53 protein-coding genes and 1 tRNA gene (2 of these 54 cut by a window edge) are annotated in these 57,671 nt (G+C 30.4%); 36 read left to right on the forward strand and 18 right to left on the reverse strand.

What is annotated here, in order from left to right; genetic code table 11:
• From Q1A15_RS15365 to Q1A15_RS15375, 3 genes are all read left to right on the forward strand, one after another.
• Positions 1-206 carry the final stretch of a Crp/Fnr family transcriptional regulator gene (locus tag Q1A15_RS15365; RefSeq protein WP_299625884.1) on the forward strand. 361 nt of this gene lie to the left of the window's left edge, so only the last 206 of its 567 coding nucleotides appear in the window; its start codon lies beyond the left edge, outside the window; it ends in the stop codon at positions 204-206.
• Between the two features lie 74 nt (positions 207-280).
• Complete coding sequence (locus tag Q1A15_RS15370) at positions 281-649, forward strand: hypothetical protein (protein WP_299625887.1); 369 nt, start codon at positions 281-283, stop codon at positions 647-649.
• 64 nt (positions 650-713) lie between these two features.
• Complete coding sequence (locus tag Q1A15_RS15375; protein WP_299625890.1) at positions 714-1,169, forward strand: hypothetical protein; 456 nt, start codon at positions 714-716, stop codon at positions 1,167-1,169.
• Positions 1,170-1,206: 37 nt separating this feature from the next.
• Here Q1A15_RS15375 and Q1A15_RS15380 read toward each other — a convergent pair whose 3' ends face one another.
• From Q1A15_RS15380 to Q1A15_RS15390, 3 genes are all read right to left on the reverse strand, one after another.
• Complete coding sequence (locus Q1A15_RS15380) at positions 1,207-1,464, reverse strand: hypothetical protein (protein WP_299625892.1); 258 nt, start codon at positions 1,462-1,464, stop codon at positions 1,207-1,209.
• A 2-nt stretch (positions 1,465-1,466) separates the two neighbouring features.
• The gene (locus Q1A15_RS15385) at positions 1,467-1,775 is read right to left on the reverse strand and encodes a thioredoxin family protein (protein WP_299625895.1); all 309 of its coding nucleotides are present in this window, start codon (positions 1,773-1,775) and stop codon (positions 1,467-1,469) included.
• Between the two features lie 68 nt (positions 1,776-1,843).
• A complete protein-coding gene (locus Q1A15_RS15390; protein ID WP_299625898.1) occupies positions 1,844-2,485 on the reverse strand; it encodes a peroxiredoxin in 642 nt (213 codons plus the stop codon).
• Between the two features lie 292 nt (positions 2,486-2,777).
• Between Q1A15_RS15390 and katG the strand changes: the two genes are divergently transcribed.
• The 7 genes from katG to Q1A15_RS15425 all read left to right on the forward strand — a co-directional run bounded on the left by katG (position 2,778) and on the right by Q1A15_RS15425 (position 12,664).
• Positions 2,778-4,979: a catalase/peroxidase HPI gene (katG, locus tag Q1A15_RS15395; RefSeq protein WP_299625901.1), complete on the forward strand. Its 2,202-nt coding sequence runs from the start codon at positions 2,778-2,780 to the stop codon at positions 4,977-4,979.
• A gap of 142 nt (positions 4,980-5,121) precedes the next feature.
• Positions 5,122-5,469, forward strand: coding sequence for a hypothetical protein (locus Q1A15_RS15400; RefSeq protein WP_299625904.1), 348 nt, complete (start codon positions 5,122-5,124; stop codon positions 5,467-5,469).
• A 134-nt stretch (positions 5,470-5,603) separates the two neighbouring features.
• Positions 5,604-6,296, forward strand: coding sequence for an ABC transporter ATP-binding protein (locus Q1A15_RS15405; RefSeq protein WP_299625907.1), 693 nt, complete (start codon positions 5,604-5,606; stop codon positions 6,294-6,296).
• A 19-nt stretch (positions 6,297-6,315) separates the two neighbouring features.
• Positions 6,316-8,811 (forward strand): TonB-dependent receptor, encoded by a 2,496-nt coding sequence (locus Q1A15_RS15410; RefSeq protein WP_299625910.1) that lies wholly within the window; start codon positions 6,316-6,318, stop codon positions 8,809-8,811.
• A 3-nt stretch (positions 8,812-8,814) separates the two neighbouring features.
• Positions 8,815-10,263: a DUF3526 domain-containing protein gene (locus Q1A15_RS15415; RefSeq protein ID WP_299625913.1), complete on the forward strand. Its 1,449-nt coding sequence runs from the start codon at positions 8,815-8,817 to the stop codon at positions 10,261-10,263.
• 1 nt (position 10,264) lies between these two features.
• Positions 10,265-11,605 carry a DUF3526 domain-containing protein gene (locus Q1A15_RS15420; protein WP_299625916.1) on the forward strand — a complete coding sequence of 447 codons (1,341 nt, stop codon included), beginning with the start codon at positions 10,265-10,267 and terminating at the stop codon, positions 11,603-11,605.
• A 6-nt stretch (positions 11,606-11,611) separates the two neighbouring features.
• Entirely contained in the window at positions 11,612-12,664 is a 1,053-nt protein-coding gene (locus tag Q1A15_RS15425; RefSeq protein WP_299625919.1) for a M14 family metallopeptidase, read from the forward strand.
• Positions 12,665-12,669: 5 nt separating this feature from the next.
• On the opposite strand, the gene Q1A15_RS15430 is transcribed toward Q1A15_RS15425, so the two are convergent.
• Positions 12,670-13,701, reverse strand: coding sequence for an AI-2E family transporter (locus Q1A15_RS15430; protein ID WP_299625922.1), 1,032 nt, complete (start codon positions 13,699-13,701; stop codon positions 12,670-12,672).
• A gap of 186 nt (positions 13,702-13,887) precedes the next feature.
• Between Q1A15_RS15430 and Q1A15_RS15435 the strand changes: the two genes are divergently transcribed.
• Genes Q1A15_RS15435 through Q1A15_RS15445 form a run of 3 tightly spaced genes read left to right on the forward strand, consistent with a single transcriptional unit; the run spans position 13,888 to position 14,796 of the window.
• Positions 13,888-14,247, forward strand: coding sequence for a YtxH domain-containing protein (locus Q1A15_RS15435; protein WP_299625925.1), 360 nt, complete (start codon positions 13,888-13,890; stop codon positions 14,245-14,247).
• Complete coding sequence (locus tag Q1A15_RS15440; RefSeq protein WP_299625928.1) at positions 14,247-14,609, forward strand: hypothetical protein; 363 nt, start codon at positions 14,247-14,249, stop codon at positions 14,607-14,609. Before Q1A15_RS15435 ends, Q1A15_RS15440 begins: the two co-directional genes overlap by 1 nt.
• On the forward strand, positions 14,593-14,796 hold the full coding sequence (locus Q1A15_RS15445; protein WP_299625931.1) for a hypothetical protein: 204 nt from the start codon (positions 14,593-14,595) through the stop codon (positions 14,794-14,796). The genes Q1A15_RS15440 and Q1A15_RS15445 overlap by 17 nt, the downstream gene beginning before the upstream one ends.
• A gap of 123 nt (positions 14,797-14,919) precedes the next feature.
• Here the strand turns inward: Q1A15_RS15445 and Q1A15_RS15450 are convergent, their stop codons facing one another.
• The 6 genes from Q1A15_RS15450 to Q1A15_RS15475 are packed head-to-tail and all read right to left on the reverse strand — an operon-like array spanning position 14,920 to position 20,351.
• Positions 14,920-16,083, reverse strand: coding sequence for a sigma-54 dependent transcriptional regulator (locus Q1A15_RS15450; protein ID WP_299625934.1), 1,164 nt, complete (start codon positions 16,081-16,083; stop codon positions 14,920-14,922).
• Positions 16,076-16,693 (reverse strand): hypothetical protein, encoded by a 618-nt coding sequence (locus Q1A15_RS15455; RefSeq protein ID WP_299625937.1) that lies wholly within the window; start codon positions 16,691-16,693, stop codon positions 16,076-16,078. Before Q1A15_RS15455 ends, Q1A15_RS15450 begins: the two co-directional genes overlap by 8 nt.
• A gap of 23 nt (positions 16,694-16,716) precedes the next feature.
• Complete coding sequence (locus Q1A15_RS15460) at positions 16,717-17,232, reverse strand: hypothetical protein (RefSeq protein ID WP_299625940.1); 516 nt, start codon at positions 17,230-17,232, stop codon at positions 16,717-16,719.
• 22 nt (positions 17,233-17,254) lie between these two features.
• Positions 17,255-18,085 carry a mechanosensitive ion channel domain-containing protein gene (locus tag Q1A15_RS15465; protein WP_299625943.1) on the reverse strand — a complete coding sequence of 277 codons (831 nt, stop codon included), beginning with the start codon at positions 18,083-18,085 and terminating at the stop codon, positions 17,255-17,257.
• A gap of 9 nt (positions 18,086-18,094) precedes the next feature.
• Positions 18,095-19,420, reverse strand: a complete 1,326-nt coding sequence (locus Q1A15_RS15470; protein ID WP_299625946.1) for an ABC transporter permease — start codon at positions 19,418-19,420, stop codon at positions 18,095-18,097.
• 1 nt (position 19,421) lies between these two features.
• A complete protein-coding gene (locus tag Q1A15_RS15475; RefSeq protein ID WP_299625949.1) occupies positions 19,422-20,351 on the reverse strand; it encodes an ABC transporter ATP-binding protein in 930 nt (309 codons plus the stop codon).
• Positions 20,352-20,822: 471 nt separating this feature from the next.
• Here Q1A15_RS15475 and Q1A15_RS15480 point away from each other — a divergent pair, with 471 nt between their 5' ends.
• The 6 genes from Q1A15_RS15480 to Q1A15_RS15505 all read left to right on the forward strand — a co-directional run bounded on the left by Q1A15_RS15480 (position 20,823) and on the right by Q1A15_RS15505 (position 28,942).
• On the forward strand, positions 20,823-21,281 hold the full coding sequence (locus Q1A15_RS15480) for a MarR family transcriptional regulator (RefSeq protein ID WP_299625952.1): 459 nt from the start codon (positions 20,823-20,825) through the stop codon (positions 21,279-21,281).
• Between the two features lie 21 nt (positions 21,282-21,302).
• The gene (locus tag Q1A15_RS15485; RefSeq protein ID WP_299625954.1) at positions 21,303-23,711 is read left to right on the forward strand and encodes a 3-hydroxyacyl-CoA dehydrogenase/enoyl-CoA hydratase family protein; all 2,409 of its coding nucleotides are present in this window, start codon (positions 21,303-21,305) and stop codon (positions 23,709-23,711) included.
• Between the two features lie 3 nt (positions 23,712-23,714).
• Positions 23,715-24,905: an acetyl-CoA C-acyltransferase gene (locus Q1A15_RS15490; protein WP_299625958.1), complete on the forward strand. Its 1,191-nt coding sequence runs from the start codon at positions 23,715-23,717 to the stop codon at positions 24,903-24,905.
• 27 nt (positions 24,906-24,932) lie between these two features.
• Complete coding sequence (locus Q1A15_RS15495; protein WP_299625961.1) at positions 24,933-26,744, forward strand: acyl-CoA dehydrogenase family protein; 1,812 nt, start codon at positions 24,933-24,935, stop codon at positions 26,742-26,744.
• A gap of 168 nt (positions 26,745-26,912) precedes the next feature.
• Entirely contained in the window at positions 26,913-28,049 is a 1,137-nt protein-coding gene (locus tag Q1A15_RS15500) for an AraC family transcriptional regulator (RefSeq protein ID WP_299625964.1), read from the forward strand.
• A 50-nt stretch (positions 28,050-28,099) separates the two neighbouring features.
• Positions 28,100-28,942: a type II CAAX endopeptidase family protein gene (locus Q1A15_RS15505; RefSeq protein WP_299625967.1), complete on the forward strand. Its 843-nt coding sequence runs from the start codon at positions 28,100-28,102 to the stop codon at positions 28,940-28,942.
• A gap of 59 nt (positions 28,943-29,001) precedes the next feature.
• Here Q1A15_RS15505 and Q1A15_RS15510 read toward each other — a convergent pair whose 3' ends face one another.
• On the reverse strand, positions 29,002-30,657 hold the full coding sequence (locus tag Q1A15_RS15510) for an endonuclease/exonuclease/phosphatase family protein (RefSeq protein ID WP_299625969.1): 1,656 nt from the start codon (positions 30,655-30,657) through the stop codon (positions 29,002-29,004).
• 241 nt (positions 30,658-30,898) lie between these two features.
• On the opposite strand from Q1A15_RS15510, the gene Q1A15_RS15515 reads away from it, so the two are divergent.
• Positions 30,899-32,017, forward strand: a complete 1,119-nt coding sequence (locus Q1A15_RS15515; RefSeq protein ID WP_299625972.1) for a helix-turn-helix domain-containing protein — start codon at positions 30,899-30,901, stop codon at positions 32,015-32,017.
• A gap of 123 nt (positions 32,018-32,140) precedes the next feature.
• Entirely contained in the window at positions 32,141-32,866 is a 726-nt protein-coding gene (locus tag Q1A15_RS15520) for a head GIN domain-containing protein (RefSeq protein WP_299625974.1), read from the forward strand.
• A gap of 72 nt (positions 32,867-32,938) precedes the next feature.
• Here Q1A15_RS15520 and Q1A15_RS15525 read toward each other — a convergent pair whose 3' ends face one another.
• The 4 genes from Q1A15_RS15525 to Q1A15_RS15540 form a co-directional block, all read right to left on the reverse strand.
• Positions 32,939-33,748, reverse strand: a complete 810-nt coding sequence (locus Q1A15_RS15525; RefSeq protein WP_299625977.1) for a DUF4097 family beta strand repeat-containing protein — start codon at positions 33,746-33,748, stop codon at positions 32,939-32,941.
• Positions 33,749-33,755: 7 nt separating this feature from the next.
• Positions 33,756-34,667, reverse strand: a complete 912-nt coding sequence (locus Q1A15_RS15530) for a DUF4097 family beta strand repeat-containing protein (RefSeq protein ID WP_299625980.1) — start codon at positions 34,665-34,667, stop codon at positions 33,756-33,758.
• 78 nt (positions 34,668-34,745) lie between these two features.
• Positions 34,746-35,540 carry a HEAT repeat domain-containing protein gene (locus Q1A15_RS15535; RefSeq protein WP_299625983.1) on the reverse strand — a complete coding sequence of 265 codons (795 nt, stop codon included), beginning with the start codon at positions 35,538-35,540 and terminating at the stop codon, positions 34,746-34,748.
• Between the two features lies 1 nt (position 35,541).
• The gene (locus Q1A15_RS15540) at positions 35,542-36,090 is read right to left on the reverse strand and encodes an RNA polymerase sigma factor (protein ID WP_299625986.1); all 549 of its coding nucleotides are present in this window, start codon (positions 36,088-36,090) and stop codon (positions 35,542-35,544) included.
• 313 nt (positions 36,091-36,403) lie between these two features.
• Between Q1A15_RS15540 and Q1A15_RS15545 the strand changes: the two genes are divergently transcribed.
• The 13 genes from Q1A15_RS15545 to Q1A15_RS15605 all read left to right on the forward strand — a co-directional run bounded on the left by Q1A15_RS15545 (position 36,404) and on the right by Q1A15_RS15605 (position 52,354).
• On the forward strand, positions 36,404-37,252 hold the full coding sequence (locus tag Q1A15_RS15545) for a universal stress protein (protein ID WP_299625989.1): 849 nt from the start codon (positions 36,404-36,406) through the stop codon (positions 37,250-37,252).
• 66 nt (positions 37,253-37,318) lie between these two features.
• Positions 37,319-37,392 (forward strand) — tRNA-Thr (locus Q1A15_RS15550).
• 88 nt (positions 37,393-37,480) lie between these two features.
• Positions 37,481-38,086 carry a uridine kinase gene (gene udk / locus Q1A15_RS15555; RefSeq protein ID WP_299626224.1) on the forward strand — a complete coding sequence of 202 codons (606 nt, stop codon included), beginning with the start codon at positions 37,481-37,483 and terminating at the stop codon, positions 38,084-38,086.
• Between the two features lie 3 nt (positions 38,087-38,089).
• Positions 38,090-38,407: a septum formation initiator family protein gene (locus Q1A15_RS15560; protein WP_299625992.1), complete on the forward strand. Its 318-nt coding sequence runs from the start codon at positions 38,090-38,092 to the stop codon at positions 38,405-38,407.
• A complete protein-coding gene (locus tag Q1A15_RS15565) occupies positions 38,407-39,759 on the forward strand; it encodes a methylmalonyl-CoA mutase subunit beta (RefSeq protein WP_299625995.1) in 1,353 nt (450 codons plus the stop codon). The genes Q1A15_RS15560 and Q1A15_RS15565 overlap by 1 nt, the downstream gene beginning before the upstream one ends.
• The gene (locus tag Q1A15_RS15570; protein WP_299625998.1) at positions 39,752-40,450 is read left to right on the forward strand and encodes a hypothetical protein; all 699 of its coding nucleotides are present in this window, start codon (positions 39,752-39,754) and stop codon (positions 40,448-40,450) included. Before Q1A15_RS15565 ends, Q1A15_RS15570 begins: the two co-directional genes overlap by 8 nt.
• Positions 40,443-42,506, forward strand: a complete 2,064-nt coding sequence (scpA, locus tag Q1A15_RS15575; RefSeq protein WP_299626001.1) for a methylmalonyl-CoA mutase — start codon at positions 40,443-40,445, stop codon at positions 42,504-42,506. The genes Q1A15_RS15570 and scpA overlap by 8 nt, the downstream gene beginning before the upstream one ends.
• A 2-nt stretch (positions 42,507-42,508) precedes the next feature.
• Positions 42,509-43,387 carry a phosphatidylserine decarboxylase gene (locus tag Q1A15_RS15580; RefSeq protein WP_299626004.1) on the forward strand — a complete coding sequence of 293 codons (879 nt, stop codon included), beginning with the start codon at positions 42,509-42,511 and terminating at the stop codon, positions 43,385-43,387.
• Between the two features lie 106 nt (positions 43,388-43,493).
• Positions 43,494-46,637, forward strand: coding sequence for a cytochrome c biogenesis protein CcsA (gene ccsA / locus Q1A15_RS15585; protein ID WP_299626007.1), 3,144 nt, complete (start codon positions 43,494-43,496; stop codon positions 46,635-46,637).
• 55 nt (positions 46,638-46,692) lie between these two features.
• A complete protein-coding gene (locus Q1A15_RS15590; RefSeq protein ID WP_299626010.1) occupies positions 46,693-47,208 on the forward strand; it encodes a DUF2892 domain-containing protein in 516 nt (171 codons plus the stop codon).
• A gap of 58 nt (positions 47,209-47,266) precedes the next feature.
• Positions 47,267-49,165 (forward strand): nucleoside-diphosphate sugar epimerase/dehydratase, encoded by a 1,899-nt coding sequence (locus tag Q1A15_RS15595; protein WP_299626013.1) that lies wholly within the window; start codon positions 47,267-47,269, stop codon positions 49,163-49,165.
• 34 nt (positions 49,166-49,199) lie between these two features.
• Entirely contained in the window at positions 49,200-49,976 is a 777-nt protein-coding gene (locus tag Q1A15_RS15600) for a polysaccharide biosynthesis/export family protein (protein WP_299626016.1), read from the forward strand.
• Between the two features lie 5 nt (positions 49,977-49,981).
• A complete protein-coding gene (locus Q1A15_RS15605) occupies positions 49,982-52,354 on the forward strand; it encodes a tyrosine-protein kinase (protein ID WP_299626019.1) in 2,373 nt (790 codons plus the stop codon).
• 53 nt (positions 52,355-52,407) lie between these two features.
• On the opposite strand, the gene Q1A15_RS15610 is transcribed toward Q1A15_RS15605, so the two are convergent.
• Complete coding sequence (locus tag Q1A15_RS15610; RefSeq protein WP_299626021.1) at positions 52,408-53,256, reverse strand: CpsB/CapC family capsule biosynthesis tyrosine phosphatase; 849 nt, start codon at positions 53,254-53,256, stop codon at positions 52,408-52,410.
• A gap of 30 nt (positions 53,257-53,286) precedes the next feature.
• On the opposite strand from Q1A15_RS15610, the gene Q1A15_RS15615 reads away from it, so the two are divergent.
• Complete coding sequence (locus tag Q1A15_RS15615; RefSeq protein WP_299626023.1) at positions 53,287-54,138, forward strand: N-acetylglucosamine kinase; 852 nt, start codon at positions 53,287-53,289, stop codon at positions 54,136-54,138.
• Here Q1A15_RS15615 and murF read toward each other — a convergent pair.
• A complete protein-coding gene (gene murF / locus Q1A15_RS15620; RefSeq protein WP_299626025.1) occupies positions 54,131-55,396 on the reverse strand; it encodes a UDP-N-acetylmuramoyl-tripeptide--D-alanyl-D-alanine ligase in 1,266 nt (421 codons plus the stop codon). The two genes, Q1A15_RS15615 and murF, sit on opposite strands and share 8 nt — an antisense overlap.
• A 62-nt stretch (positions 55,397-55,458) precedes the next feature.
• Positions 55,459-57,156 carry a gliding motility lipoprotein GldJ gene (gene gldJ, locus Q1A15_RS15625; RefSeq protein ID WP_299626027.1) on the reverse strand — a complete coding sequence of 566 codons (1,698 nt, stop codon included), beginning with the start codon at positions 57,154-57,156 and terminating at the stop codon, positions 55,459-55,461.
• Between the two features lie 185 nt (positions 57,157-57,341).
• Here gldJ and porU point away from each other — a divergent pair, with 185 nt between their 5' ends.
• Positions 57,342-57,671: the beginning of a type IX secretion system sortase PorU gene (gene porU / locus Q1A15_RS15630; protein ID WP_299626029.1), read on the forward strand. The gene runs 3,051 nt beyond the window's last position; only the first 330 of its 3,381 coding nucleotides appear in the window; it begins with the start codon at positions 57,342-57,344; its stop codon lies off the right edge, out of view.

Consider the following 57,671-nt stretch of genomic DNA (forward strand, 5'->3'; position numbering starts at 1 on the left):
AGTTCGACAACCTTTTACTAGCACATTCTTTTGCTTTATTAGAAAAAAATATGTTTTCTCAATTACACACTACAGCTCAAGAACGCTACAATTTATTAATGAAAGAAGAACCAAATTTATTTAAAGATGTACCGTTGCAATATATAGCTTCTATGATTGGAGTTACTCCAGAATCTTTAAGTCGACTTCGAAAAAATGTGAGTTAATTAGATTTCTTACCATTTATCAAGAGAGAAATGAAATAAATGAGCAAATTTTGTGTAAATCAAAATTTTACACAATGAATCGTCTTCAAAAATCTCTTTTAACAAATGCAGTTTTTTCTGGTACATCTGGAATTATTCTAATCTTATGCTATACAACTATAGCTGCTTTATTTCAGATTGAAAACAACACTCCTTTTTGGAGTATCGGAATCGCTTTACTTTATTTTATGAGTACAATTATTTATGAAATAAAAAAGCAGAGAAAAATCGCTGTGCTATGGATTATTCTTCAGGATTTTCTATGGGTGATAGGTAGTTCTATACTTTTAATTTTTAATCCGTTTCAAATTTCAAATGCAGGACTTACTATTATTGGAGTTATAGCCTTAATTGTTCTTTTCATGGGAATAAATCAATTAATTGCACTAAAAAAAATTTGCTAATTTTTTTATAAAACGCAACCTTTTGAATTTTTAAATATCTATAGAGTATAAACTTTATATGAATATGAAAAAACAAATTAGAACTATCGTATCGATTACTTTTTTAACTCTTTTTATTGGTCTTACAAGTTGCTCAAAAGATGAAGACAACAACATTCAACCAAATGAAATAGAAGGAAACTGGAAGGTTGCATATTATCTCCAAGACGGAAATAAAATTACAAAAGCTGAAAAACCTACGTGGCCCGATTTTAATAATGGAGAAATTACTCTTAATTTAAGTGAAGAGAATGACCAAGGTGAAAGATTTGCTTCTGGACGCACTGTTAGCAACCTATTCAATGGTGAGTATGAATTAAATGAAAATAGAAGTATATCATTTTCAGTAATTACAACTTTAATTAACGAACCAGAATGGACTAAATTATTCAGACTACATAAAGTAAATCGCTATAACATTGTAGATGGAAATCTAGTTTTATATTACGACGATGTATTAATAGTACTAGAAAGAAATTAACAGCAAACAAAAAATCCTAAGCTAAGGCTTAGGATTTTTATTTGTCTATTGAACCAAGAACTCTTTGCATAAAGTTATTTAAAGCTTCTTTTTTTGGAGTTCCTTCTTTTATCATCTTATCAACTTCAATTGCTCCGTACATATTAGAGATTAACTCTCCAATAACATCTAATTCTTCATCTTTTAATGATGGAACTTCAGTTAAAGCTTCTAAAGTTTCAATTGTTTCAATAACATAATCCTGATCATTTTCTTCGATAAACGAAGTCAAATGTTTAATTACTGGTAACTTCATAATTATACTACTTCTTCTACTAATTCTTTCAACACCTCAAACTTATTTGTTTGAACTTGATTTACGAATTTACCGTCAACAAAAGTTGCAAATGTAGGTAAGTTATCAACTGTAGCTAATTGTCTACTTTCAGGAAATTTCTCAGCATCAGCAATTACAAAAGAAACATTTTCATTCTCATTTGCTAATTTTTTGAACTTTGGTTTCATAATTCTACAGTTACCACACCAAGTTGCAGAGTATTGTACTACTACAGTTTTATTTTCTGAAACTATATTCGTTAAATTATCGCTATTTAATTCTTGTATCATTTTTGTATTCTTTAAAAAAAGAGAGTTCAGGAAACCTGAAACTCTCCTTTGATATATTATTATAAATATTAGTTTACAGCTAAGTATTCAGCAGTAGCTTTAGCATTTGGTTGCATAGCTGCTTTTCCTTCTTCCCAGTTAGCTGGACAAACCTCACCTTTTTCTTGTACGTGAGTATAAGCATCGATTAAACGTAAATATTCATTTACATTTCTACCGATTGGCATGTGGTTTACACCTTCGTGTACAACAGTTCCTTCTTCATCGATAATGTATGTAGCTCTGTAAGTTACGTTATCTCCTTCTACTTGTACAGTTCCTGTAGCCTCGTCATATACTTCGTTAGTAATATCTAAAATTCCTAATATAGAAGATAAGTTACGGTTGCTATCTGCTAATAATGGGTAAGTAACACCTTCAATTCCTCCGTTATCTTTAGATTGGTTTAACCAAGCGAAGTGTACTTCAGGAGTATCACAAGAAGCTCCAATTACGATAGTATTTCTTTTCTCAAACTCTGGTAAAGCAGCTTGGAAAGCGTGTAATTCAGTAGGACATACAAAAGTAAAGTCTTTTGGGTACCAAAATAATACTACTTTCTTCTTGTTGTTTACTGCTTCTTCTAAAACGTTTAATTTGAACGTGTCTCCCATTTCGTTCATTGCATCTACGTTTAAGTTTGGGAACTTTTTTCCAACTAATGTTGCCATTCTATTATTTTTAAAATTGAATTATTATTTACATTGTTTTTCAAAAACAGGTGCAAAATTACATTCTTATTAGCCCGAAACAAATCAAATTCTAAATGAAAATCTTATTCAATCATAAGAAAATTCAATACTAACCAAATCGCTTTTATCGTATATTTATAAAACACTATAAAACAAACAAATAAACAACTTAATAGCTAAAATTTATTTTAATATAAAATTTATAGATAAAAATAATACTTGCTTTTGTTGTAGTTTTGAACTCGAACTAACTTAAAAAAGTCTTATAATAATGAACGATAGTAACAAACACTCTGGAGACATCTCAAAATGCCCATTTCATAGCGCTCAAAAAAAGCCTGCTGGTGGAGGAACAACCAATAGAGATTGGTGGCCAAATGAATTAAAATTAAACATATTACGTCAAAATGCTACTAAGTCTAATCCTATGGGTGAAGATTTTGATTATGGTGAAGCATTTAATAGCGTAGATTATGCTGCATTAAAACAGGATGTTATTGATTTAATGACAGATTCTCAAGATTGGTGGCCTGCTGATTATGGACATTATGGAGGATTTATGATTCGTATGGCGTGGCATAGTGCTGGTACATATCGTGTTGGTGACGGAAGAGGTGGTGCCGGAACTGGTACACATCGTTTTGCGCCATTAAATAGCTGGCCAGACAATGGAAATTTAGATAAAGCTCGTTTATTACTTTGGCCTGTAAAAAAGAAGTACGGAAATAAAATTTCTTGGGCAGATTTAATGATTTTAGCAGGAAATTGTGCTTTAGAATCTATGGGATTTAAAACTTTTGGATTTGCAGGAGGAAGAGAAGATGTTTGGGAACCAGAACAAGATATTTACTGGGGAAGCGAAAACCAATGGTTAGGTAACGACGAACGTTACGATACTAGCGATGGTGAATTAGAAGGACACTTAGGAGCAGTACATATGGGACTAATTTATGTAAACCCAGAAGGACCAAACGGAGAACCAGATCCTTTAAAATCTGCTCACGATATTAAAATCACTTTTGGTCGTATGGCAATGAATGATGAAGAAACGGTTGCTTTAGTTGCTGGTGGTCATACTTTTGGAAAAGCGCACGGTGCAGCAGACCCTGATAAATACGTTGGTGCAGAACCACACGGAGCTTCAATCGATCAAATGAGTACAGGTTGGAAAAATTCTTATGGAACTGGAGTATTGGATGATACAATTACAAGTGGTTTAGAAGGTGCTTGGACTCCAAACCCAATTCAATGGGATCATGATTATTTTGATGTTTTATTAAATTACGAATGGGAATTAACGAAGAGTCCGGCTGGAGCTCATCAATGGACACCAACAGCTGCTTCTAATGCTAGAATGGCACCAAAAGCTGGAAATCCAAATGAGAAACAAGCTTTAATGATGTCTACTGCAGATATGGCTTTAAAAATGGATCCTGTATATAGAGAAATCTCGGAACGTTTTCATAAAGATCATGCTGCTTTTGAAGATGCATTTGCTCGTGCTTGGTTTAAATTAACACACCGTGATATGGGACCAATAGATCGTTATTTAGGTCCAGAAGTTCCTTCAGAAGAATTAATTTGGCAAGATCCAATTCCTAAAGTTGATTATACATTAACTGGAGAAGATATCGCTTCTCTTAAGAAAATGATTTTAGCTTCAAGATTATCAATTTCTGAATTAGTAAAAACAGCTTGGGCTTCTGCTTCAACATATAGAGGTTCAGATAAGCGTGGTGGAGCTAACGGAGCAAGAATTCGTTTAGAGCCTCAAAGAAATTGGGAAGTAAATAATCCAGAAGAATTAAATAAAGTGTTATCAGTTTTAGAAGGAATTCAAAAAGAATTTAATGGAACAATTTCAATTGCCGATTTAATTGTTTTAGCTGGTAATACAGGTGTGGAAGAAGCTGCTAAAAATGCAGGACACGAAGTTAGTGTTCCTTTTTCTCAAGGAAGAGGTGACGCTACTCAAGAACAAACAGATTTAGAATCTTTCAGTCATTTAGAACCTCTAGCAGATGGATTTAGAAATTATATCAATCGGAAACTAAAGAATGTTGCAGATGAAGATTTACTTGTAGATCGTGCCAATTTATTAACGCTTTCTATTCCTGAAATGACAGTTTTAGTTGGAGGTTTACGTGTATTAGGAGCTAATTACAATAACTCTAAACATGGAGTATTTACTGATACTGTAGGAAGTTTAACTAACGATTTCTTTACAAACATTTTAGATTTTGCGCTAACTTGGAAAGCTACCTCATCTGATGATAAAGAATTTGCTGGTAGTGATCGTAGAACTGGTGCTACTAAATTCACTGGAACTAGAGCTGATTTAATTTTTGGTTCAAATACAGAATTAAGAGCAGTTTGTGAAGTTTACGGTGCTAATGATGGTCAAGAAAAATTCGTTAACGATTTTGTAAAAGCTTGGGCAAAAGTAATGGACTTAGACAGATTTGATTTATAATCATTTTCAATATTTATTACCCAAAAAAGACCAGAATTAGTTCTGGTCTTTTTTTATGTCTAATTTTTTTAACACTCGATATTATTTAGAATAGTTTGAAATTACTTTATATTTGCAACTTTGATGCAATAAACCCTTAAAATTGAAAAAACTCCAAAGCATAACAGGTTTCTTTCTGTCTTGTGTTATCTTATTAACACACTTTGTTGTTTTATTTCATACACTTCAGCACCAAAATCATCATGAAATCCATCAGCATTCAGATGATATATCGCATACTGACCAATTACTACAAAACTCTGAGATTGATGAAGATTGTAATATTTGCAAAATTTATGTAGATGTAGATTTCAAAGAAGATCAAATTTTAAATTCAGAATTTTCTCATACTGAATTTTTCAGCAATAAAGTTTCACAAAGAAAAAATTCTTTTACTTCTCTTGTACTTTATTCCAAGCAATCGAGATCACCACCTTTACATACAATTTAGTACTATAACTAATACATAAAGCAACTGCTTTTTATTAGTTAACATGTACTTCTTTTTCAAGCTAGCAAAATAATTGCTACATATCAAAATCTTACTCTGTAAGAATATATCTATTATTTTTTAATACCATCGTTATGTTAGAAGCAAAAAAGCTTAACATGCGCTACAACGATAAAATAGCGCTCAAAGATTTAAGTTTTTCAGTAGCTCCGGGAGAAATCTTTTGTCTATTAGGACAAAACGGAGCTGGTAAAACTACTACAATCAATATTTTTCTTGGTTTATTAGAACCAACATCTGGAGAAGCTTTAATAAATAATTCTTCTATTACTAGTGATTCGTCTATTAGAAGTTCTATTGCATACATTCCTGAAATTGTTCAATTATACGGCAATTTATCAGGATTGGAAAACTTAGATTTTTTTAGTCGTTTAGCTGGTTTTAATTACAATGAAGAAGAACTTTCTCAATATTTAATAAAAGCCAATTTACAACCAGAAGCTTTTAAACAAAAATTAAGTACTTACTCTAAAGGTATGCGACAAAAAGTAGGTATTGCAATTGCATTAGCAAAAAACGCTACTTACATTTTAATGGATGAACCTACATCTGGTTTAGATCCAAAAGCTTCTGTTGAGTTTGCTAATACTTGTAAAGAGTTATCGGCTAACGGAGTTGGGGTTCTTATGGCTACACACGACATTTTTAATGCAGTAAACATTTGTGCTCGAATTGGAATAATGAAAGAGGGAACATTAGTTCATATCGCTGAAACAGAAAATATTTCTGCACAAGAATTACAAGAATTATACATCAAAACAATTTAACCAATATAAATACTAAATAATGAACTTTAGAAAGTTAGTACTTGGAATCTTTGCATTTCTGGTACATGTAAGTTTTTCACAATCTAAAATCACGGGGAAGGTTTTAGATACTGACAATACTCCAATCTTAGGAGCGAACATAATTCTAATTAGTGAAGCACAACAGAAGAAAGGTGTTGCTACTGATTTTGACGGTAACTTTATGATTAACACTAGTAAAAGCGGAACATATACACTTCGTGTCACTTTTGTAGGATTTGAAACAGTGATTAAATCAATTACAATTTCAGAAAATGAAAATCTAGATTTAGGAACGATCATTTTAAAAGATTCTGCTGAGATGTTACAATCAGTAGAAATAATTGGTAGAAAACGAAACGATTATAACAGTGATTACTCTTTTTCAGCAACAAAAATTGCTATAAAAAATAAAGAATTACCTCAAGCTGTTTCTACAGTTACCAAGGAACTTATCTCAGATCGTCAAGCATTTCAATTAACAGAAGCTGTAAAAACAGTAAGTAATGTTTCAGTAACAGGTTTATATAACCATTACAACATTCGTGGTATTACTCAGGCAGATGACGGACAAGTAGTAAATGGTATGCGTACGCGTCAATACTATTTTATTCAACCAATAACCTCACATTTAGAACGTGTAGAAGTAATAAAAGGACCTTCATCTGTTACTTTTTCTAGTGCAGATCCTGGAGGAACTGTAAATATGGTTACTAAAAAACCTTTAAAAGAAAACTACAGAGAGATATCAATGTCTACTGGAAGTTTTGGGACATTAAGAGCAACTGCTGATTTTACTGGACCTTTAAATGAAGAAAAGACTTTATTATACCGTTTCAATACAGCATATCAAGAAGCAGATTCTTTTAGAGATATTGTAAATAGCAATACGTTTTTAGTAACCCCATCACTAAGTTATGTTCCTAATGAAAATACAGCTCTTAATGTTGAAATGATTTACAGCAACGGAGAAGGAAACTTAGATAGAGGTCAGCCTATTTTTACTGCTGTAGGAGCTGATTATGATCCAAGTAGTACACCAATTAGTTTAAATCCAGGTGCTGCAAATGATTTCTATAAAACAAAAGAAATAATGTTCATGGCAAGTTTTAGCAAGAAGTTTACTGAAAACTTTGGATTTAACGCTCAATACATGAAGCAAACTTGGGACGAAGATTTACAAGAACACAGAATTGATGCTTTTAACCAAGCATATGATATTAGTGGAAATGTAGTTCCGAACTTAGCTGCAATGCGTTATGCTGAGAGACAACAATCTTGGAATACAGATAACTTAAGTGCATATTTTAATTATGACATTAAGCATGATAATATCACTAATAAAATTTTAGTTGGTTATGATGCTACTCGTTGGGAAAGAAAAATTGGCGGACAAAATTCTGCTAGAAGATATTTACTAACTGACGGAACTATAGGTAGATTTAGACCAGGAACAAGTGATCCAAACGATTTTCAACAAGAAAACGGTTTATTAGTTCCTGCTGTGCCACACTTTGATTTAACAAATCCTTTTAACGGAATTAGAAATACGAGTAACTATGCACTTTCTCAGTTTCAAATTCCTGCGAACTTAACATCTTCAGATGGAATTTATATTCAGAATCAATTCAAAATAGGAAAGTTCTCAGCTTTAATTAATTTAAGATACGAGTGGTTTTCTGATATTTTTGATTATCAAGGAGATGAGCAAAAATTTACGCAACAAGCTTTTATTCCAAGACTTGGAGCAACGTATGAGGTTACTAAAGACATTAGCGTATACACTACATATTTAGAAGGTTTTCAACCACATACAAATACGGTATCATTATCTCCTTCAGCAGAAGGTTTCTTTTGGGCTGGTTCTCCAGGAAGATTTGATCCTTTAGAAAGTAGTTTAATTGAATTTGGAGCTAAAGGTTCATTCTTAAACGGAAAAGTAAATGCAAACTTTGCTTTATTTGAAGTAACTCAGAAAAACATTTTACTCGGAGATACTTTTGATACAGATAATTTAACTACAAGAGGTGAGCAACGAAGTAGAGGTTTTGAAATGGATGTTTCTGGTTTTGTTACTCCGAATTTCCAAGTTACAGCTTCTTATGGTTATACAGACGCTAAAATTGTAGACGATTCTATCTTAGAATTTATTGGAGAAAGAATTGGAGGTGCTCCAAAGCATAATGCAAATATTTGGGGTCGTTACGACTTTACAAATAAAACCTTAAAAGGAATTGGTATTGGTTTAGGTGCACAATATGTAGATGAAAGATACACTTGGTATAATCCAACGTATTTACCTGAAAGAGCTTTATTACCTCAATACACTGTTTTTGATGCAGCTGTGTATTATAAACCAAATAATACAGGTATTCAATTAACACTTAAGGTGAACAATTTATTTGATAAAACATATTGGTTAGGTGGACTTAATCCATCGAGATTGGCTCCTGGTGCTCCAAGAAATATATTATTAAATGCAACCTATAAATTTTAATAGATGAAGAAACAAGTTGTTATTTTAATAGCAAAACAGTTCTTTAAAAAGACCTTTAACTCTAAAGGTCTTTTAGCTCTATTAGCTATTTTCTTAGTAATTCTTGTTTATGTTACTGTAGATGGCTGGAATGCTTTTGAAGCAAATCATCATACTATCGAACATCATCAAGATAAAGCAAGAAAAAGTTGGGAAGATAATCCAGATAAGCATCCGCATCGTATGGCTCACTTCGGAACTTTTGCCTTTCGAATGCAACATCCGTTACGAATATTTGATTCTGGAATTGAAAGCTATACTGGAAACTCTATTTTCTTAGAAGCACACAGACAAAATACAGCTAACTTTTCTGAAGCAAGTTTATCAACTGGCTTAGTTCGTTTTGGTGATTTAAACATAGCTATGTTACTTCAGTTAATTTTACCGTTAATTATTTTCTTCGTTGGTTACGCTACTATTACTTCAGAAAAAGAAAGCGGAACATTAAAAATCTATTACACTCAAGGTGTAAAGATGAAAGAACTATTATTCGGAAAATCGTTAGGTTTATTTTTAATTGCTGCGTTGTTTTTTATTCCTGCCTTAATAGCACTTTGGAGTATTACTCTAGTAGATGATTTTACTATTGAAAACGGAGCGGTATTAACACGAATTGTTCTTATAACTCTTTGTTATATTTTATTCTACGCTATTTTAAGTTGTATTTCAGTAATTGTATCTGGAAAAAGTGCAAATTCGAATAAAGCTTTGTTGAGTTTATTGGGCGGATGGTTATTATTTTTTATCATTATTCCTAAAACTTCTCAAGTTGTTGGTAATTCGATTTATCCGAACTTATCTAAGATCGAATTTAGAGCTGAAGTTGAAGAAGAAGTTTCAAAAAAAGGTGATAGTCACGATCCTAATGATCCACATTTTAATAGACTTCGTGATTCAATTTTAAAAGTTCACAATGTTACTGATGTAAAAGATTTACCCTTCAATTATAGTGGTTTTCTTATGAGTAAAGGTGAAGAACAAACGGCTTTAATTTATAATCAAGAGCAAGACAAATTAATTCAATCGTATAAAAACCAAAACAGTATCACAAACAGTTTGGTAATTTTCAATCCTTATTTGGCGATTAAAAACTTATCCATGAGTTTATCTGGAACAGACTTTACAACTTATGTAGGATTTTTAAATCAGACTGAAGATTACAGATACAAACAATCACAATATATGAACGAATTACAAATGAAATTCATTAGTAACAAAGCTACAAGTAGCGAAGGTAAAGTTCATGTTGTTGGAAAAGAATACTGGAAATCTGCTCCTAAATTTGAATACAAGTTTTTATCAGTAAGCAAAACAATTCAAAATCAAATCTTGGCTTTAGTAAGTCTTTTTGTTTGGTTAATTGCTTCTTTTATAATTATGATAAAATTTTCTAACCGTTTTAAAATTATCTAAAGTGTATACATTATTAATAAAACAGTTTTTTAGATCGAAAACCGTACTACTTGCCTTTGGAATTTTAATGCTTTTAGGAATTCTTGGTATTAGTACAGGACGACAGTTTCTTAATCAGAAACAAACTACAATTGAAAAAACTACTGAACAACAAAAAAAGCATATCGAAAATCAGGTGCACCTGCACAAAGATGACATCGGATTGTTGTTATACTATTTAAAGTTTTCGTTCATTAATGATTTACAACCTACTGCTGGCTTAGCTATTGGACAAAGTGATGTGAATTCTCATATTCAAAATGTAAAAATTTTAAATCTTGAGGGACAAAAATATGATACTGATTTAGTAAACCCAATGCGTTTGCAAGTGGGAAATTTAGATCTTAGTTTTCTTATTATTTTCTTATTTCCTTTAGTAATTATTGCTTTAAACTTCAATACTCTGTCAGAAGAAGAAGAAAACGGAACTTGGAAAATGGTGACAATTCAAGGTAAATCTACTTTTCAGTATTTACTCATGAAACTATCCATCAGATTACTATTTGTTTCTATTGTTTTGGCAGTTTTATTTTTACTCGCAAAAGTGATTTTAGAAATTCCTTTTTCTGGTGATTTTCTTAACATGATCATCATCAGCTATAGTTATATTCTTTTCTGGTTTGTACTTTGTTTCTTTGTTATCACATTGAGAAAATCATCAAATGCAAATGCAATTACGTTATTAACTAGCTGGTTGGTATTAGTTGTTTTTTTACCAGTATTGGTAAACAATTACATTACTAATAAATTTCCTGTTGGTGAAGCATTAAGTATGACGATAAAGCAACGTGATGAATATCATAAAAGATGGGATACCGACAAGCAAGAAACTATGAAAAAGTTTTATGCGCATTATCCTCAATTTTCAAAATATACTGTTGAAGACAAAGGTTTTTCTTGGGTTTGGTATTATGCAATGCAACAAATGGGAGATGATGAATCTAAGCTAGAACGTACGCAGATGTATAATAAAATTGAAAAGAGAGCTGAATTGAGTAGAAAAATTGCTCAGTTTTTCCCGCCTTTACAAGTGCAATTATCTATGAATACAATTGCAAACACAAGTTTAGCACAGCATGTAAAGTTTTTGAACGCTACTTCTGATTTTCATGAAAGAAAACGTTTGGACTTCTATCCTAGAATTTTTGAGAATGAAAGCGTAAATTCTGTTGATTGGAAAAACTATAAACCAGAGTTTTTTAAAGCAGAAAACAACTTTAGCTTAATAAAAACGATTATTCCAATTCTTTTATTAACCTTAATTTTGTTAGGCTCAAGTCTTTTTATACACTTCAGAAAATAAATCAAAATGAAATATTTAATTGGTATTCTATGTTTTTTGTGCACTAACGCATTGTTTAGTCAGTTTTCTTTTCAAGGAGAAACTATCACGGCTGGAACAAAGAAACATTTTAAGATTCCTATTTCAGATAAAAATCATAATACATTTATTCCAATAACTGTTTTCTGTGGAATAGAAAAAGGACCTACTTTAGGAATAACCGCTGGTGTTCATGGTTATGAATATCCACCAATTATAGCAGGACAACGATTGATTAAAAGTATAGATCCTAAAACTTTGAAAGGAATCGTAATTTTAGTTCAAATTGCTAATGTTGGTAGTTTTTCAAATAGATCTCCGTTTGTAAACGCTCTGGATAAAAAAAACTTAAATAGAACTTTTCCAGGAGACGCTAACGGTACTGTTACTGAAAAGATTGCTGATTTCATCACCAAAAATGTAATTGCAAAATCAGATTTTTTTCTTGATGTTCATGCTGGAGATGCTTCAGAAGATTTAATGCCTTATTCGGCTTATTACTCTAATAAATCAATGAATTCAGCATCTTCCGCTGGAAGAAAAATGGCGGAAGCATTACTTTTTGATCATATCGTTATTTTTAATACTGACGGAAAAGATTATGTAAAAAAAGATAAGCCTAGTTTATATTGCTCTGCGGAGGCTTTTAAAAGAAATATTCCTTCAGTAGACATTGAATGTGGACGATTAGGAATGGTTGAAAATGCAGCTGTCCTTAACATAGAAAAAGGTATACTGAATATGTTATTGCATTTAAACATGAGAGTTAGCTTAGAAAAGTCAATTCAGAAAAATTCATATTTATTTATTGAAGATCGCACTTATCAGAGTAGTTCTTATGATGGAATCTTTTATCCTGTAAAGAAATCTGGAGATTATATTGCAGAAGGAATGACCATTGGAAAAGTAACCGATTATTTCGGTAAAACACTCGAAACGATCTACGCTAAAGCTGATGGTATAATTCTGCTAACTATAGGAACTCCACCTGTAAATAAAGGAGAAACATTATTAGTTATTGGAAATGTAAAAAAACATTAAAAGCCTTAATCAATTAAGGCTTTTTCTTTTTCCTCTAAATATCCTTTTATATAAATCTCTTTTATCAGGAACAATAGTATTGCCATAACTGGTGTAGCTAATATTAAACCTAAATATCCTGTAAATATTCCTAAAACGATTTGAGCAATTAAAATTAAAGCCATTGGAAAAGATATAGCTTCTCTTTGTATTAGTGGTGTAATTATATTACTCTCTAAAATTTGTATTCCTGTATATAATACAAAAACGTATAATACATATTCTTCACCTTTTACAAATGCTATTAACAATGCTGGTATTAATGCTATTATTGGTCCGATATTGGGAATAAAAGCTGATAAAGTTGCTATTATTGCTAACGATAAAGCCAATGGTATTTTTAATAAATACAAACCAATTCCTGTAAAAACACCTACTATTAACATTGACAAAATTTTACCTACCAACCATCTTTGTAAAATAGTACCAATCTTACTTATATGTTTAGATACTGTACTTCTTTTTTCTACGGGAAACAATACTGTCATTCCTTTAACATATACTGAAGGTTCCATAGAAAAAAACAGTCCTAAAATAATTATGATGTAAAAATCACCAAAGAATCCAAAAATAGAGTTAAAGAAAAACTTTATGTTTTTTGTAAAATCTTTATTCTTGGTAGTTTGATTAATTGTATCAGCAATAAAACTTAAAGCTTCATTAGATTTTACTTTTTCTTTTACTTGATTTATCGCTTCTGGCAATTCTATTTTTAAATCTAAAATCTGTTCTGCTACTCTAGGGTAAAGTAAATACAGTAAAAAACTAATTGAAATGAAACTTATGGTAATTACTATTGATGTAATAATTGATTTTTTAAGTTTTGGTATCAGTTCTTTTATTCTATTACTAATACCGTTAAATATTAGTGCTATTAGTACACCTCCTAAAATCAAAAGCAAAATTCTAAAAGAAAAAATTATAAACAACACTAGTAATAATATTAATACTATAACACTTGTTATTTTTATTGTCTTTGATAAAGGATTGGAATTCATATATAAATTGATTAATTACTACTCAAAAGTAACCTCAGAAATTAAAGTTGCTTACCCCTTATGATTTTTTGATTGACTCATTTAAAAATAGTGATTGAGTTAATGTTAATAGCTATTGAGTTAATAAGAAAGCTATTCCGGTTATAATTTTGTAACTGCATTTATTAACATTAAAAAACAATCAATATGAGTAACAACAATAATATTTTAGGAGTACTTTTAGGTGTTGCAGCTGGTGCCGGCTTAGGTATTTTATTTGCTCCTGATAAAGGAAGTAAAACAAGAAAAAAAATAGCCGATAGCGCTATAGCTACTAAAGAAACTATTATAGATGAAGCTAATTCTATAAGCGAAGAACTAAGTAATAAAGCTGAAAGTTTATCTAATAATATTTCTGATTCAATTCATTCGAAAAAAAGCAGCTTAGAAGATAAAATCGAAGAGATTATAAAAGATGCTAGTTACAAAACCGATGATATTATAACCAACTTAGAAGAGAAATTAAAAGTATTAAAAGCTAAGAACAAAAAACTACAAACAAAGTAATGTCTATTTTAAAATCTATAGATACTACATCAGAAAAAGCAGTTCATAAGACTGAAGAGTTTTTAAATCATTCTAAAAAATATTATGAGTTAAAGATTTTTCAAATATTGACATCATCTATTAGCTTAATTTTCAGATTTGCCATTGTAGGTATTTTCTTACTCATTGCTTTTATTTTTTTAGCGGTTTTTGCTTCATCTGCTATTGGAAACTATCTTGATAGTGAGGTTTTAGGATATATAATTGTAGCTCTTATTTTTATTCTTTTTGCTTTTGTAGGATATCTAGGGAAAAATTATATCGAGAATAAAGTAATAGAAAGTTTATCTAAAAAATATTTTGACGATGAAGAAATCTTATAGAAATCAAAAAGAAATAGCGAAAGAACTAAAAAAATTAAAATTACAACGAAAAATAGCTTTTGAAGAAATAAAATTAATTAAGCATGAATTTAAAGAAGATATATCCATAAATAATTGGATCACTACAGCTATAAAAACGATAACTAGAATAGGTGTATTTAATCTAGTAAGAAAAATAGTACGATAACTTCTCTAACAGATTAGAGTAAAATAAAAAAGAAGAGCTAAGCTCTTCTTTTTTATTTTATTGTGTTTACTGAAGTTTTTATATTATCCTAATAATTTCAGAAATTCTTCAGCATCTCATAAATTATTTACTCGCAAATAAATTAATATCATTTGCCGATACTGTTTTTTCTCCTAAAATAATTAAACGCTCAACTACATTGCGTAACTCACGAATATTACCTGTCCAATCGTATTCTTGTAAAAGCTTGATTGCTTCATCTGAAAATTCCTTTTTAGGATTTCCTTGTTCTTTAGCAATCTTATCTGCAAAGAAATTAACTAATGCAGGTATATCTTCTCTCCTATCGTTTAATGCAGGAACTTTAATTAAAATAACAGCTAGTCTATGGTATAAATCTTCACGGAAACGGCCTTCTTCTATTTCCTTTTTTAAATCTTTGTTAGTTGCCGCTAAAACTCGAACATTAACTTTAATATCTTTATCTGAACCAACTCTAGAAATTCTATTTTCTTGTAAAGCTCTTAACACTTTTGCTTGTGCAGATAAACTCATATCTCCAATTTCATCTAAGAAAATAGTTCCGCCATTTGCTGCTTCAAACTTACCTGCTCTATCTTTATTTGCTCCAGTAAAACTTCCTTTTACATGACCAAACAATTCACTTTCTATCAATTCAGACGGAATAGCCGCACAGTTAACTTCAATCATTGGTGCTTTAGATCTATCCGACTTTTCATGTAACCAATGTGCTACCAATTCTTTTCCAGTTCCATTCGGACCAGTAATTAAAACTCTAGCATCTGTAGCTGCTACTTTTTCAATAATATCTTTAATATGAGTAATAGCATCACTATCGCCTATCATCTCATAATTCTTGCTTACCTTCTTTTTTAAACGTTTGTTTTCTACAACAAGTTCTTTTCTATCTAGTGCATTACGAACTGTATTTAATAAACGATTTAAATCTGGCGGTTTAGAAATATAATCAAAAGCTCCTAAACGCATTGTATTTACTGCGGTATCTAAGTCACCATGACCAGAAATCATTACCATTGGTATTTCTGGTTTAATTTTTTTAGCTTTTTCTAATACCTCAACACCATCCATTTTTGGCATTTTAATATCACAAAGTACAAGATCGTAATCGTTATTTTTTATCAGTTCAATTCCTGCTAAACCATCTTCAGCCTCTTCAACTTGATAACTATCACTTTCTTCTGATATAATTTTTTTTAGTACTCGACGAATTGCAGCTTCGTCTTCTATAATTAATATTTTAGACATATAGTATGTTTTTATTCAGTATGCTTAAAATTTCTGTTTTATTTTCTTGAAAATACGGTTCTTCGTACTTAACAAAAAGAAATTTATCGTTTTTCTTTTTAAACCTAATCAAAGACTGTTCCTCAATTAAAGAAAACTCTATAAAATCTTCCCACAAGTAGTCTTCAAAGTAATTTCCTTTAGTAACTAAACCTTGCTTTGTATAATAGAAAATGCGATTATCATGTATCCCAAAACTAATAAGCTGGGTTAAAGAAATTATAAAGTAAGCATAATGATTGGTTGTGGAATCAGAAAAGAAATCACTAAAATCATTAGGTTTAAACTCTAGTAAATAGTCATATTTTATAAATAAGTATAATAGAATAATTGCAACGATAAAAATTAGAAAATCCCAAAATTTTGATCTAAATAATTCAATTTTACCTAATGATATTCTATTCTTATTTCCAAAATAAATCATGAGTAATTCATATAGTTTAACTACTATTAGAGCAATAACTAAGAATAAAAAAAACTCAATAGATAATTGAAAATCAATTGCGTTGAACAAAAAAAATAACCCAAAACAAACTAATAATAATGCACTTAATACTTTTCTTATTTTCATTAATTTTTGATAATTATAACTTTTTAGAAATTTGTCATTTCTAATATTTTATTTTCTCCTTCTTTAAGCTCAAAATGTCTCATAATACCTCCTCCTCCATCAAAAATCATAAAAGCAACTATATAGTATTTACCCGGAGGTAAGTTTGTATATTCAAAAGTTCCGTCTGCATTACATGTCATTTTTTTTGTATCGTGATATCCCTTAGGATCTGGAGTAAACTTTGGAATTCCATCTCCCGCAAATACAAAATCGGCTTTTTTATCCTTGTAAATATGAGATAATCGTTCTTCAGAATATCGTGTATAAGGCATTAACTCTACACTGAACTCTTCTCCGAAACGAATGGCTCCTTCTTTGGGTTTAAATTTTGCTATTCCTTTTATTGTGGCTGTTCCTTTATTTTTAAACCATGTTACCTTTTCCGTTTCAAATGAACTTTTAATTTCAATTATTTCTTTTTCTTTTGTTTCTTTTTTTACTTGATTACAACTTGTAATTAATATTGAAAAGATTAAAAAGTAACATTGAAATTTCATCTTATTAAATTTATAAGGTTAATTATTCTGGCTTGGTATATAAATGAACATCTCTTTGTGGGAATGGGATATTTATATTGTGTTCTCTAAACAATTCTTCAATTCTGAATCTTAAATCACTTTGAATAATAGCTAATTGAAAACTATTATGAATAGTAAAAATGATTTCAAAATCGAGTGAACTATCTCCAAAATCTTTAAATAAAACTACTGGTTCTGGACTTTTAAGAATATTTTGATGTTCATTAGCTGTTTGTAACAATAGCTTTTTTACTAACTGAACATCTGTTCCGTAAGCTACACCAACATTTACTGAACTTTTAGTTTTACTTCCGTTTTGTGTCCAATTGTATAAGCTATTTTTTAAATACAAATGGTTAGGAATTACTAAAACTTTGTTTTCTATGGTAACTGCTCTAGTGGTTCTTAGTTTGATATCTATTACTCTACCTACTTTTCCATCAATTTCAATATAGTCACCAACATGAACACTTTGATCCATAATAATAAAAATCCCAGAGATTATATCTTGAAAAAAAGTTTGGAGTGCCAAACCAACACCAATTAATAACGCAGTAGAAGCAGCAAAAACAGCAGTTATTTGTACTCCTGAACTTTGTAACGTTATTAAAAAGATTATAATATATAACAACCATTTTCCGAAAGAGAAGACAGTATCAAACTTATTCTTGTCCTGAGCCTGTAACTTTCCTTTTACATATCGCTTAAAGATTTTTAAAAGGAATGAAGCAAGAAAAATCACTGTCCCAAGAATGAGCAGTGATTTTACGCTGATGCTTATATGATCGTTATAATGAAATGTATAATTTAATATCTTATTAAGTTCTTTCATTTAGATTGTTTAAGAACTATAACGAATCCATTTCCATAAATCCTTATAGTTTGCTTTTTTACCATACATTAGAATTCCTACTCTATAGATTTTAGCAGCAATCCAAACTGCACTCATAAATGTAAGAATTAATATTAATAATGATACTAAAATTTCCCACCAAGCTACTCCAAACGGAATACGCATTAACATTACGATTGGTGAAGTAAATGGAATGTATGAGAAAATTACAGATATTGGTCCGTGTGGATCGTTAATTACAGTAAAGAAACCAACATATACACCTAATATTAAAGGTAACATTATTGGAGTCATAAACTGTTGTGAATCTGTTTCACTATCTACTGCTGCTCCAATAGCTGCAAATAAAGAACTGTATAACATGTATCCTCCGAAGAAATAGAAAATAAACAACACAAACATTTTAAGTAATGGTAAATCTAAAACTCCTTGAATTATTTTTTCAAATTTACTCATATCCGCAGCTTGTTTAATAGCTTCCATTTGTTCTGCAGAAACTTGAGCCGATTGCATATCAGAAATATTTATTCCTAAAATCATAGGTAATAATAAACTCAAAACAAAAATGATAATTCCCCAGATAAAAAACTGTAATAGTCCCGCTGAAGCGTTACCAATAATTTTACCTAGCATCAATTGAAATGGCTTTACAGAAGAAACGATTACTTCGATAATTCTACTTGTTTTTTCTTCAATAACACTACGCATTACAGAAGTTCCGTAAATCAACACAAACATAAATAGTAAATATCCCGCTGCACCTCCAGCGATGATACTTGCCACGTTTTTTGCTTTTGATGACTTTTCTCCAGAGAAATTAAACATTTTAATATCTGCTGAAATTCTAGATTTTTTAATTTTATCTAAATCTATTCCGAAACTGGTGAGTTTTAAATTCTTGAGCTTAGATTCTACCTTGCCTTCTATATTTCCCATTACGGTTAAACTTGGTGAATCTTTAGAATAGAATTCAATTGACTTAGCTATTGTTTCTAAACTATCCTTTTTAGGTATATATATAGCTCCGTAATAATTTCCTTTCTCTACTTTCTTTTTGGTTTCTTCTATACCTAGTTTTGTATAATCTTCAAATTGAACTGTTTTAGAATCTTTGAATACACCATCAGAAAAAACACCCGATTCATCAACAAAAACAATCTTTTTTACTTTCTCATCATTTTTCTTTGTTAAAAAGAACACCAATGCTCCCATTCCTACCATTAAAAATGGACTTAAGAATGTCATAATAATAAATGATCTGTTTTTTACCTTGGCAATAAACTCGCGCTTAATTATTAGTTTTAATTTCTTCATCTTAGTTCGTTTTGTTTATTGTTTGAATAAAAATATCGTTAGCACTTGGTACCAATTCAACAAAATGATTTACTTCTCCTTTAGAAGTTAAAAATGACAATAAATCGTTAGCAGTATTATCGTTTTTAAGTTTCACGTTTAATTTCACCCCATCATTTAATGATTTAAAATCTGCTGGTGAAACTTCAAAATTCTGACTTAATTGTTGTTGAATTTCATTCGGATTGTCTGTTTTCAATCCAACTTCAAAAACATTAGTTCTGTATTCACGTTTAATATCGCTTAATTTTCCATCAAGAATTTTATTTGATTTATTAATTAAAGCAATGTAATCACACATTTCTTCTACACTTTCCATTCTGTGTGTAGAAAATATAATTGTTGCGCCTTCGTCTCTTAATTGTAAAATCTCTTTAGCAATTAATTGTGCGTTAATTGGATCAAATCCTGAAAAAGGTTCATCAAAAATTAAAAGCTTTGGTTGATGCAAAACAGTAACGATAAACTGTACTTTTTGAGCCATACCTTTCGATAACTCTTCTATTTTCTTATTCCACCAAGCAGTGATATCAAACTTTTCGAACCAATATTTTAATCTCTTTTTTGCTTCAGTTTTACTCATTCCTTTTAATTGAGCTAAATACAAAGCTTGATCTCCCACTTTCATCGATTTATATAATCCTCTTTCTTCTGGCAGATAACCAATTTGTTCGATATGATGCGGAGCAAGTTTTTCACCATCTAAAATTACTTCACCACTATCTGGCATTGTAATCTGATTAATAATTCTAATAAGTGAAGTTTTTCCTGCACCATTAGGACCTAAAAGTCCGAATACACTTCCTTTGGGAATATGCATTGAAACATTATTTAATGCAGTATAATCTCCATAGCGCTTTACCACATTATTTATTTCTAATAAATTACTCATTGATTTTTGGTTATTTGATTATAGCTTGATCTAGTATACATCACAAACTTACACACTTTTAAGAGTATTAGTATGAGAATAAAACAATATGTTACATTATTTTATTTTTTCATTACTTATTTTAAAGTTAATATAATTATTCAGTAATAAATATCAACTGCTGTAAAAAGAAGATAAAACTTGAAATATTTTATTTTCATCTCTATTGAAAATTATAATTTCTCTGTGAAAACTTCATCAACACAAACATTAAAATTGAATTCGATTTAAGCAAACTTACTTGTAGAACCCGTTACTGGTCAATTCCGTCACTTTCCCAAAAAACTGATAATCTCTTAAAAATATTGAAGTTATAATCCCATAATCTCAATTTCTGATATTAATTAATCGTTAAAATTTATTATGCATGCATAATTTTTTCTCAATTTACTATGCATGCATAATAAATTTTTATATCTTTGAAACTGTTATATGGATAAAAGTAAATCAATAGATCATCAATTACGTGCTACATGGCAAGCTGTAGCTAAGATGTATAATGAACAAGCCTCTAAACATGATAGTACGATGGCCATGGCTTTTGTATTATTAAATATTGATTACGAAGAAGGAACTCCTTCTACTTCTCTTGGACCAATGATGGGAATGGAACCTACTAGTCTTTCTAGAATTTTAAAATCAATGGAAGACAAAGGTTTAATTACAAGAACAAAAAACCCAGAAGATGGTAGAAGCGTAATTATAAAGTTAACTGAGTTCGGTAAAGAAAAACGTGAAATATCTAAAGGTCATGTTTATCAGTTCAACAACAAAGTAAGAGAGCGCTTAACAGATAAAGAAATTCAAAGTTTTTTTAAAGTAACAGAAATTATAAACAAGCTTATAGCTGAAAAAAAGATATACGGTGATATATCTTCTCAGGCTGTATAAAAATTCAAACCTATATAAGTAATGAGCAAAAGAAGAATTAAAAAGGTAGCGATTATTGGATCAGGTATCATGGGATCTGGTATCGCTTGTCACTTTGCTAACATCGGTGTTGATGTATTACTTTTGGACATTGTACCAAGAGAATTAACAGACAAAGAGAAAGCAAAAGGATTAACTCTAGAAGATAAAGTTGTTCGTAATCGTTTAGTAAACGATGCTTTAACGGCTTCACTAAAATCTAAACCGTCCCCTATCTACAACAAAAAGTTTGCTGATAGAATTACTACAGGTAATATTGATGACGATTTACATTTAATCAAAGATGTTGATTGGGTAATGGAAGTTGTTGTTGAACGTTTAGACATTAAACAAAGTGTATTCGAAAAAGTAGAAAAATATCGTACTCCTGGTACTATTATTTCTTCAAATACTTCTGGTATTCCTATCAAATTCATGAATGAAGGAAGAAGCGAAGATTTCAGAAAACACTTTGCGGTAACTCACTTCTTTAACCCACCTCGTTACTTAAAATTATTCGAAGTTGTTCCTGGACCAGATTGTAAGCAAGAAGTTACTGACTTCTTAATGGAATATGGAGATAAGTTCTTAGGAAAAACTTCTGTATTAGCTAAAGATACTCCTGCTTTTATTGGAAACCGTATTGGAATTTTCGGAATCCAATCGTTATTCCACCAAGTAAAAGAATTAGGTTTAACAGTAGAAGAAGTTGATAAATTAACAGGACCAGTAATCGGTCGTCCAAAATCAGCTACTTTCCGTACTGTAGATGTTGTAGGTTTAGATACATTAGTACACGTTGCTAATGGAATTTATGATAATTGTCCAGACGACGAAGCTCACGACTTATTTAAATTACCAGATTTCATCAACACAATGATGGAAAATAAATGGTTAGGTAGTAAAACAAAACAAGGTTTCTACAAGAAGTCTGTAAATGCTGAAGGAAAGAAAGAAATCTTAACGTTAGATTTAGATACGATGGAATATCGTTCTAAAAAGCGTGCTAAGTTTGCTACTCTTGAATTAACTAAAACTATAGATAAGCCAATTGATCGTTTTAAAGTATTAGTTGGTGGTAAAGATAAAGCTGGAGAATTCTACCGTAAGAACTTTGCTGCAATGTTTGCTTATGTTCAAAATAGAATTCCAGAAATTTCTGACGAATTATATAGAATTGATGATGCCATGAAAGCTGGTTTCGGTTGGGAAAATGGACCATTCGAAATTTGGGATGCTGTTGGAGTTGAGAAAGGTATCGAATTAATGAAAGCTGAAGGAAAAGAGCCTGCTGCTTGGGTTACTGAAATGGTAGCAAAAGGAGAAACTGCTTTCTATACTGTAAAAGATGGAGCTACATATTATTATGATGTAAATGAAAAAGCTCAGGTTAAAAAGCCTGGTCAAGATGCATTTATCATCTTAGATAACATTAGAAAATCTAAAGAAGTATTCAAAAACTCTGGTGTTGTAATTGAAGATTTAGGAGACGGTATCTTAAACTGTGAATTCCAATCTAAAATGAACACAATTGGTGGAGATGTTTTAGCTGGATTAAACAAAGCTGTTGACTTAGCTGAAAAAGACTTCGAAGGATTGGTTGTTGGTAACCAAGGAGCAAACTTCTCTGTAGGAGCAAACATCGGAATGATCTTTATGATGGCTGTTGAGCAAGAGTACGATGAATTAAACATGGCTATTAAGTATTTCCAAGATACGATGATGCGTATGCGTTATTCATCTATTCCTGTTATCGCTGCTCCTCACGGAATGGCTTTAGGTGGAGGATGTGAATTATCATTACATGCTGACAAAGTTGTTGCTGCTGCTGAAACATACATGGGATTAGTAGAATTCGGTGTTGGAGTTATCCCTGGTGGAGGTGGTTCTAAAGAAATGACTTTAAGAGCTTCTGATACTTTCCGTAAAGGAGATGTTCAATTAAATGTTCTTCAAGAGTATTTCTTAACTATCGGTATGGCTAAAGTATCTACTTCTGCTTACGAAGCATTTGATTTAGGTTTATTACAACAAGGAAAAGATGTTGTGGTTGTAAACAGAGATCGTCAAATCGCTGAAGCTAAGAAGCATGCATTATTATTAGCTGACGCAGGATATACTCAACCAGTAAACCGTAACGATGTACTAGTTCTTGGTAAACAAGCATTAGGTGCATTTATGGTAGCTACTGATTCTATGCAAGCAAGTAGATTCATTTCAGAACACGATCAAAAGATTGCAAACAAACTAGCTTATGTAATGGCTGGTGGAGATTTATCAGAACCAACAAAAGTTTCTGAACAGTATTTATTAGACGTCGAGCGTGAAGCGTTCTTAAGTCTAACTACAGAACGTAAAACATTAGAGCGTATTCAGCACATGTTAAAAACTGGTAAACCATTAAGAAACTAAACAATGAAAACAGCATATATAGTAAAAGGATATAGAACTGCCGTAGGAAAGTCAAAAAGAGGTGGTTTTAGATTTAAAAGAGCAGATGAATTAGCTGCTGAGACAATTCAACACCTAATGAAAAACCTTCCTGAGTTTGACGTTAAGCGTATTGATGATGTAATTGTGGGAAATGCTATGCCAGAAGGATCTCAAGGATTAAACATGGCTCGTATCATTTCATTAATAGGATTAAATTCTGTTGATGTACCTGGTGTTACTGTAAACCGTTTTTGTTCTTCAGGATTAGAAACTATTGGTATGGCTGTAGCAAAAATTCAATCAGGAATGGCTGAGTGTATTATTGCTGGTGGTGCTGAAAGTATGACTTCTGTACCAATGACTGGTTTCAAACCTGAATTAAATTATAATATCGTAAACGCTGGTCACGAAGATTATTACTGGGGAATGGGAAATACTGCTGAAGCTGTTGCTCAAGAGTATAAAATTTCTCGTGAAGATCAAGATGAGTTTGCTTTAAATTCTCACTTAAAAGCATTAAAAGCACAATCTGAAGATCGTTTTCAAGATCAAATCGTTCCTATCGAAGTAGAAGAAACATATATCGATGGTAAAGGAAAAAAAGCGACACGTAAATTTACTGTAACTAAAGATGAAGGTCCTCGTAAAGGATCTACTATCGAAGGTTTACAAAGATTACGTCCAGTATTTGCTGCTAACGGATCTGTTACTGCTGGTAACTCTTCTCAAACAAGTGATGGAGCTGCTTTCGTAATGGTAATGAGTGAAGATATGGTGAAAGAATTAAACCTTGAACCAATTGCTCGTATGGTAAGTTATGCTGCTGCTGGTGTTCCTCCAAGAATTATGGGAATCGGACCTGTTGCTGCTATTCCAAAAGCATTAAAGCAAGCTGGATTACAACAAAACGATATTGACTTAATTGAGTTAAACGAAGCTTTTGCTTCTCAATCATTAGCTGTAATTAGAGAATTAGGCTTAAATCCAGATATAATCAACGTAAATGGTGGAGCTATTGCTTTAGGTCATCCATTAGGGTGTACAGGAGCGAAGTTATCTGTTCAATTATTCGACGAAATGCGTAAGCGTGAAATGAAGAATAAGTACGGAATGGTAACTATGTGTGTAGGTACTGGACAGGGTGCTGCTGGTATTTTTGAATTCTTAAACTAACGTAACAAAAAATTATAATACAAAAAGATGGCTGAAACATTAAATAAAGACATTTTACGAGGAGGACAGTTCTTAGTAAAAGAAACTCAATGTGAAGATATATTTACTCCTGAAGATTTTACTGAGGAGCAAACAATGATGAGAGATGCGGTTATCGAATTTAACGACCGTGAAATTATTCCTCATAAGACTCGTTTCGAGGCTAAAGATTATGCATTAACTGAAGAAACTATGCGTAAAGCAGGTGAATTAGGTTTCTTAGGTGTTGCTGTTCCTGAAGCTTATGGAGGATTAGGAATGGGATTTGTTTCTACTATGTTAACATGTGATTACATTTCTAGTGGAACTGGATCTTTTAGTACTGCTTTTGGTGCTCACACTGGTATTGGTACTATGCCAATTACTTTATACGGAACAGAAGAGCAAAAGCAAAAATTTGTTCCTGCTTTAGCTATGGGTGAGCGTTTTGGTGCTTACTGTTTAACTGAGCCAGGTGCAGGTTCTGATGCTAACTCTGGTAAGACTACTGCTGAGTTAACTGAAGACGGAAAACATTATAAGATTAACGGACAAAAAATGTGGATTTCTAACGCAGGTTTTGCTGAGGTTTTCATCGTTTTTGCTCGTATCGAAGATGATAAAAATATTACTGGATTTATCTTAGAATATGATAAAGACAATCCTAACGGAGTAACTTTAGGTGAAGAAGAGCACAAATTAGGTATTAGAGCTTCTTCTACACGTCAGGTATTCTTTAACGACACATTAGTTCCAGTTGAAAATATGTTATCTGAGCGTGGTGGTGGATTTAAGATCGCGATGAACGCATTAAACGTTGGTCGTATTAAATTAGCTGCTGCTTGTTTAGATTCTCAAAGAAGAGTTATTACTGAAGCTGTAAAATATGCTAACGAGCGTAAGCAATTTAAAACTCCAATTGGTGAGTTTGGCGCTATCAAATCTAAGTTAGCTGAAATGGCAACTAGCGCTTACGTTGGTGAGTCTGCTTCTTATAGAGCTGCTAAAAACATTGAAGATAGAATCACTATCCGTGAATCTGAAGGAAACACGCATCAAGAAGCTGAATTAAAAGGTGTTGAAGAATATGCTATCGAATGTTCTATCTTAAAAGTTGCAGTTTCTGAAGATATCCAAAACTGTGCTGACGAAGGAATTCAAATCTTTGGGGGTATGGGATTCTCTGAAGAAACTCCAATGGAATCTGCATGGAGAGATGCTCGTATTGCTCGTATCTATGAAGGTACTAACGAAATTAACAGATTACTTTCTGTTGGAATGTTAGTTAAGAAGGCAATGAAAGGTCACGTAGATTTATTAGGACCAGCAACTGCTGTTGGTAATGAATTAATGGGTATTCCTTCTTTCGATGTTCCAGATTTTTCTGAGTTATTCTCTGAAGAAAAAGATTTAATCGGAAGATTAAAGAAAGTATTCTTAATGGTAGCTGGTGCTGCATTACAAAAGTTCGGTCCAGATTTAGAAAAGCACCAACAGTTATTAACTGCTGCTTCTAACATCTTAATCGAAATCTACATGGCAGAATCTGGTATCTTAAGAACTGAGAAAAACGTTAAGCGTTTTGGTGAAGATGCACAAAAAGAGCAAATCGCTATGGCTAAATTATATTTATATAACGCTGTAGAAATTATTACTCAAAGTGCTAGAGAAGGAATCGTTTCTTTCGCTGAAGGTGATGAGCAACGTATGATGTTAATGGGACTTAAGCGTTTCACTAAATATACAAACTACCCTAACGTAGTTGAGTTACGCAATACTATTGCAGAAAAATTAAAAGCAGAAAACAAATACTGCTTCTAACAATATTAGCCTTCGGGCTTAACAATTTCTTCAACTTTTATAGGTTTTAGAATTTAGTTGTTTGTTTAAAGATCACTAATTTTACTTAGTGATCTTTTTTTGTTTTTATATTTTAACAACTTCTTTGAAAAACTATATTTGCTTTAATTTCATTTAAAAACAAACAAATTGCAAGACTTCTTCCTATTTATAATTTATTCTGGAATTACACTAAATCTTTTATTGATTCTTCTTGTTATAAATAGGTTTAAAAAGCAATTTTCAAATCAGATATTAGTATTCATATTAGTATGCTTACTTATTTTGTTTTTAACTTATGCTTCTTCATATATTAAAAGTGATCACATTAGTGCTATAATACTTCCTCTAGGGGCTATTATATATATGGCTTTAGGTCCATTACTCTTAAATTATGTACAAGCCATTTATAGTAAAATCACTATCCAAAAAGTGATTAAAGATTTAATTCCTTTCTTTATTGGATTGCTAACGTTTACATTACCTAGTTATATTCTTAAAGATCCAACAAATGAACAAGGATTTAATTATGCTACTTTAATCTATATAATTCCTTTTTTAGGTTCTATATACTTTATTTACTGTTTGTACAATTGCTATAAAACTTTAAAAAAATACAGAACTACACTTAAAAAAGATTACTCTTTTACAAAAAACATCGATTTAAAATGGTTTTCTATATGGGTGAATGGATTGGTCGTTTTATTAATAATTGATTTGATTTGCGGTGGAATATTATTCGCTTATCCTTCTCTTCAACTGGTACTTTTTATTAATCTTTTGTACTTGACAGGATTAATTTGGTATATGGGATATTATGGATTAAATCAATCTCAAGTTTTTATAACAACTCAAGAAATAGAGAAAACAGAAACTAAAGTAAACAACTCTTCTCCTACTCTAATTCAATCTGATGAGTTTATAGATTTAAAGAAAAAAATAAAGCAATTATTTGAAGAGAATCATATATTTAAACAACAGAATTTAACACTGCGTGAAACAGCATCTACTCTTGAAATTTCAGATAAAAAACTTTCTAATTTTATTAATCAGCATCTAAAAACTAGTTTTTACGATTATATAAATTCATATCGAATTGAACATTTCAAAGAAAGAATTCGTAAAGGTGATTCTAATCAATTAACCTTGCTTGCCATTGCATACGATTCTGGTTTTAATTCTAAAGCAACTTTTAATAGAGTATTTAAAAATTCAGAAGGAATAACTCCTCTTCAGTATAAAAAAAGTATCGAAAAAGGTATCACTGCTTCCAATGAGTCGATTTGATTCTTGTTTATCAGTTGATTTGCTCAAAATTTTAAAAGAGTATCAACTTTATGAACACTACAATTCAATCAAAAACAAAACAGAAATCAGATCTCAAAAAGTCTTTAAATTACATTTTTTTAGTTCTTATTATTTCATGGACGGTAGGTTTTACTACGTATAATTTATTAGATAGTTCATCTGGCATTATCGTTAGAGCTATAGCAGAATTATCAATTGCAATTATGCCTGCTTTGTTAGCCATAATAATTAATAAACGAGAAGGCGGAAATTGGAAATCGCTTAACTTTTTCAAGCCATCTGCCAAAGGAATATTCTTAGCAATCTTCATTCCTTTACTTTATGTAAGTATTGATTTCTTTATTCAAATTTCATTAGGATTTCGAACTAGTCCTGATTGGTCTATTTTAGGAACTTTTCCTAAAAATATAGCGTTACTAATTTTTGGTTATTTAGCTATGACTATATTAGTAATGGGTGAAGAAATTGGATGGAGAGGTTATTTGCAAGACAAACTTTTTAATTCTTATGGGAAGTTTAAAGGTGTTTTTATACTTGGATTTGTATGGGGTATTTGGCATTTACCTGCTGCATTACTTGGTTACAATTTTCAAGATTATCCTTACATAGAAGCTTTTGTTACTTATCCGCTTATATGTATCGCTTCATCAATAATTATTGCATACATCGGATTTAACAAACATTCAATATTTATTGCTGCTTTTTTTCATGCTGCCAACAATCATTTTAAAGTAACGGTATTATCTACTACCAAAGTAATTGACAATTTCAATTTCATGTTGATTAGTAACTTTATTTGTATCGATTTAATTTTAATCTTCGGTTTCTTATACTGGAGAAAAATTAAGAAACAAGAGCAATTAGAAAAATAGCGTTACAAAAAAGCTCAATGAAGATCTCATTGAGCTTTTTAATTAACATCTTATCTTATTTACTTAATCACTAAAGACTTCGTTTTTACTGTTCCGTTTTTACTTGTAAACTGAACAACGTACAATCCTTTTGATAAATCTGAGACAGATACCTCTGCATTAGAATTTTCTACAATTACTTTTTTCTTTACTATTCCTAAAACATCAATAATAGCAACTTCTCCTGCGATTATGTTATTAATATTTATAGTATTCACTGCTGGATTTGGCCAAACTTTAAATACATTTTCTAATTCTGTAATTTCTTCTTTTTCCATAACATTAGCTCTTCTAGAGATATTATTTTCTTTTGTTCTTAAGCTGATAGCATCTAAATAACCATCATTCGATGTTCCTCTATTTCTTTCACTTAATAAAACAACTCTAATTTTTCGTGTTCCTGCTGGAGCAATTCTTTCATTTGTTACCTCTTCCCAACTAGAACTTCTATTTTTCCAACCACTATCAAAACTTGATAATACATTATCATTAGAACTTCTATATTCTAATTTAATTCTTGCTCTGTCATTACCACGATAAGATCTAATAAATCCTTCAAAATAAAAAGACTGTAATCCGTTATCAATAGCGTTTGCATACGATTGTACATTTACATCTTGATAAACTTCTCCTGAACTAGAATTTCCAAACCAAAAAATATAATTTCCTTGTTTAGCAGTTGGATAACCGTTACGTCCGCCACGAACTCTAATGCTACTTCCAGAAACTTGAGTCCAACTACTTAAATTACTTTCTTCTGCACTGTACTGATTTAATAAATTATCTCCATAACTTGAATCACCACCATTATCTCCTACCCCATTTTCCTCAGGAATATCATAAGTTACCATCATAGCACGATGATCACTTGTGTAATTACTTAATTTAACCTCTGCTTCATCATTTGTTGGTCCGTATCGAACAGCATTTTTAGCAACAACATTTGTTCCTCTATGATAGATAATATCAATTCTATCATACACTTCATTTGAAGATCTTCTTGGAGTCCAAGTATCTCCAGGATTTAATATTTCATTCGGATACACTTCTCGCCAAGAATCTTTCAATCCAACATTAGTTGCTTTTCTACTAGCTGGCCAAGCTACTTTTAACGCATGAACGTTTGCATTAGCCGCTCTTGTAGTCCAATCTAGATGACTCGGTTCATTAAAATCTCCAGTAAAAAACACAGGAGCTCCAGCTGGAACCCAGCTTTGTATTGTGTTTATAATACTAGTCATTTCATTACCTCTAGTTCTGTTTGCTGAATTAATCGCAGCAGATTCTGATCTTATATTTCTATCACGAATTTCATAAGGTTCATAAGGATATGACGTTAGATGTGCATTAAACACATAAATTTTTAATCCGTCTGGTAATGTAATTTCAACTCCAGAAGAATTTGTTGAAGTAATAGGATAACGAGAAATAACAGCGACACTACTACTAACAGAATGGTAATAAAACCCTAGTGAATTTGCAATACTACGAGCTGCTCCATAAGATTCTTGAAGACCAATAACATCTGCTCCAGAAGCTCTTACTACATTTAATGCAGAATTACTACTAGTTGAATACAACTTATTAAAAGTCATTACTTTTAAACTGTTTTGTGAATTAACTACACTCAAGAAGCATAGGAACATCACGATACATAAAAAGGAGGTTTGTTTCATTTTTAATGAATTTAAATTTAGAAGGTTATAATTGTTTTAATTAAAAGATGTCCGAAATTAATTCACTAAAATTTTGAGAATACTAAGCTTGAATTAACTTTTTGTTAAGTTGTTTTTATTAGATTTTATACTGTAACAAACCATAATTTTTATTGTTTATAAGTAATACACTCTAATTAACTTGCTTATTTTAGAGGAAGAAAATTTAACACAATAGTATCTTTAATATTAAGATTTATATATGCAAATACAATTATCTTTTTTTGATTTATCTGTATTAATTGGAATTACCACAGGAATAATTTGTAGTATTATTCTACTAAAAAAATCATCTATTAAAAAGTCGAATAAATTTCTAGCATTGGGAATTTTAGCTTTTGTTTGGTTGAACACAAAAATGCTACTATTATCACTAAATCTATGGGAAGTTCATGGTTTTGGTTATTTCCCTAACAGTGTAGAAATAGCAATTCCTCCTCTATTCTACTTCTATTTTAAATCTATTAAGAATACCGAGTTTAAGTTTAGGAAGAAAGATTGGCTACATTTCGCTCCGTTTATTATTTCGCAAACGTATGCTATAATAATGTATATCGCTGCAATGCAAACCAGAATATATTCAGAAAAAAGAATAATAACAGAAGCCTTATTTTTTGATCAAGCGAAAAATTTAGATGAATATATTCTAATGATTATGAGCTGTTGTTATTTATATTTTGGAGGATTAGAACTTAAAAGTTTTATCAATGGTCTTTCTAAAACGAGTACAAAACAAAATTCAGAAATTAAATTTTTAAATATTTTATTCGTTTTATTATGCTCGCTTTCTGCACTTCATATTATAAATACTTCTTTAAATTCAGTTTTAGATCACACTTATAATTGGAGATGGGCTTTACATCATTCATTAATCGCAACTATGGTTTATTACGTGGCTATAGTTGGTTTTAAAAATGCTGAAATTATTTTACCTCAAAAAAATAACAAACGAGAGAGTGACATTGATATTTCTATTGTTGAAAAATTAAACAGCGCTATTATTACTGACAAAGTTTTTTTAGACCCTAAACTAACCTTAAAGTTGTTAGCTAAGAAATTAGATGTTAATGACACTGTATTATCTAGTACTATTAATGCTCATTTTCAAAAAAACTTTAGATCATTAATTAATCAAGCTCGAGTCGAAGAAGTTAAAAAGCGCTTATTGAATGGAGAACTTGATAATTTATCACTCTTAGGAATTGCAAAAGAATGTGGTTTTAACTCAGAGGCTAGTTTTTATCGAATTTTTAAATCTGAAACACAAATTACACCTAAAAAATTTATAGCCAATAATTTAAAGCTAACAGAACTCGCTTAAACTATTTCTCATTTTATTTATATAACTCTCAAAACTTATATTTGAGAGTTAATACTACTGAAAACAAGTAACGTAGCATATTTCATTTTAGTCCTTTGTACAAACACAAAAAATATATTTAAAATGAAATTATTTAAAATGCTAACACTAGTTTTCTTTACTTCTTGTTTTACTTTTTGTAATAGTCAAGAAGTTATTGTTGGAAACGGAATTCAAACAACAAAAACTGTAAATCCGAAACCTTTTACTGGAATTATAACTTCAAATAATGCTACAATACATATTAGCCAGGGTGACAAGTATGAATTAATTGTAACTGGAGACAGTAACATTATAGAGCAACATTTAAAGATTAAAACCAAAAACAATAATTGTATAATTAAATTAGAAAAAGGAAACTACAGAAATTACAATCTTAATATTGAAATCACTATGCCGAAGATTCAAAAAATCGACGCTTATGGTTCTGACGAAATCGAAATAAACGATTTTACAAATTTGGATGATTTAAGCTTTCACTCTGTAGGAAGCGGTAATATTAATATCAACAGGATAAATCCAATTCGTAAATGTAGCGCCACAATCATAGGATCTGGTGATATTATTTTCAATGAAGAAGTTTCAATAAGAAACATTGATTTAAGAATTATAGGAAGTGGAAAGTTTAGAGGTTATAATATAACTTCTAAAAGTTACCGTATTGTAAACGCTGGAAGTGGTGATTGTGAAGTAAATGTAACTGATAACTTAAGTGCTTCTATTCCTGGGAGTAGTGATGTTTATTATAAGGGCAATCCGAAAATTCAGTTTAGTAGTCCTGGTTCTGGAAGATTAATCGACGCTAATTAAAAATAAGGTTTACGTCTTAAAAGAAAAAGATCACTTTTAAAAGTGATCTTTTCAAATTTATTAAACTGTTTCTTACTTAGACCTGATGATTACATCTCCATTATAATTTTTAAATAGAATCTCTGGTCCTCCACCATTAATAGCTCCTTCAATCCATTTTTCTATTTTTACTTTATATCCTTTACCCGAATTTTCTCTATTCACTTTCGTTTTAACTGGTTTTGACTTTAAATCAAAGTCCGTAAAAATATCTCCTCTTTCTGACTTTATTCTCACATCAGCTTTAAAACTTTTAGGAAAAGTAATATCTATATCTCCATTCAAGCTACTAAAAGCCATTGGTGTGTTTGGTTTCACTTTTATAAAGTTAACCGTAATATCCTGATTTAAAGCATCGGCACTTACCGCTCCACTAATATCTCTTAATGTAATTTTACCATTAGCATTACTCACATCCATAACACCATTTATATTTTCTACATAAATTTCCCCACTGTTATATGTCGATAATTTTAAAGAAAAGTTTTTTGGCACTTCTATCTCAAAATCTGTTGTTCCATTTCTATCAGAATCTACATCAATAGCATTATTATATTCTTTCACACTAAAGTCTAATCCTGTATTAGATATCTGTTTCAAACCTTCTAACTTCTTTTTAACTATCTTTCTTTTGTTTCTATAACTTCCTTCTTTTCGTAAAGAAGCTGTTATAAGTACTTCTTTAGTATTTGTTCCTTTTACTTTAATTGAACCGTTAAGAATTTTCACTTTTAAAAACCCTGGTTTAGAAGCATCTGTTAAAGGCACTTTTACTGTTTCTTGAGCTGTAAGCTGAGATACAACGAAGAAAAAAACACTGATTATTATTTTTATTGCTTTCATATTGCTTTTATTTTTTTACAATGGCATCTCCATTCAATTGATCGAAATGAAAAGGTACTTTACCACTTCCTATTTTAAAATTTCTGTTTTTATAAAGTTTATACTTCACTCCTTTTTTTGAATTCTTTTTTGTTTTAGTAACTCTAGGCGTTGTTCTTTCCACATCAAAATTTGTGTAAAAGCTTCCATTCATAGTTTTGTAATTAATCTCTGCATCTAATCCATCTTTAAACAAAACATTAATATCTCCATTTAGCGAATTAAACCAGCTTTCTTTTGTCGGATTTTTAGCATAAGTAATATTGATATCTTTATTTAATGCATTTACATCGGTCTGACCTGCAACATTTTTCATATCAATTGCTCCGTTCACATTATGAACAATTAATAATTTTCCTTGAACATTGTCTACTGTAATATTTCCTTTGTTGATTGCTTTTATGTCGATACTTACATTCTTAGGAACTTTCACTTTAAAATCTAATCGATATTTATAGGTTCTTTTCTTACGGTGCTTGTAATTTCTTCTGCTTCCGAAATTAAACTCATGATGTTCAAAATTCCCTGTTTCTAAATCAAATTTAGAATATGGTGAATCCATGTAAATGTAAACTGCATCTCCTTTTCTAGCAGACTTCACTCCTATTTCTTGCATACCTTCTGCAACATCTTGTTTTGTATCTGCCGCTACTTTTTTTACAACTTCAATTTTTATGGTTTTACCGTTATAACCTTCTACATCAATTGAGCCGTAAACATTATCGATTACAACAATATTATCTGGTGATTGTTTTAAAAATTGGTACTCTTCTTTAATAGTTTCAACTTGATTGTATTTCTTTTCTTCTTTGTCAAATTGTGCGTTAATGAATAAGTTACTGAAAAGTAGTAGTAATAAACTTATTTTAATTGTTTTCATGTTTTTTGGTTTTGATGAATGACTATGTTTATCTCTGTAAAAAGCGACCTAGGACTTGCCATTTACATCAAATTATGTTTAATATATATTAGATATACTTTCTTCTATTTTCTGTTTTGCACTAGAATTGATATCTTCTTGATCTATTAGCTCTTTAAACGGCTTTACAGCTTCTTTTTCTTGTAATAAAACCATTACGTCGGCTAATTCTATTTGTACTAATGGTGATTTTTGATGCACTATCGAAGCAACTAATCCTTCTCTTACAATAGGCATGTCTGTATAATTTTTTAACGATTCTATTGCTGATAAACGAACATTTACATTTTCATCGTTATTTAATGTTGTAAATAATGCCTTGATGATTGTTTCGGTTACTTTACTCAGTTTACTCACTTCGTTTACCGCTTGTAACCTTTGATTAGCAGAAGGTTGATCTAATAAAGTTAATACTAATTGTGATCGTACTTCTTCGGTTTCTTTTTTAGCGACTTCTATTTCGTCTGAAATTTTCACCTCTGTTTCGTTATTCATTCCTTTTCCTAAAAAGAAACCAATGGTTAAAATACCAAGAGCATAAAATACTTTTCTAAATGGTAATACTTCTATACGTTTTATGAATTGTACTAATGATGAATCTTTTTGTTCTTTTTCTATTTCAGAATTCATCATCGCATAAAACTTCATGTCCATTTCCACACTAGGTTCTGGAACTTCTTCTTCATTTACATTCCAGAAAAAACTCATTTCTTCAAATTCTCTTTTATACTCCGAATGAGTTGCTAATATTTTTTCAAATGCTTTCTTTTTTTCTTCAGAAAGATTTCCTGATAAATAATCGACAATTGCTTCTTTAAACTCTAAATATTCCATATTACCTCTTGTCTAATGTTAGATAAATCTTTTTTAAATCGTGTAAAGCTCTATGAACTTTAATTCTTGCATTTCCTTCAGAACAACCTATAATCTCTCCTAATTCTTTATACTTTAATTCTTTCATTTTACTTAACACTATTAACTCTCTTTTAGCTTCAGGAAGTTGATTAATAGCATTTTTTAAAAGTATTATTCTCTCCGATTGCTCTATTGTGGTTTCAATATTTTCAGCTGATCCATAATCATACTGTTCTTCTATATCGTATGTTTTGTTTTTATCTTTTCCTTTAAAATGATCATAATACACGTTTCTTGCAATCTTAAATATCCACGACAAAAAATTACTTTCTTCTGTATATGTATGCTTGTATTTAATTACTCGTATAAAAACGTTTTGTACTAAATCTTCACATAAACTTGCGTCTTTACTCATTTGAAAGAAAAATCCGAACAAACGTTTTTTATAACGCTCATAAAGAAGTCCCAATGTATGGCTCTCTCCTGATTTTACTTTTAGCATTAATGCACTGTCTGATAATGATTCCAAACTTGTTAAAGTTTTTAAGTTAGTTGTTTGATTAGGTAAACTGCCGTTTTTTTAAAACGTTACAATTTATTTTATTTTTTAATTTCTTAATGAACTTTTTGTTTAGTATTAAATACATAAACTGTAATAATTACACTTGTATTACTGTCTGAATAACTTGTATTTTTTCATAATGTTACAAAAAAAGAATAATACTTTTTATCTCTAACTAATTACCGATCAACTATTAAAAACAAACAGCTCATCACACTTAACAAACTATAAGTCAAGTTTTTTTCGTAAATTATAGGTGCAATTTTCAAACGCTTTATTTATGAAAAGAATATTAGTCCCTGTCGATTTTTCCGACCAATCAGAGAATGCGTTAAAAACAGCAGCGCATTATGCAAAAAACTATAATTATGAAATTGTGGCTGTTCATATGCTAGAACTTTCAAGTGCGATGATGACCAACACAAATACAACTAAAGAAACCGTTCTATATTTAAAATTAGCAGAAAAAAGATTCGACGATTTTTTAGATAAAGACTATTTAAAAGGTGTAAAAGTAACTCCTATACTAAAGCATTATAAAGTATATAGTGAACTTAATAAGCTATATACTGAAGAAAAAATTGACCTCGTAGTGATGGGATCAACTGGTGCTACAGGATTAAAAGAATTTTTAATTGGTTCTAATGCTCAAAAAATAATTCGATATTCAGATGTACCTGTTTTAGTTGTAAAAGATAAATCTATAGAAAACGGATTTAAGAATGCAATTTTTGCTTGTGATTTTACAGACGATTCAATAAATCCATATAAAAGAATAAAAAGATTTTGTGATGTAATCGGCTTAAATATGAAAATAATCTACGTAAATACACCTGGAACTTCATTTATAAGCTCTGCAGAAATGCGAAATTTAGTAAAAGAATTCTTCGAAAAAGCTAAAACAAATTCGCATCATATTGACGATGTTGCATACGTATCAGATTACACAATTGAATCAGGTATAGTGAATTACGCAAAAAACAACAACGCTGACATCATTATTATGACTACTCACGGTAGAAGTAGCTTCTCTCAAATCTTTGATCATAGTGTAACGGAAGATGTAGTTAACCATGTTAACGTGCCAGTTATGTCGTTCAAAATACTGTCAAAAACAGCTTCGAAATAAAAAAATAAAAAAAAGTTTGTCAGTTTCTAAAAACGTTATATATTTGCCACGCTTTTAAAGGCAACAGCCGATATAGCTCAGCTGGCTAGAGCAGCTGATTTGTAATCAGCAGGTCGTGGGTTCGAGTCCCTCTATCGGCTCAAACAAAAAGACATCTTCGAAAAAGATGTCTTTTTTTATGCCCTATTTTTTCTAAATTTGCTCACATATTAAACTACAATGAAAAATATTTTTATCATAGGAATTGCTGGAGGAACTGGAAGTGGAAAAACTACTGTAGTAAATCAAATTATAAACGAACTTCCACCAGATGAAGTTTGTGTTATATCTCAAGATTCTTATTACAACGCTACAGATAATTTAACCTATGATCAGCGTTCTAAAATCAATTTCGATCATCCAAGAGCTATTGACTTTGATTTATTGGTTGAACATTTAAAAGAATTAAAAAAAAATAAGATCATAGAACAACCTGTTTATTCTTTTGTTACACACAATAGAACTAAAGACACAATAAAAACTCACCCAAGGAAAGTAGTTATTGTAGAAGGAATTCTTATTTTTAACAATAAAGAACTTAGAGATTTGTGCGACATCAAAATATTTGTACATGCAGATGCTGATGAACGTTTAATCCGAAGAGTTAAAAGAGATATTACAGAACGTGGAAGAGATATTAACGAAGTACTAACACGTTACCAAGACACTTTGAAACCAATGCATCAAGAGTTTATTGAGCCGACAAAAAATTATGCAGATATCATTATCCCAAATGATCGCTATAACACTGTAGCCATAGACATTGTAAGAACGGTAATTAGCGAAAGATTATAATACATGAATTTTAATTCACTAAAAAACAAACCTTTCTTTAAAGTAATTACTAATGTATATTTAGTAATTCTTACTGTTTTTGTAGTATGGATGCTTTTTTTTGATGAAAACTCGTATTTAAACCATCGAGAATTCAATAAAGAAATAAAAGAACTCCAAACTTGGAATTCATATCATAAAAAGAAAATTGCTGAGGATAAAGAAACGATAAGAAAACTTCAAGATTCATTAGAACTTGAACGCTTTGCTAGAGAAAAATACTTAATGAAAAAGGAAAACGAAGATATTTACATAATCGAATTTGATACCATTAAAAAGTAATGAATAATTTTTTATTTGATGAATTTGAAGGGGTTTCAGAGAAAGCTTGGAAACAAAAAATTCAAGTTGACTTAAAAGGCCTTGATTATAATGAAACTTTATTGTGGCACACTAATGAAGGCATTACCGTTAAACCTTTTTATTCAAAAGAAGATCAAACCCATCAACATTTGCAATTACCCGAAAACGATTTCTTTATTTGTGAGACGGTTTTTGTAGACGATGTAAATATTGCAAACAAACTAGCAGTTGATGCTTTAAATAGAGGTGCAAATGCTATTGAATTTGTGGTTGACAAAACATTTGACATCGATGTTCTTTTAGTCAACATTGATATCAATTCAAACATTAGATTTTATTTTAAGTTTAATTTCCTTGATGCAGATTTTGTAGAAAAATTATCAAAAGCAACAAATAGCTCTAACTGCTATTTCAATATTGATATTATTGGAAACCTAGCCAAAACAGGAAATTGGTTTACTAACTTAAAATCTGATCACGAACAATTAGAGAAAATTACAACGCAAAATAACAGTATTGCAGTCAACGCTTCTATATATCAAAATGCAGGAGCAAATTGTACGCAACAGTTAGCATATGCTTTAGCACACGCAAATGAATATTTAAATCATTTCGAAGGTAATATTGCAGATAAAATTCATTTTAATTTTTCTGTTGGTAGCAATTACTTTTTTGAAATCGCGAAACTTAGAGCTTTTAGAATTCTTTGGAACGCTTTACTAAAAGAATACGGTATAGAAAATAAAGAAGACGCTCACATTTTCACACAGCCATCACTTCGTAATAAAACATTATATGATTACAACGTAAACATGCTTCGTACTACTTCTGAAAGTATGAGTGCTGTTTTAGGTGGAACCAATACTGTTTCCAATGTTTCTTATGATGAAATATTTCATAAGTCAAATGAATTTGGAGAACGTATTTCTAGAAACCAATTATTAGTTTTAAAAGAAGAAAGCGGATTTGAAAATGCTCAACATTTTGCAGACGGAAGCTATTATATAGAATCAATCACGCAACAGTTAGCAGAAAACGCTTTAGAAATTTTCAAACAAATTGAGCAAGGTGGCGGATTTTTAAAGCAACTAAAAGAAGGTATTATTCAACGTAAAATTGAAGAATCTGCTCAAAAAGAACAAGAACTTTTTGACAACGGAAATCTAGTTTTATTAGGGACCAATAAAATTCAGAACGATAAAGATCAAATGAAAAATGATTTAGAATTATTTCCTTTTGTAAAAAAACGTTTAGAAAAAACTTTAATCCAGCCAATCATTCAAAAACGATTAGCAGAAAAATTAGAGCAACAACGACTAGAAGATGAGTAAATTCTTACATATATTATTTTTCGTATTTATTACTCAAATAACTCACTCACAAATAATCAATCCTAAAAGAGATTCATTCTCTTCCAGAAAAAATCGTTTAATAGATAACATGGTTGATCATTTTGAAGATATTATTTGTAAAAAATACCGAATAGATAAAAATCATGCTCACAATGCATTTAAAAAATATATAATTGCTTTAAATAATAACTTTCATTTTATAACTCAAGATTCAAAGCAAAAGAAAACAATCGACAGCACTTTTGTTACTAAAAAATCTATCAAACTACTTTTAAATTCGGACCGAATATTAAAAGACTATATTTGGATAAAAGAAAAAGAAAATAGAACTCGACAAGGGTTTAAAAGTTTATCAGAGCTTGACTCTGAAACTATAAATAAAATGAGTCCAACTACTTTAAAGTGGTTCAAGGAACAAGAAAAAAGGAACGACATATTAGTTATAAATTATTTTGACTCTTTTTCTGAAAAAACAATGACTGAAGCAAACAATAAAGATTTGACTGATTTAATTACCTCCTTTAGAGAAACTTCAGGTTACTCACCTCAAATAACAGCATCTGCTTTATTAAATTTAAAAGAAGAAGATTACAAAAACCTAGCTATAAAAACCTTTATAGCTTTTCAATTATATTACGCTTACCTAAACTCACATGTAACTTATGAGTAGAAAAGATATTTCCAATATAAAAATAGACAACAGTTCAACTTCTGAAAAAAAGAGTTTCGAACATGAAAAGTTTGTAGCTGGTATTGCTCCGAATTTACGAGGACCGTATTCTACAATGTATGTTAGAAGACCTTGGACTATTCGTCAATATGCAGGTTTTTCTACTGCTGAAGAAAGTAATGCTTTTTATAGAAGAAACTTAGCTGCTGGACAAAAAGGTTTATCCGTTGCTTTCGATTTAGCAACGCACAGAGGTTACGACTCAGATCACGAAAGAGTTCAAGGTGATGTTGGAAAAGCTGGTGTTGCCATAGATTCTGTGGAAGACATGAAGGTATTATTCGATCAAATACCTTTAGATAAGATGTCGGTTTCTATGACAATGAACGGAGCCGTATTACCTATTCTTGCTTTTTATATTATTGCTGCTGAAGAACAAGGCGTAAAACCAGAACAATTAGCAGGAACTATTCAAAATGATATTTTAAAGGAGTTTATGGTTAGAAATACTTATATCTATCCTCCTACTCCTTCAATGAAAATTATTGCTGATATTTTCGAATATACTAGTAATAATATGCCAAAGTTCAATTCAATTTCTATTTCTGGATACCATATGCAAGAAGCTGGAGCAACTCCAGAAATTGAATTAGCATATACATTAGCCGATGGATTGGAATACATTAAGACTGGTTTAGCTGCCGGAATGGATATTGACGCTTTTGCTCCAAGATTATCTTTTTTCTGGGCCATTGGAATGAATCATTTTACTGAAATTGCAAAAATGCGCGCTGGTAGAATGTTATGGGCAAAACTGGTAAAACAATTCAACCCAAAGAATCCAAAATCTTTAGCACTAAGAACACACTGTCAAACAAGCGGATGGAGTTTAACAGAGCAAGACCCTTTTAACAATGTAGCAAGAACAGCAATTGAAGCAATGGCTGCTGCTTTTGGTGGAACACAAAGCTTACACACCAATGCTTTAGATGAAGCGATTGCATTACCTACAGATTTCTCTGCTCGTATTGCAAGAAACACTCAAATTTATCTACAACAGGAAACTCACATAACGAAAACTGTTGACCCTTGGGCAGGAAGTTATCACTTAGAACAACTTACAGAAGAAATCACTAACAAAGCTTGGAAATTAATTCAAGAGGTTGATGAATTAGGAGGAATGACAAAAGCTATCGAAAAAGGTATTCCCAAGATGAGAATTGAAGAAGCGGCTGCAATTAAGCAAGCTCGAATTGATAGTGGTCAAGATGTAATTGTTGGTGTAAACAAATATCAATTAGAACAAGAAGATCCTTTACATATTTTAGAGGTAGACAACGAAGCTGTTCGTAAATCTCAAATTGATCGTTTAGACGATTTAAAAGCGAAAAGAAATCAAGCTGAAGTTGATCAATGCCTAGCGGATTTAACAAAATGTGCAGAAACTGGTAACGGAAATTTACTAGGTTTAGCAGTTAAAGCTGCAAGAAAAAGAGCTACATTAGGTGAAATTTCAGATGCTTTAGAATCTATTTTTGGTAGACATAAAGCAGTACATAAAACCATATCTGGCGTGTATAGTAAAGAAATAAAAGACGATTCGTTATTCAAAAAAGCTAGTGAATTAGCCGATAACTTTGCTGAACTTGAAGGTAGAAGACCAAGAATAATGATTGCTAAACTAGGTCAAGATGGTCATGATCGTGGTGCAAAAGTTGTTGCCACTGGTTATGCTGACTTAGGATTTGATGTAGATGTTGGTCCGCTTTTCCAAACACCAAAAGAAGCAGCCAAACAAGCTATTGAGAATGATGTTCATATTTTAGGAATTTCATCTTTAGCAGCAGGACATAAAACATTAGTTCCTCAAGTAATTGGAGAATTAAAAAATTATGGTCGTGAAGATATTATGGTAATTGTTGGTGGTGTAATTCCAGCTCAAGATTATCAGTTTTTATTTGATGCTGGTGCTGTTGGAGTTTTCGGACCAGGAACAAAAATTGCACAAGCTGCAATTGACATGTTAGAAATTTTAATTGATAGTGTAGAAGAATAATCATGCAAATAAAATTCATCAATAGAAAAACAGGCAAAACAGAAATCGAAACTCCTCCTGGAGAAGGTTTTTTGAAACTTTTATACAACAATCCGTTTGGAAAAATGCTATTTCTTCCTTTGGTAAAACGTAAATTTTTATCTGAATGGTACGGAAGAAAAATGAATAAAAAATCTTCTACAAAAAAAATAGAAGGTTTTGTTGCTGATCTAAACATTGATATTTCTGAAGCTAAAAAATCTATTGATGAGTTTACATCTTTCAACGATTTTTTCTATCGTGAATTAAAACCTGAGGCTAGACCAATAGAAAACGGATTCATATCTCCTGGTGATGGAAAATTATTAGCGTTCGAAAATATCGAAGATGTACATAATTTCTTTGTTAAAGGAAGAAAATTTACATTAAATGAATTTTTAAGTGATAAAACATTAGCAGAAAAATATAAAAATGCTTCTTTGTTAATTTTACGATTAGCTCCGAATGATTATCACAGATATCATTTTCCATATGAAGGAATTCCATCTTCTTCAACAAAAATAAAAGGGGATTATCTATCTGTCTCACCCTACGCCTTAGCATCCAACTTTACAACTGTATTTTGCGAAAACAAACGTGAATATTGTATTTTAAAAACTGAAGACAAAGGTGATATCTTATTAGCGCCTGTTGGAGCAACCATGGTAGGTAGTATTTTAGAAACCTACACAGCAAATTCTCCTGTTAACAAAGGTGATGAAATGGGCTATTTTGCTTTTGGCGGATCTACAATTGTAGTCTTGGTTGATAAAGACAAAATTCAGATTGATAGTGATATTTTAGAAAACACTAAAAATCAGATTGAAACCTTTGTTAAAATGGGCGAACAAATAGGAAATTAATTTGTCTTAATTTTAACTTATTCTAAAGATTAAAAATCACTTCTACTCACAAGTTATTTCTTGTAACTTTCCGTAACTTTGCACAGTTTTATCTACGCAATTTACAATGAAGAAAATCTTAAATATATTATACTCTACTCGTTTAATGGCTGTGTTATTTTTTGTTTTTGCAGCCGCAATGGGAATTGCTACATTTATAGAAAATGACTTTGGAACTCAAACAGCAAAAAAACTAGTGTACAACACTTGGTGGTTTGAGTTAATCATGGTATTCTTTATCATTAATTTCTTTGGAAATATTTTCAGATACAAATTATTAAGAAAAGAAAAATGGACTGTTTTTATGTTTCATATTGCTTTTCTTTTCATAATTATTGGTGCAGGAATTACAAGATATATTGGTTATGAAGGAATGATGATTATCGATGAAGGAGAATCTACTAACATTTTCTTGTCAGACGTTAATTATCTTAATGCTACTATTGATGATAATGCTTCTCAAAAAACATATGATGAAAAATTATTATTATCAGCTTGGGGAAAAAATAGCAAAGACTTCACTTTTAAATTTCAACCAAACAAAAGTAAACCAGCTAATGAAATTAACTTTAAACTTGTGGATTACATTCCTTGGTCTGAGAAAAAATTAGTCTTAGATGAAAATGGAGTTGAACATTTATTCTTTGTAGAAAGTTCTAGCGGTAGTCGTCATGAACATTACATTAAAAGAGGAACTATTCAAAACATTCACAATATTTTAGTTGGATTTGATGCTCCAAATAGAAACGCTAATATTAATTTCTTTTACGAAGGAAAAAACTTAAAATTCACTTCTAAAGTAGATGGAAATTGGTTGCGTATGGCAGATCAAAAACGTGGTCAAATAGTTAAAGACAGTGCTCAACATTTTCAGTTTTTAACGCTTCATAATGTAGACGGACTTCAGTTTGTAATCCCTCGTCCTGCCGAAAAAGGTGAAGTAAAAACTGTTCGTGGTAAAAAAGATGATAAAAAGTTTGACACTGTGGTTTTCGATATTTCATGTAATGGAGAAACAAAACAAGTAGAATTTGTTGGAGGTCAATTTAACACCAGTAACAAACAAGATTTAACTATTGGAGGTTTAAATATTAGAGCTTGGTATGGTGCAAAATTATTACAAACTCCGTTTAATGTTAAGCTAAACGATTTTCAATTAGAGAAATATCCAGGATCTGAAACTGCTTCTTCATACGCTAGTGAAGTTTCCGTAATTGACAATAATGATTCTTTCGATTACAGAATTTACATGAATCACATTTTAGATTACAAAGGCTATAAATTCTTTCAAGCGAGTTACAAAAACGAAGGACAAGCTATTGAACAAACTCACTTATCTGTAAATCATGATTTCTGGGGAACGTTTGTTACCTACCTAGGATATTCACTTTTATATATTGGTTTAATTTCTATGTTATTTGCTAAACATACTCGATTCGATAGTTTGAAAAAACAACTAAAAAAACTTCAAAATAAAAGAGCTGTACTTTTCTTACCATTAGTATTCTCATTCGGATTAACTTTTGGTCAACACGAGACACACAAAAACCTTCTTTCCGAAGAAAAAATAGATAGTATTTTACAAGCAAATAGTGTAGATATAAAACATGCAGATAAGTTCAGTAAAATTGTAATTCAAGATGCTGGAGGAAGAATGAAGCCTGCACATACATTTGCATCAGAACTTGTAAGAAAAGTTTCACATTCAGATAGTTTTAAAGGAATGACTCCAAGTCAGATTTTACTTTCTATGACTGAATATCCTCGATTCTGGTTTCAAGTGCCGTTTATATATCTTGAAAGAGGAAATTATAAAATACGAGAAGCTTTAGATTTACCTAAAGATGCTACGCACGCACGATTTATTGATTTTTATGATACGAAAGGAAATTCAAAAATCAGCAAATTAATTGGTGAAGCACAGAAGAAAAAGATTCAGAATAAATTTGAGCAAGATGTTATTAAAATTGAAAAGCGTTTATGGTTATTAAACCAAGCTATTGGAGGAGGAATTTTAAAAATATATCCTATTCCAAACGATGAGAATAACAAGTGGGTTTCACAACCTGAAACTTCTCAAGCTCCTTTTAGAGGAACCGACTCTGTTTTCGTGAAGCAATCTTTACCAGTTTACCTACAATTATTACAAGAAGCGAAAAAATCGAATGATTATACTGAAGCAGGAAAAATATTAGATGGTATTAAAAAATTCCAAAACAAATATGGAAGTGAAGTACTTCCTTCTGAGACAAAAATAAATGCGGAAATTCTTTACAACAAAGCTAAAATATTCCCTAAGCTTGCTAAATACTATGGTTTAGTAAGTGTACTTTTAATTGTTTTTGTAATTCTTCAGATCTTTTACAATAAGAAAGTATTTAAATCAATATCAAAGATTTTAATTTACTCTATAATTGGATTATTTCTAATTCAAACATCAGGATTAATTGTTAGATGGTATATTTCTGGTCATGCTCCATGGAGTAATGCGTATGAAAGTGTTATTTATGTTGCTTGGGCTACAATGCTGTTTGGTTTAACTTTAGGAAGAAAATCTTCACTAACAATTGGTGCTGCTACATTTGTTTCTGCTATAATTCTTGCATTTGCAAATCAATATTGGATAGATCCAGAAATAGCAAACTTACAACCGGTACTTAACTCTTGGTGGGTTTTAGTTCATGTATCTATTATTGTTGCTAGTTATGGACCTTTCTCATTAAGTATGATTTTAGGAGTTTTAGCGTTGATATTATTAATCTTTAAAAACGAAAAAAATCATAAAAAGATAGATGAGAACGTTAAAGAAGTTACCTTAATTAATGAAATGTCTTTAACTGTTGGTGTAGTAATGCTTACCGTTGGAAACTTCTTAGGAGGGATGTGGGCCAATGAAAGTTGGGGACGTTATTGGGGATGGGATCCTAAAGAAACTTGGGCTTTAATCTCAATAATGGTTTGTGCTTTTGTTTTACACATGCGATTAATACCAGGACTTCGAGGTAAAATAGCTTTCAATTTCATGTCTGCTTTCTCTTACCTTTCTATTATGATGACTTTTTTTGGAGTTAACTTCTATTTATCTGGATTACATTCATACGCTAGTGGAGATAGAGTCGTTACACCTAAAGAAGCATACATTTATATTGCTGTACTTATTTTAATTACTGTTGCTGCTTGGCTTAGAAACAAAAAGTTTTCTCAAAAGTAAATTTTCATTTATATAAGAATAACGTACATTTGTCGCAAAATTAGAATGAATAAATATGTTTAATAAGAATATAAAACTAGGCTTAGCTTTTTTAACTTTTGCATGGGCCGTATATGAATTTTCTCAAGGTCACATTGGTAATGGTATAGCTATATTATTACTTACAGGAATTTTTATTCTATTCTATTTTAAAAATGAATTTATTTTACTTGCTTTTTTGAAGTTAAGAACTCAAGATTTCGATGGAGCTAAAAAATGGTTGAGTTATATTAAAAACCCTGAGACTGCATTAACACTTAAACAACAAGGTTATTACAATTACCTTCATGGTACAATGCTTTCTCAAACCAATTTAACTCAAGCAGAAAAATTCTTAAAAAAAGCTGTAAAGCTTGGGTTATCTATGGATCATGATATGGCTATGGCTAAATTACAGTTAGCAAGTATAGCAATGTCTAAAAGAAGAAAGAGGGAAGCAACTACATTAATGAATGAAGCAAAAAAGTTAGATAAACATGGAATGTTGAAAGAGCAAATTCAAATGCTTAAACAACAAATGAAGAGAATTTAATCTGTAAAAATGCCATTATTTAATTAATTGTATCTTTACTCCAATTGATTCGTGATTGATGATTAGAAATTTTCTTTTAAAAGCTCTTAACAGACATGCCTCTCACTGGCTAGTTTTAATAATAGATACTATCCTTGTAGGCTTATCATTTATTTTAGCTTACACTATAAGATTTACTTCTTTGAACTTTAATGTCAAAGATTTAACTTTTCAGATACCTTTTGTTTGTCTTATTTTTTTAGTTAGTTTTTGGCTAGTAGGTTCCAATAAAGGAATAATAAGACACACTGGTACAAGAGATGCTTTTAATGTATTTATTGGTGTTACTTTAGCTTCAATGGCTATTGTATTTATGGTCGCAATTAATAATGTCTATAAGATTATTCCTTGGTTTACCATACCTAAAACTATAGCTTTAACTCATTACTTCATTACTATTTTCGTATTAGTAGTTTGTCGATTTATTTTTAAGGCCTTTTATGAAATTATTTCATCCGAATTAAAAGATATCACCAACGTTATGATTTATGGTGCTGGTGATTCAGGTTTGATAACTTATGGTGCATTAAATAGAGACACTAGGAATAATTATGAAGTAATTGGATTTATCGATGATGATAAAAACAAGGTTGGTAAAAAAATTGATCGAGTTAAAATTTATAGTAGATCACAAATCACCAAGAAATTCGTAGATCATAAAGAAATTGATGAAATTATTTTCTCTATACAAAATATTAAGTCTGAAAGATTACTCTATTTAACTGACAGGCTACTAGAATTAGGAGTAAAACCTAAGATTGTTCCTCCGTTTTCAAAATGGATTGGAGGAGATTTTGAGGCTAATCAAATTAAACAAGTAAAAATTGAAGATTTACTAGATAGAAAACCAATATCTATTGATAACCCAATTGTAAAACGAGATGTTAACAATAAAGTTATTCTTGTAACTGGAGCAGCAGGTTCTATAGGAAGTGAAATATCTAGACAGATCTGTAAATACAATCACAAACATTTAGTTTTAATAGATCAAGCAGAATCACCTCTGTACGAAATACAACAAGAATTATTAAGAAAAGGCATTGAAAACTTTACTTCTATTGTTGCTGATGTAAGAGATCTGACTCGAATGGAATCTGTTTTTAATGAATTCAAGCCTGATAAAGTTTATCATGCTGCGGCATATAAACATGTTCCTTTAATGGAGGAAAGCCCATATGAAGCGATTAAAATAAATATTGCTGGAACAAAAAACATAGCTGATCTATCTGTAAAGCATAAAGTTGATCGTTTCGTTATGGTCTCAACAGATAAGGCTGTCAATCCTACTAATGTTATGGGAGCGACAAAAAGAGTAGCTGAAATGTATATTAGTTGTTTAAGTAATACTTCTAATACAACAAAATTCACTACAACACGTTTTGGTAATGTTTTAGGATCTAACGGGTCTGTAATTCCTTTATTCAAAAAACAAATAGAAAATGGAGGACCGCTAACAGTCACACACAAAGATATCACTAGATATTTCATGACGATACCTGAAGCTTGTCAGCTTGTTATCGAAGCAGGTACTATGGGAGAAGGTGGTGAAATTTATATTTTTGACATGGGTAAGTCTGTTAAAATATTTGATATTGCGAAAAGAATGATCCATCTTTCAGGTCTAAAATTCCCAGAGGATATTGATATTAAGATTACTGGTTTAAGACCTGGAGAAAAACTATATGAGGAATTATTAGCTAATGGTGAAAACACAACTCCTACCTATCATGAAAAAATTATGATTGCTAAAACTCAAAATTTAAATGTAGATAAAATAAAGGATCTTATTGAGAATCTTTGTTTTGAAAATCTAGATTATCAAAATAGTAAATCTGTTAAATTAATAAAAGAAATAGTACCTGAGTTTAAATCAAATAATTCTATTTACGAGAAATTAGATGATAAGATTTTAAATTAAAATTATTTATTACATTCGCGAAAAATTTTGACATATGCAAAAAGCTTTTAAAGTCGTTATATTTATAATTTCCCTAAGTTTAATTCTAACTTCTTGCGTTTCTAAGAGAGATATTACTTATTTTCAAAACGATCAAATCGATCAAACTAAGGTTTCAAACTCATATAAAACAATACTCAAACCTGATGATTTATTACAAATAACTATATCTGCTTTAGATTTTGAATCGGTAAAATCTTTTAACTTACCAGCTGTTAATTTTTCAACAACGACGAATAATGCAGTTGGATCTCCTCAACAACAATCATATTTAATAGATAACAATGGTTATATAGATTTCCCTGTGATTGGAAAATTAAAAATTGGAGGATTAACAAGAAATCAAACTATTGATTTACTTAAGGATAAACTAGACCCTGATTATGTGAAAAACCCGACTATTAATATAAGAATCGCTAATTATTCAGTAACTATTTTAGGGGATGTCAGAAGACCTGGAACATACACAATACCAAATGAAAGAATTACTATACTAGAAGCAATTGGTTTAGCAGGGGATTTAAATATTACTGGAAAAAGAAATACCATAAAAGTATTCAGAGAAATTAATGGTAAAAAGGTAGAATTCTCAATAGATTTGAGATCAAACAAGATCTTTACTTCTCCTGTTTATTATCTTCAACAGAATGACTTAGTATATGTGGATCAAAACAAATCATCTTCTCAAGATGCTGCATTCAATAGAAATACTGGTTTGTTTGTTTCAATCGGATCTATTATTGTTTCATTAATTGCTGTACTAACAAGATAAATATCATGATGGAGAATCAAAACATTAATGAAAATGACACAATAAATATACGTGCTGAAATTGAAAAGTACTTATTTCATTGGAAGTGGTTTACTATTGGAGTGATTATAAGTATAACTTTTGCTTTTTTATATTTAAGATATAACACTCCAAAATATTCAGCAAGTACAACTATACTAATAAAAGATAATAAAAAATCTGGTATATCAACAGAATTAGAAGCATTCAAAGATTTAGGTATTATTGGTGGAGGATCTAGTAATAATCCTGACAATGAAATTGAAATCCTAAAATCTAGAAAAATACTTCGAGATGTTATAATAAAATTAAACTTAACTACTAAATATATTACTGAAGGTAGAGTAAAAAACTCAGAAATATATAATTTATCTCCAATTTTATTTAAAATAAAAGACTCTTCGATTCTAAATAAAATTGATAGAAATAAATCTTTCTCTATTAAGATTAAAACTCAAAATAGTTTCAAAATATCTGATATAAAAGGAAATGTTCTTTTTGATGATGTGAATTTCTCTCAAAATTTCAATACTGAAGAATTAGGAGATATTACAATTGAAAAAACTGAATTATTCAATATAAATTCTATTGATGGTAAATTAATTGTTAGTATATTCCCTATAGATAAAGTAATAGATCAATTAATAAATTCAGTATACATTTCTCCTATAAATAAGAACTCTAGTGTACTAAAGTTAAAACTTCAATCTACTGTACTAAAAAAAGCTGAAGACATTTTAAATGCTATTGTAAAGCAATACAATCTAGACGCCATAAAAGATAAAAGTGAAGTTTCAGGTAAAACAATAGAGTTTATAGATGAAAGATTAACAGAAGTAGGTAAAGAACTTGCTATTATAGAGGATAAAGTCAAAAACTTTAAAAAAAGAAATAATGTTACAGATATTGAGTCTGAAGCTAAATTAGCGTTAACAACCAAGAATTCAACTCAAGAAAAGATTATACAAGCAAATATTCAATTAAAAATAACAACGGCATTAATTAAAGAACTAAATGAATCTGAAGGCAGATTGCCCCCTAATTTAGGTTTAGAAGACCCTAATATTGCTAAGACTATAAGTGAATATAATGTTTTATTAAGTAAGAAAAATAAATTGTTAAAGAGTGCTGGTATAAAAAATTCTGTTGTAATAGAGCTACAATCTGACATCTCTAACTTAAAAAAAGCTTTAAAAATTGGATTGAACAATCAATTAAAAGCAATACAATTTAACTTAGATAACCTTAATAAAGCATCTGCAACAATGCGCGCACAGATATCATCTATCCCAACTAAAGAAAGAGAATTCTTAGATATAGCTAGACAACAAGAAATTATTGCTACTTTGTATTCTTATCTTTTAAAAAAGAGAGAAGAAACTGCGATTTCTTTAGCTGTGACAGTTGATAATGCAAAAATAATTGATTCAGCTTATGGATCGGATATTCCTATTTCTCCTAAAAAGAAAATTATATTTTTAGGAGCTTTAATTATGGGAATTATTATTCCTTTTATAATAATATATTTGAGAGATTTATTGGACACTAAAGTCCATACTAAAAAAGATATAGAAGATTTAACTTCGGTTCCTTTTATTGGAGATGTTCCTCATAACGAAACCAATCAGAAAATTGTTGTAAACTCTGATGCTAGATCTAGTACAGCTGAAGCATTTAGATTGATCCGTACTAATTTAGATTTTATGTTATCTAATAAAAAATCTGAAGGAGGTAAAACAATTTTTATAACATCTACCACCAGTGGAGAAGGAAAATCTTTCATCTCTATTAATTTGGCTGCTACTTTAGCTTTGTCAGGAAAAAAAGTAATTTTAGTTGGTATGGATCTTCGTGCTCCTAAAGTAACAGAATACTTAGGAATTCCTGATCGTAAAGGTATTACTAACTACATTGCTGATGATAGTTTAACTATAAATGATTTAAAGTTTAGAGTACCTGAATTAAAAGGATTGGATATTGTTTCTTCTGGTGTAATTCCACCAAATCCTGCTGAACTTTTAATGTCTGATCGTGTACAAGATGGCTTATTTGAAGAACTTAAGAAATCTTACGATTATGTTCTTGTAGATACTGCTCCTGTAAATTTAGTTACTGATACACTTCTAATTGCTAAAAAAGCAGACGTATTTTTATACATAACTCGTGCTAACTATTTAGATAAGAGATTACTTACAGTTCCTGATACAATGTACAGAGACAAAAAGTTACCTAACATGGCTATTATACTAAATGACACTGACATGACTAGAGGTTATGGATATGGCTACGGATATGGTTATGGATACGGTAATGTTCAAGACACAAAAGATCCATGGTATAAAAGGATTTTCAATAGATAAAAAATAGTAACAATAAAAAAAGGATGAATTTAAAATTCATCCTTTTTTTATTGTTACATTAAGAATTTATTATTGTTCTTAATCAATGTTTCAATCTTCTTATGGTTCTTTTTTGTTCCGATTTTCTCTAGAAGTTTTAAGTGATTGTGATGATGAGTATCTGTACCTACAAAATCATATAAACCTTCTTTAATCAACTTCTCCGCGGTAGACTGTACTCCTTTTCCATATTGTTCAGTAAGTGACAATAAATTCAATTGGAATAAACAACCAGCTTTTTTTAGTTTATAAAAGTTTTGGAAATCTTTATGATAGAAAGCATAACGTTCTGGATGCGCTAAAACTGGTTTATATCCTTTTAATTGAATTTCAAATAAAATATCGTATAAATTATAAGGCGCATTGAAATAAGACATCTCAACAAGGATGAAATTGTCTTTAAGTGTTAAAATATTATCCTCATTCAATAGTTGAGAAAATTTCTCATCCATCATATACTCAGCAGCAGCTTGAATTTTCACATCGATTCCTTTTTCTGCTAAAGCATTATTTACTTCATCTAGTTTTTCTTTTATAAATTCTGGAGTATTTGGATATACATCTCCTAAAATATGAGGAGTAGTTATAAAATTTTCGATTCCGTAAGATTTCATTTTTATAATTAATGAAATACTATCCTCTATATTTTTAGCTCCGTCATCAATCCCTGGCAAAAGGTGTGAATGTATATCAATAAAACTACTATCAAAAAACGAAGTAAGCGGTATTTTCTTTTCTTTTAAAAAAAACATAATTTCATTTAAATCTAATGTAAAATTAAAGTATTTAATCAAAAGTTCAACTTTTATTTCGACGAAAACGTTTGAAATTTTCTCACCTATTGTATATCCAAATTCTAACATATATATTTGGTTAAAACATCAACTAAAACAATGATTTTAATAGCAGACGGAGGTTCTACAAAAGCTGATTGGATAGCTTTAGATAGCAACAAAAATGAAGTATTTAGAGTACGTACATTGGGATTAAATCCTGCTGTAATTCAAGAGGAAGAGTTAAAGAATCGTATTATAAATATGTTTCAATTAATTAACATCAAAGATGAAGTTACAGAGGTACATTTTTATGGAGCTGGGTGTGGTACTCCTAAACCTGTACAAATCTTAAATAAAGTAATGCAAGAAATTTTCAGCAATGCAGAAATAAATATTGCTGAAGATATGCTAGCTGCAGTATATGCTGCCTCTGGAAAAGAGCCTGCTATAGTTTGTATTTTAGGTACTGGTTCTAATAGCTGTTATTATAATGGAACCGATATGGAAATGGTTGCGGCTTCGCTAGGTTATACAATTATGGATGAAGCTAGTGGTAATTATTTTGGAAAAAAATTAATTAGAGACTATTACTATAGTCAAATGCCGAAGAAAATTGCAGAAAAGTTTGCTAATGAATATGATTTAGATGCTGATCATATAAAATTCAACCTATATAAACAACCTAATCCGAACATGTATCTTGCTACATTTGCTAAGTTTATGTTTGAATTTAAGGAAGAAAAATACATTAAGAAAATTATCAAAAAAGGGTTTGAAGAGTTTTTTAAATACAGAGTTCTTCCCTACAAAAAAGATGCTTCTACTCCTATATATTTTATTGGATCAATCGCTCACTATTTCGGAGATATACTTGAAAAAGTGGCTAAAAAATATGACTTAAAAATATCTGGTGTAATACAAAGACCAATAGACAATTTGTTAGATTATCATAAAGCAAATATTAATTAATATAAGCTAAAGATCTTTCTAATGCCATACCGCGAGAGCCTTTTATTAAAAGGCTTTTGTTTTTTAATTTATTTTCTTCGAGATAGTTCCTAAGCCCATCAAATTCTTTGAATTTTAAATGATCTCCTTTTGAAACTACAGTTGAAAACTGATTTCCTACTAGAATTATTTCCTGAAAATTCAACGTATCACATAAATCAGCTATTTCTTGATGTTCAACTTGAGATGTATTCCCTAATTCAAACATGTCGCCAAGAATAACAATTTTTGATTTTTCGCTTTTAGTCTGATTGAAATTTTCAAGAGCGGCACGCATGCTTGTCGGATTAGCATTATAAGCATCAAGAATAATATTATTACTACCTTTAACTACGATTTGAGATCTATTATTTTCTGAAATATAACTTTCAATTGCTTCTTTTATCTTGACAACATCAACATTAAAATAACTTCCAATAGTTACTGCACAAGCTATATTATTATAATTATAAGATCCTATTAAGTTACTTCCGATTTCAAAATCTTTAAATTTGAATTTCACATTGGGATCAGCACTAATAAATGATAAACTCTCTTCGATAAAAATTCTATTCGCATTTTCTGTTTTTTGTAACTGAATAGGATCATTTTGATTTACAAAAATCTTCTTATCATTTTCAATTAAAAAATCATATAATTCAGATTTTGCTTCAATAACTCCTTCTACAGAACCAAAACCTTCTATGTGTGCTTTTCCAAAATTCGTTATATATCCGAAATCAGGCTCTGCAATATTGGATAGAAAAGCAATTTCTTTGTGATGATTTGCTCCCATTTCAACAATACCAATTTCAGTTTCTGCTGTCATTGATAATAAAGTCAAAGGTACTCCTATGTGATTATTAAGATTCCCTTTAGTCGCATTTGTATTAAACTTCTGTTTCAATACAACATCTATAAGTTCTTTCGTAGTCGTTTTACCATTACTACCGGTTAAACCAATAATAGGAATATTAAGTTTGTTTCTATGATAATTAGCTAAAGATTGTAATGTTTCAAGCACATTATCAACTAAGATTATATTATCATTAGTTTTAAATTCTTCTTCATCTACTACAGCATAAATTGCACCTTTCTTCAAAGCTTCTTCAACAAAAGTATTTCCGTTAAAATTAGCTCCTTTAAGCGCAAAATAAATAGTGTTTTTGCGTATTTTTCTTGTATCTGTATCAACTAAATAATACTGACTATATAAATTATATAAACCTTCCAAATTCATATTGTAAAAATAAAAAAACCTCACTTAAAAGTGAGGTTTTTGATTTTATAATTGATTACAATTTATCTTCTTGAATAACTGTATCTAGGTGTAGCAGTTTTCTTTTGATCTCTTACCATTGGACCTACTTTGTCAGTTGCACATCTAAAACCAATAAAGTTTGTAGAAATGTACTCTGGGAAATATCTTCTCTGAGCTGGATCTAACCAATACTCTCTATCTGCCCAAGAACCACCTTTATACACTCTAGTTTTATTACTAATTAATGTAGTTCTTCTTTTCTTGTCGTATTCTAAATTAGAAATGACATTACCTAAAGTATCTCTTTCACTTTCTGGTCTGATTGGAGAATCGTACATTCTTGGAACTCTCTGATCTTCATCAGCATCAAAGTTTTTTGTAGACTTCTTGTCTCCATCATTTAAATCAGAATTATCAGCAAAAGAATAATTTCTTCTCATATAAGTATCATCCTTTGTAATTGGGATATATTTAATTGTTCCAGGTAAAGCTTTAGGAACAATACTTCCATTTACTAAAGTATCAATCTCTACTTCACTATCATCAACGATAACTACTTTACCATTTTCGTCGATTAGTTTTTTTGTATAAATATTTCCTCTGAAATAGTTGAAATCATTTGCTTCAGCATCTACAATTGGTCTATATACATCAGATACCCATTCTGCAACGTTTCCTGACATATCGTATAATCCGAATGCATTTGGTGGATAACTTCTAACTGCGTTAGGAATATCTGCTCCATCACTACTCCATCCTGCAATACCACTATAGTTACCTCTTCCTTGTTTGAAGTTAGCTAACTGATCTCCTCTTTTAGAACGAGATCTGTTTCTTGTATACTTACCAGTCCAAGCATATTTCTTTCTACCTCTAATATTATTATATTCTCTATTTTCAAAAATAGCTTTTGCAGCATACTCCCACTCTGTTTCTGTAGGTAATCTGAATTTTTGAGATAAAATACCATCTGAAGAAGTTACTTGTCTACCAGTAAATGATCCTTTAGCTGGTTTTGGTTCTCCTTTCTTTCTTGGTACAGGAATACCTTTTTTGTAGATTGTTGAATCTCCATCAAAAAGAACGTAAGGATCTGTTAAGTAGACATCAGTATCGAAGTTATTTCTTCCTTTAAACTCTAAAGAATCTTCTTTAAAGATATTAGTAATAACACCTTTATCCATTAAGATTTTTAAGTTTACCGCATTTGTTCTCCACTTACAGTATTGATTTGCTTGAATCCAAGTTACACCAACTACTGGGTAATCTGAATATGCAGGGTGTCTTAAATAACTTTCTGAAAGTAAGTTTGTATTTCCTAATCCTTTTCTCCAAACTAAAGTATCTGGTAAGATAGAAGGATAAATATGCTTGAATTGTGGATCTGAAGGAGGGAATACATCTTTTGTGTATTGCATAAATAAACCATACTCAGAGTTGGTTACCTCAGCTTCATCCATGTAAAACGAACGAACGTGCATTTGTTTTGGAGTAGTATTCCAATCAAACATTACATCATCTTGAACTAATCCCATTGTAAAAGTTCCACCTTCAATGTGTACCATACCTGCAGGCGTAGTACCATCTTTAAATTCTCCTTTTACATAGTTCCCGTAGTTTGGATCATTAAAATTCCATCCTGTTAGAGAAGATTTACCAGAGCTTCTTCTTGAACTATTACAAGAAAAAATCATTGCGGAGATAACTAGTAAACCTAATAATTTTAACGTACTTCTCATGTATTAACTTCTTTTTTTAGGGTCTGCCAATTTACAACATTTAAAATTCATATTAATATATAAATATAATAATTTTGAATTATCTAATGAATACTCAATCTTAACGATTGTTTTTTCACTTTATTATATTAATCTTGTAAAATGAATACTAACCTACAAAAGGTCTCGTTATATTAGAACATTACATGAAAAAAAAGTCACTTTTTATCCTAATATTTTTCAGTCTTTTTGCTTTTAGTCAAAGTAGAAATTCTGTACTCTCAAATGGTGAGTGGTATAAATTCGCTATTGACACTACTGGCGTATTCAAAATTGATGCTAATTTCTTATCTAGCCTAGGTATTAACATAAACGCTGTGAACCCCAAAAATATTAAAATATATGGGAATGGAGGTAAATTATTACCAGAATTAGCTTCTGAATTTAGATATGATGATTTACAAGAGAATTCAATCTTTGTTCGTGGTGAAAATGATGATAGATTTAACGCTGATGATTTTATACTTTTTTATGGT

The sequence above is a fragment of the uncultured Tenacibaculum sp. genome (assembly GCF_947495995.1).
Taxonomy (GTDB): Bacteria; Bacteroidota; Bacteroidia; order Flavobacteriales; family Flavobacteriaceae; genus Polaribacter.

Excerpts from the sequence above, each read along its gene's own strand:
- Q1A15_RS15605 (WP_299626019.1), top strand. The coding sequence starts at position 49,982 with ATGATGGAGAATCAAAACATTAATGAAAATGACACAATAAATATACGT.
- Q1A15_RS15520 (WP_299625974.1), top strand. The coding sequence starts at position 32,141 with ATGAAATTATTTAAAATGCTAACACTAGTTTTCTTTACTTCTTGTTTT.
- Q1A15_RS15410 (WP_299625910.1), top strand. The coding sequence starts at position 6,316 with ATGAACTTTAGAAAGTTAGTACTTGGAATCTTTGCATTTCTGGTACAT.
- Q1A15_RS15405 (WP_299625907.1), top strand. The coding sequence starts at position 5,604 with ATGTTAGAAGCAAAAAAGCTTAACATGCGCTACAACGATAAAATAGCG.
- Q1A15_RS15530 (WP_299625980.1), bottom strand. The coding sequence starts at position 34,667 with ATGAAAACAATTAAAATAAGTTTATTACTACTACTTTTCAGTAACTTA.
- Q1A15_RS15485 (WP_299625954.1), top strand. The coding sequence starts at position 21,303 with ATGAGCAAAAGAAGAATTAAAAAGGTAGCGATTATTGGATCAGGTATC.
- Q1A15_RS15480 (WP_299625952.1), top strand. The coding sequence starts at position 20,823 with ATGGATAAAAGTAAATCAATAGATCATCAATTACGTGCTACATGGCAA.
- Q1A15_RS15490 (WP_299625958.1), top strand. The coding sequence starts at position 23,715 with ATGAAAACAGCATATATAGTAAAAGGATATAGAACTGCCGTAGGAAAG.
- Q1A15_RS15425 (WP_299625919.1), top strand. The coding sequence starts at position 11,612 with ATGAAATATTTAATTGGTATTCTATGTTTTTTGTGCACTAACGCATTG.
- Q1A15_RS15545 (WP_299625989.1), top strand. The coding sequence starts at position 36,404 with ATGAAAAGAATATTAGTCCCTGTCGATTTTTCCGACCAATCAGAGAAT.
- Q1A15_RS15525 (WP_299625977.1), bottom strand. The coding sequence starts at position 33,748 with ATGAAAGCAATAAAAATAATAATCAGTGTTTTTTTCTTCGTTGTATCT.
- scpA (WP_299626001.1), top strand. The coding sequence starts at position 40,443 with ATGAGTAGAAAAGATATTTCCAATATAAAAATAGACAACAGTTCAACT.
- Q1A15_RS15505 (WP_299625967.1), top strand. The coding sequence starts at position 28,100 with ATGAACACTACAATTCAATCAAAAACAAAACAGAAATCAGATCTCAAA.
- Q1A15_RS15475 (WP_299625949.1), bottom strand. The coding sequence starts at position 20,351 with ATGAGTAATTTATTAGAAATAAATAATGTGGTAAAGCGCTATGGAGAT.
- Q1A15_RS15510 (WP_299625969.1), bottom strand. The coding sequence starts at position 30,657 with ATGAAACAAACCTCCTTTTTATGTATCGTGATGTTCCTATGCTTCTTG.
- Q1A15_RS15600 (WP_299626016.1), top strand. The coding sequence starts at position 49,200 with ATGCAAAAAGCTTTTAAAGTCGTTATATTTATAATTTCCCTAAGTTTA.
- Q1A15_RS15370 (WP_299625887.1), top strand. The coding sequence starts at position 281 with ATGAATCGTCTTCAAAAATCTCTTTTAACAAATGCAGTTTTTTCTGGT.
- katG (WP_299625901.1), top strand. The coding sequence starts at position 2,778 with ATGAACGATAGTAACAAACACTCTGGAGACATCTCAAAATGCCCATTT.
- ccsA (WP_299626007.1), top strand. The coding sequence starts at position 43,494 with ATGAAGAAAATCTTAAATATATTATACTCTACTCGTTTAATGGCTGTG.
- Q1A15_RS15445 (WP_299625931.1), top strand. The coding sequence starts at position 14,593 with ATGAAGAAATCTTATAGAAATCAAAAAGAAATAGCGAAAGAACTAAAA.
- Q1A15_RS15610 (WP_299626021.1), bottom strand. The coding sequence starts at position 53,256 with ATGTTAGAATTTGGATATACAATAGGTGAGAAAATTTCAAACGTTTTC.
- Q1A15_RS15590 (WP_299626010.1), top strand. The coding sequence starts at position 46,693 with ATGTTTAATAAGAATATAAAACTAGGCTTAGCTTTTTTAACTTTTGCA.
- Q1A15_RS15495 (WP_299625961.1), top strand. The coding sequence starts at position 24,933 with ATGGCTGAAACATTAAATAAAGACATTTTACGAGGAGGACAGTTCTTA.
- Q1A15_RS15440 (WP_299625928.1), top strand. The coding sequence starts at position 14,247 with ATGTCTATTTTAAAATCTATAGATACTACATCAGAAAAAGCAGTTCAT.
- Q1A15_RS15450 (WP_299625934.1), bottom strand. The coding sequence starts at position 16,083 with ATGTCTAAAATATTAATTATAGAAGACGAAGCTGCAATTCGTCGAGTA.
- Q1A15_RS15460 (WP_299625940.1), bottom strand. The coding sequence starts at position 17,232 with ATGAAATTTCAATGTTACTTTTTAATCTTTTCAATATTAATTACAAGT.
- Q1A15_RS15390 (WP_299625898.1), bottom strand. The coding sequence starts at position 2,485 with ATGGCAACATTAGTTGGAAAAAAGTTCCCAAACTTAAACGTAGATGCA.
- Q1A15_RS15570 (WP_299625998.1), top strand. The coding sequence starts at position 39,752 with ATGAGTAAATTCTTACATATATTATTTTTCGTATTTATTACTCAAATA.
- Q1A15_RS15515 (WP_299625972.1), top strand. The coding sequence starts at position 30,899 with ATGCAAATACAATTATCTTTTTTTGATTTATCTGTATTAATTGGAATT.
- Q1A15_RS15380 (WP_299625892.1), bottom strand. The coding sequence starts at position 1,464 with ATGAAGTTACCAGTAATTAAACATTTGACTTCGTTTATCGAAGAAAAT.
- Q1A15_RS15535 (WP_299625983.1), bottom strand. The coding sequence starts at position 35,540 with ATGGAATATTTAGAGTTTAAAGAAGCAATTGTCGATTATTTATCAGGA.
- gldJ (WP_299626027.1), bottom strand. The coding sequence starts at position 57,156 with ATGAGAAGTACGTTAAAATTATTAGGTTTACTAGTTATCTCCGCAATG.
- Q1A15_RS15385 (WP_299625895.1), bottom strand. The coding sequence starts at position 1,775 with ATGATACAAGAATTAAATAGCGATAATTTAACGAATATAGTTTCAGAA.
- Q1A15_RS15430 (WP_299625922.1), bottom strand. The coding sequence starts at position 13,701 with ATGAATTCCAATCCTTTATCAAAGACAATAAAAATAACAAGTGTTATA.
- Q1A15_RS15615 (WP_299626023.1), top strand. The coding sequence starts at position 53,287 with ATGATTTTAATAGCAGACGGAGGTTCTACAAAAGCTGATTGGATAGCT.
- Q1A15_RS15580 (WP_299626004.1), top strand. The coding sequence starts at position 42,509 with ATGCAAATAAAATTCATCAATAGAAAAACAGGCAAAACAGAAATCGAA.
- Q1A15_RS15435 (WP_299625925.1), top strand. The coding sequence starts at position 13,888 with ATGAGTAACAACAATAATATTTTAGGAGTACTTTTAGGTGTTGCAGCT.
- Q1A15_RS15595 (WP_299626013.1), top strand. The coding sequence starts at position 47,267 with ATGATTAGAAATTTTCTTTTAAAAGCTCTTAACAGACATGCCTCTCAC.
- Q1A15_RS15375 (WP_299625890.1), top strand. The coding sequence starts at position 714 with ATGAAAAAACAAATTAGAACTATCGTATCGATTACTTTTTTAACTCTT.
- Q1A15_RS15470 (WP_299625946.1), bottom strand. The coding sequence starts at position 19,420 with ATGAAGAAATTAAAACTAATAATTAAGCGCGAGTTTATTGCCAAGGTA.
- Q1A15_RS15415 (WP_299625913.1), top strand. The coding sequence starts at position 8,815 with ATGAAGAAACAAGTTGTTATTTTAATAGCAAAACAGTTCTTTAAAAAG.
- Q1A15_RS15465 (WP_299625943.1), bottom strand. The coding sequence starts at position 18,085 with ATGAAAGAACTTAATAAGATATTAAATTATACATTTCATTATAACGAT.
- murF (WP_299626025.1), bottom strand. The coding sequence starts at position 55,396 with ATGAATTTGGAAGGTTTATATAATTTATATAGTCAGTATTATTTAGTT.
- Q1A15_RS15560 (WP_299625992.1), top strand. The coding sequence starts at position 38,090 with ATGAATTTTAATTCACTAAAAAACAAACCTTTCTTTAAAGTAATTACT.
- Q1A15_RS15565 (WP_299625995.1), top strand. The coding sequence starts at position 38,407 with ATGAATAATTTTTTATTTGATGAATTTGAAGGGGTTTCAGAGAAAGCT.
- Q1A15_RS15455 (WP_299625937.1), bottom strand. The coding sequence starts at position 16,693 with ATGAAAATAAGAAAAGTATTAAGTGCATTATTATTAGTTTGTTTTGGG.